This window comes from Staphylococcus sp. URHA0057, from assembly GCF_000620265.1.
In the GTDB taxonomy this organism is placed as follows: domain Bacteria; phylum Bacillota; class Bacilli; order Staphylococcales; family Staphylococcaceae; genus Staphylococcus; species Staphylococcus pasteuri.
Genome location: NZ_KK211096.1, coordinates 61639 through 119309, shown reverse-complemented (window position 1 = coordinate 119309; position 57671 = coordinate 61639). Strand labels below are relative to the sequence as shown.

The following is a 57671-nucleotide window of genomic DNA, read 5'->3' as shown; positions in this document are numbered from 1 at the left end:
CTTATTTGTTTACTTCTTAAATTTATTTAGTTATAATTAACTAAATAATATAGCATTAAATATATTTTTTTAAATAAATTTAATACTAAATTATGGCAGACACTTCATATTTTTCAAAAAAGAGATATAAATATATAAAATCGGGTAAAGACACTTATAAAGGTATATGTAAGTGTATATAAATAGGGAGGTTTCAGTAATGGCTATTTCAAAAATAAATGATTGCTTCGAGTTACTAGCAATGGTCACTTATGCTGACAAATTAAAAAGTATTATCAAAAAAGAATTTTCAATTAGCTTTGAAGAATTCGCAGTTTTAACTTATATTAGTGAACACAAAGAAGAGGAATATTACCTTAAAGATATTATTAACCATTTAAACTATAAACAACCACAAGTTGTTAAAGCGGTTAAAAACTTATCACAAGAAGATTATTTCGATAAAAAACGTAACGAACATGATGAAAGAACTGTATTAATCTTAGTTAATACTAAACAACGTAAAAAAATTGATGAATTATTAAAACGTGTTAATAATCGTATTACAGAAGCAAACGACGAAAACGAAGTATAAGTCTCGTATTGAAGTATAGCTTTGTTAAAAGATACGCATATTTTAGCTACCAACTTAATATACTTTAATGTACGTATCTATTTTGCTTACCTATCTTGATAAAGATAGGTATTTTTTAATGATGAATTGTTTGGAAGATGATTAAAATGTGTCTGACATTAAAAAGGTTACTTATCATGATTTAGCATGATAAGTAACCTTTTTTGCTTATCTAAATAAACTATTTAGATATCCAATGTTCAATTGAACTTATAAAATCTAAGTATACATTTATAAATTTTTCTGGCTCTTCAATATGTGGTGCATGTCCTGACTCATTGAATATCATTTTAGTAATATTTTCAAAATGATCATCAACACAATAATTGATTTTATCTTTAATTAACGGATCATAGAAACCATTTATAATTAATGTTGGTACGTTAACCAACTGTGTAGCTTCTTGTTCTTCTGCATTAGAAGATATTAGAGCTCTAATCGCTATAGCACTTTCTTCTGCTGAAGGTCTGCTATACATTCTTTGATCTTGAAACCATTTCATTGTATTATCTTGTTCTTTAAATAGAAATGGAAATAATAATAACAACGCTTCGGATTTATTAAAACCAGCAACTAAATCTTGATGATCCACCATCAATTGTGTGAAACCATGAGCAATATCCTCCCTTTTAGAAGAAATCGCAGTTAACGAAATGGTTTTAAAAGGATATTTTTCGGTGAAACGTTTTCCAATTAATCCGCCCATATCATGTCCTAAAATATGTGCCGAGCTTATGTCTAATTGATCCATTAACATATATAAGTCTTCAATGTGATCTTCTAAATCATACACTTCACATCGTGACGATTTCCCATGACCACGTACATCATAAGTTATGACTCTATAGCGGTCACTTAATTGTTCAGATAATTGTTTAAATGCTGCTAAGTTGCCATCTAATCCATGAATTAATACGATGGGAATGCCTTGCCCTACATCACGATAAGCAATTTCAATTTCATTGCTTAATTGAACTTTATCCATAGTGGCACCTCCCTTTAGTAATTACTATACCCATTTGAAAATATCTTTACGCCAATATTTAGAAGTTCTTAACAATTTATTGTTTAGAACTTCTTATGCATGAGCTTTAGCTCAGGCGTTCCTCTGCAACTTAGTAATTTTATTACTTAGAACTTCTTAGGGCGCTACTCTGAAATCTCTGATTTCTTAGTGTTGCCCCCGCAATGATGATTAGATAGTATTCAACTTACTTTAACCTTATAAATTTCTTGTTACATTTTTTCATTTAAATGTACGAGCCTGGGACATAAAACAATGTCTCAGGCTACATTTAGTGTTCAAATAAAATAAAGAAAAGCCTTCATAAGACTTTTTCTTAATGAAGGCTTTAATATAGATTTATTAACTTTTTGTACGTTCTGATAATTTAATAGTGCAGTAAATAATTAATATCACTAATAAAATCCAAATGACTAATGAAAATATTTGTGCAACATCTGAATTTGAAACCATAGCATCAATCGTTTTTTGACAAACTAGCAATCCCAAACCAGTAAATTCTAATTTTCTAAAATAAATTCCGATTATAGCTAAAACAATTCCGACAAAGAAAACAAATTGATGACCATATATTGATATTGGAATAATCGACCAATTAAAATGGAAACCTTGCATCGTAATGAGTATAATCGCAATTGCTGCTATAATAAATCCAAATATCATTTCAAACCGGTTACTGTAGAGATAGTTCTTTTTATTAATTCTGACATAAATCCAAATTGATAATGGAAAAATAACTAAACAATAAAATAGACTGATACCAGTAATCGCCTGAAATTGAACATACTGTTTATCATATAAATAAGAAATCAGAATAAAATTAATGATAAAAAAGATAATAGGATTAAGTTCAAGAGCAAATAAATTACGTTGAATAATCAATATAATTTGTGCTGGAGATTTACCTCTATATTCTATATAATCTTGGTCTTTGGCTTCTGACTTTTGGATATCTACACGAAACTTTTCTTTTATATCATCAATTAGATTAGGCGACATACCTTTATGACTGAAATAGTCATTGATATTTTCAAGTAAAACTTTATCATTTACCCTCATATTAAGCTCCTTTAATAACACTTTCTTGATGTTCATTTTATTCGATAAACTACTTAAGAAGAAAACTTAAGCATACTATTTTCACTCTATACATAAATTTTAAAATATTAAACACGCTTTAATTACTATCAATATAGCATTGTAACATAATATTTTCGTGATTTCTTTACACTTAAATTTAATTTTATACTAATGGTTAAGTTTATCCTAGATAAAATAAACTAATTTTATTTATTCAAAACACAAAATAACCGACAAACATATATTCAAAATATTGATGTACACCTTTAAAGTTGAACTAAGTTCCTAACTTTATGACATGTATATCATTTATGAATATGTTTATCGGTTATTAGCTATTTTAAACGCTATTTTATTTACCTAAATCCACTCTATAAAGTTTTACATTTTTATCTTTAGGTGAATTTGAGCTAAATTGATAGCTTGCATTTTTATCTTGGATATAACCAAAGTTACCAGTTACTTTATTATAATGTACACGGCTTACAGCACTAGGGCTTACATTTTGTTTAACTGATTTATATGTTGGTCCGTCAGCTTTATTATAAGTCATAGATACACGTGTCACGTGACCTTTATCTTTTTTGCCATCTGCTGTAACTAATAGAACGCCTTTATGTGTTCTAAATTCATAATAGTGTTCTGACCCATTTTCATTATAAGAATAAATTGGATGACTATATTTATTTAAAACACTTTGAATAGACTCGCCTATTTTAACATTTTCTAATGATTGATCGCCTTGAGTGATTTGTTGAACGGTTTGAAGTGAATTTCCAGTTGCTGCTTCAACGTGATTAACGTTTACTCCTGTGACAACTAGACCTGAAACAAGTAATGATGCCATTAGCTTTTTCATAAGCACACGCTCCTTTTTATCAATATCTCTTTCTTGTGCTTACTGTTAGTATACTATAAATATTACTAAAATGACAATAATATTACAAAAACATTACAAATTTCATTCTAAAGTCTTACATAAACCCTTCATTAAACCAATGTTTACATTGTTTATCAACGTATGTGTTGCTTGATAAATGTGGATACATCATCAATAAACTTATGTTCTTCTTCTACAAATGGATATAAACTAGAAGCACTATACACTAAAAATTCTCCGTGTACTATTAAATCTAATACTTCTTTCGCTTCTAATGTTGTTGTTCTTTCTCCATATTCTCCAGCAATAATTAGCGTCGGTGCCTCTACTTCTGAAAATACTTCAGCAATACCCTTAGATTTAAATACCTCTTCGATAGCTTGTATTTCCTCTTTTGTTGAAATAGCATTCGTATCTTCTACATGTTTTAAAAATTTATTCATTTTACGTGGTTTGTAATATTTTTTATTATTTAAAAATTTAGACTGTTCCTCATCATTCCAATTACGTATTTTATGAGCATATTTTCTAAATAATCGTTCTTCAGGTAATTCTCCCTCAACAGATGTAGGATTAACTAAAGTTAATGAAGAAACATAGTCAGGATATCTTACAGCCATATCAGATATAATCATAGTAGCTAGTTCATGGCCAATAAATGCAGCTTGGTCTATGTATATGTAATCTAATAATGCGATAATGTCATCTGAAAACTCTTTAAATACTATGTTTCTAGGCTTATCAGAGTATCCATGCCCTCTTAAATCGATCAACACCACTTGAAATGATTTAGCAAGCTTTTTAGCCAAATTATTAAAAACAGAATAATTATCGTATGCTGTATGAACAAGCACTACAGGATAACCCTCGCCTAACGTATTGTAGTGTAATGTTGTTCCATCATTTCTAGTAAATAAATCCATTAGATTGTTCTCCTTCTAAGTTAAAGTTTTTCGGTAATATATCTAATAATTCTTCGATTGTTGTAATTGTAAAATCTACTTCTTCTTTAAGAGGCTCTATTTCAGCATATTCTTGTTTATACCATACACTTACCATTCCCATGGCACGTGCAGGTGCGACATCATTTAAAGCATCGTCTCCGACATACATAATCTCCTCTGCTTTAACATCTAGTTGATCAATCATATCTTCAAATATTTTTGGATGGGGTTTTCGATAACCTACTGTTTCAGAAGTAGATAAGTAATTAATCACATGCATAATACCTAAAGAATGTAATCTGAATTGCTTTATTTTTGATTTCCCATTAGCTATAACACCAATAAGATAGTCAGCATTAGACAATCTCTCCAAAGTGTATAACGTGTCATAATAAGGAAAGACATAACGATAGAAATGCATCTCAAAGTCATTAAATAAATCTTTCCAAGTTAATCTATCAATATGAAATTGCTTTATAATTTCTTTATACAAATCCGGTTTATCATTATCTTCATCATCATCTAACTCGATAAATTTATTTTTAAAATCAGCGAGCTGTACATGGACAAAATAATCATGAAATCTTTCATATTGTTCTTCTATAAATTTCTCACGTGATTTTACTCGATCTAGCAATGTCCCCTCTAAATCAAAGACAATTGCTTTTATATGACTCAAATCCATCTTAGTAACCTCTTCATAGTTTATTAATTCCTATTTTAGCAAATGAATAGGATTAGCGTAATACTTTATATTGAGATAATAATATATAACATAATACTGGTATACCTAGTAATGCCATGACTATACTGGCTGGTATTTGTATTGGATGAATAACCGTACTTCCTATGAAATCTGCCATTATCATAACAGTAGCCCCAATGATTGTATTCAAAATCATCTGTATTCCTAACTCAAAACGCCAATAATAACGACGGACTAATTGAGGCACAATCATACCTATGAAGCCGATAATGCCCACATAGGCTACGACAACTGCCGTTATAATTGAAGCTATAGTAAGTACTATAAATGTAATACGTTGAACATTTAAACCTAAAGACTGCCCCTTCAATTCACCCAGTTGCAATAATTTAATAGAACGGATTAATAAGGATAAACATACAATAGCTACAATTAATACGATAGCTATCACTATATTATTTTCAATTTCAGCAGAGGCAAATCCTCCAAATAAATAGTTGGCTACTGAATTTAATTTTTGTGGCTTAATTAAAATCAAAATATATAATAAAGCATTAAATAAGGCACCTATCATCAAACCAATGAGTACTAAAACTCGCACAGGATACCCGTGAGATAATGCCATAGTTAGTCCTAACACTATTACAAGTGTAATAAGACTAAAGCCAATAGAGAAAAAAGGAATCCACAAGAAACTTAAACCAAGAAAAAGTGCTAAACCTGAACCAAATGTTGCTCCACTTGCTAACCCCAACGTAAAACTATCAGCTAATGGATTATTAAGTACAGTCTGAAACATTTGACCTGCTAAAGTTAAAGTTGCTCCCGTAAGTACAGCTTCCATCACTCTTGGTAATCTAACTTTCAATAAAATAGTTTGATTAAATGGATCTGATAAATCACCAATTTGCCATACCAAACTTATTAAAGTAATCACTATTAATAATAATGTCCATATTAAAATTGTTTTCAACTTTTTCATTTTATTCTCTTTCCTATTTACAATATAGATATCGTGCTCATCATAACAAATTTTAAATAAAAAAAGTACTAGCCATTCAAGTTACCTACCTATCTAAAAACTTTACTTATAGGCCTGACATGTTTCTGCTAGTACTTTTAAATTTATATTATTTTTTATAAATAGCGTCTCTTAATTCTTTTAATCCATCATCAATTCTAGGTCCTGGTCGTGATATTTCGTCACCATTTACTGTTTCAATGCGATTGTGTTTTACCCCATTCGTTTTATCGAATCCACCACGTTTTTCTATGATTTTTTTATAATCAGATTGTGACATTCCTTCAGTTGAAATAAATATATCTGGATTGTGCTTTATAATGCTTTCTTTGCTTACAGATTTCCAACCTTCAATATCATTAAAGCTGTTTTTAGCTTGAAGTTTGTTTAACATATCATTAAAGAAAGTATGCTGACCTGCTGTGTAAATATCTGGTTTTGATGATACTTCAATAAATACATTTTGTTTTTTATGATGCTTTGGAATAGATTGCACTACTTTATTTACATTGTCTTTCGTTTCTTTGACTAATTGATTCGCTTGTTTTTCTTTATGCGTTAACTTTCCTATAGATTTAAATGTATCGTATGTTTCATCAATTGATTGAGCATCTTTCACATAGACGACCTTAATCCCGTCTTTTTTTAGTGAATCTAATACTTTTCCAGATGATGATTTTTGTGATTCGTGCGCAAGTATTAAATCAGGTTTTGCTTTTAATAACGCTTCTTTATTTAAGTTCATTGAATCAAATTGCTTTTTCCCTTTTTTAACATTTTTAGGGTAATCATCTACTGTAGATACACCTACTACATTGTCTCCTAAACCAAGTTCATATAGAATTTCTGTGTTGCTTGGCATTAGCGAAACGATTCGATGATATGGTGATTTTCCATCAGAAGCTTGTTTATCTTTATTATTAGATGATTTAGAATCATTACCTTGACTGCAACCTGCTAGAATTAAAATTGTAGCTATCATGACTATCCACAAATGACGTTTCATATATTCTCATTCCATTCAGTTTAATTTTTATATGTATAATCTTTCTTTTAATCATATCAAATTCTATACAAATTTCATTAGGTTTTTCATTTTTTCAAAATATAATTTATTTTTACATCGATTTTAAACAAAAATGAGGTTGAGACATAAAGTTTTTGTGCTCTGGGAAACCGATTAACGGCGTCCCAAAAGCAGGATTTTCGGCAGAAGCTCTCACGATTCGACAAAATTTGAGAAACAATTTTGCTCATCGTTCGGTTCTGCTCAAATCCTAAGCGCTTTTGTCCCGACCTCTTTGTTTTAATCTATTACTTATTTTCTTCAGTAATGACTTTTTGATCCCATTTTCCAAATTGATAATATGAGACTGCAAAGATACTACTTATAATAAAACCAATTCCCATACCTATAGCAATACCATTTTGACCAAACATTTTTGAAAAAAGCTCAGTTAATGGAAATCTTAGTATCCAGAATGAGATGATATTTAAAATCAACACTTGATACATGGCTCCTGATGCTCTCACAATACCATTAAACACAAAATTTAAGCCTAAGAATGGATAACAAAGCGCTACAATTCTCAAGTAATGACTCCCAAAATTAACGGCTTCAGGATCTTGAATAAAGAATCTAATTGCAACATCTGCAACTAAAATAACAATTAATGCAATCGTAGTCATAATCATGAAATTATATAATGCAGATACTTTGGCAATTTGTCTAACTCTTTTCCAATCACCAACACCAATATTTTGACCTGCCATACTATTTACCGCCGTTCCAAGTGCCATTGCCGGTAACATGATTAAACTATCTAATCTTTGAGATGCACTAAAACCAGCTACAGTATCTCCACCAAATTGAGTCACTACACTTAAAATAGCTGCATTACCGCCTTGAATAACAGCCATTTGTAGACCGGCTGGTATCCCTAATTTTAATATTAATAACACTTGTTCTATAGAAGGTACTTTAGGAATGGTGAAAGGAACTAATTCGTGTTTCATTGAATGATATAAACTATAAATAAACGCTAGACCTTGAGATACAACTGTTGAAAGTGCCGCACCCGCTATGCCTAACTGAAATCCACCTATAAATAATGGCGCTAAAAAAGCATTGAGTACAACAGCTAGAAAAACGATACGCATCGGTGTTTTACTATCTCCAAGCGCACGTGACACTGTATTTACAAAATTATATCCGAATAAGAATAAAATACCTAAAAAGCTTATTTGTAAATAGGTATTAGCTTGTCCTAATAAAGACTCCGGTGTTCCCATCAATAATAATAATTGCTTTGAAAAGATAAATCCAAGGGCACCAAAAATAATTGCCATCGTTGTCATAACAACAACAAAGGCATTCAAATATTGTTTTAAACCTTGATAATCTTTTTTACCGAAAAATTGAGACAATATCGTTAATACTGCGTTATTGAGACCAATAATAAAAGAAAGCATTGTAAGTAAAATCGTCGTTGAAATTGCAACTGCACCTAAAGCATGTGCACCTAATAAATTACCCACCCATAAACTCGCAATAATCTGAAACGAAGATTGAAGAAGGTTTGTAAGCATGATTGGTCCTGAGAAAAAGAATAAAGATTTAAATATATTACCATGTGTAAAATCTCGTTGATTACTTGGCATGAAACCACCCTCATTCATAGTAATTAAACAAGCGACTCGTATTATCATTTGATTATAACTTTTTTATCTTACTTATTCACTAGGATAATGTCAATTTGTAAATATAAGTCCCCTTTTTTAAGAATTAATTTATAGTTGCTGATGAGTTTATACAAAATAAAACTGTATTATAAGCTACAAAGCTCGTAACACAGTTTTAAAAAATTAGTATTTATTTAAGATTGAGTTGTCTCACCTTTAGGATTAGGTCCATATTGGTTTGTTCCTTTTTCACTGTCTTGTATGCAATAGATTAAAGACATAATTGAAATGACAATAGCTAGTATTACAAACGCAAAAGAAATCACACCTAAAATACCAATTAAAATATGGTTATCTTGGTTTATTTGGTAATTAAAATTAAATAAGTTGATAATATTATTACACAATGAAAGAATTGTTAAAATTAGAAAGATAACTGGAATAGTCTTTCCTTTACCTATATCATGAAATCTTCTTACTGATAGTGTAAAAATAACAAAATAAATTAATAAAGCAATCACATTAAATAAAATACCGATTACTATTGTCAAACTACCTGTAATATTAGTTAAGGAACTAAGAATTGCTTCTAGTATAATTAATAAAATAAAATTACCCAACAAGGCCCACCAGAAATCTTTTCTTCGAGTTCGCCCTTCTAATATCAAGGCATTTTGCCAAGATTTTTTGAATGCATTAATCATAATTAATCTCCTTTATTTTTAACTTTTTTAGGATTGGGACCATACTGATTCGTTCCTTCTTCACTATCCTTAACACAGTAAACTAGAGCCATAATTGAAATGACAATAGATGCTATTGTAAGAATTATTGAGACAATAGCTATAATTATTAATAATGCTACATTTGAATCAGAAATTTGAGAAATCCATTTATAATCCTCACTAATCTGATATATAGGGGATAGTAATGTTAAAACCAAATAGATGATTGGTATTGTTTTTCCTTTACCTATATCATGAAATCGTCTCACTGATATCGAAAACATAGGTATTGCCAGCACAACATAAAATATATAAAACACAATATCGTATAAAACTTTACCATTTTCCATATGTGCAAAAACTAATGCAGCAATAATCGCCATGATTATTAAACAAATAATATTTAATAAAGCACCTAACCAAAAATCTTTGCGTCGTGTCCGTCCTTCACACGTAAAAGCATATTGCCAAAACTTTTTATATGCATTAATCATAATCATTTCTCCTATTTTTTCTTATCTCCTATTATATAATTTATATATTGTTTTTCAAACGTTTTCAAAATAATAGTAATTTATAGTTATGATTAATTTTAAAATGATTATTATATGATTAAAGTTCACAAAATCAAAGAATACCAATACTTATCATAATTCTTTATATACAATATTTTATTCAAAATACGGATCTAAAAAGGTATAATGTGTGCCATTTTTAATATTGAAGTAGTTCTTTCCAAAGTTATCTAACAAAGCATGAAATTCATTAGCATCTTGATTCGTAAAAGTACTTGGTAATTGAATTTCTCTTTTAAATTTATCATAACTATCAGTATTAGAATATCCTAATTTGGCATACAAACGTCTCGTATAACTATCTGGAATAAATTCTATTCCACCAAAAATGTAAACTATTAATACGTCAGCCGTTTCACTGCCGACGCCTCTAATTTTTAATAATTCCTTTCTCAAATCGTCTCCAAATTTTGAAACAATAGCCTCATAATTAAATTGATAATCATTTAACCATGATAATAAAGCATGTATAGCCTTCCCTTTATTTTTATAGAATCCACTCGATTTAATGATTTGTTGTAAGTCTTCTAGTGGTATATCTAAAATGTGTTGTGGATTAAAATTTGTCTCATGTTTTAAAGATGTTAAGGCTAAGTCTACATTTTTCCAATTTGTATTTTGGACGAGTATTGCTCCTAACATCATTTCTATTTCACTGGCGGCAGGCCACCAATGTTGAGGCCCCATATTTTGATATAGAATGTCATATAACTCTTGTGTGTGTAACAATTTTTCACCACTTTCTAGTTCTTTATATTAAAAATACCCCTATAACCGCAGCTATAAGGGTATTTGAGACAATTTGTTTTATACTATTTACTACATTGTTTCTGGAGCTGACACACCAACTAATGCTAAAGCATTATTTAATGTTATTCTTACCGCTTCTATTAATGCAACATGTGCTTTTGTTTTTTCAATGTCATCTGTAAGTACTTTTTCAGCATTATAGAATTTATGGAAATGAGAAGCTAAATCTTGAATGTAATTAGTCATACGATGTGGTGCTCTTGATTCTGCAGCACTTTCAATCGTAGTTTCAAATTCAGCTACTTTTTTCAATAATTCAATTGCTTTGTCATTAGTAATTTTTGAAAAATCAACATCAGTACTAACCTCAATACTTTGATCTTTAGCTTGTTTCAAGATAGAACAAATACGAGCATGCGCATATTGTGCATAATACACTGGATTGTCTTGAGATTGTTCTTTTGCTAATTCCATATCAAAATCAAAGTGTGTATCTGGGCTACGCATAGTTAAGAAGTAACGCGCAGCATCCACACCAACTTCATCCATAATTTCGCGTAAAGTAATCGCGTTGCCTGTACGTTTACTCATTTTAACTTCTTCACCATTTTGCATTAAACGTACCATTTGCATGATTTGAATTTCTAATCGGTCACTGTCTACACCAAAAGTTTCAAGTGATGCTTTCAAACGATTAATATAACCGTGATGATCAGCACCCATTAAATCGATTAAAATATCATTTCCACGTTGAACTTTATCAAAATGATAGGCAATGTCAGGTAAGAAATAAGTGTAATTGCCATCTTTTTTAATTAAAACTCTATCTTTGTCATCTTTAAAGTCAGATGTACGTAACCAAGTCGCACCATCTGCTTCATAGGTATAGCCTAATTCATTCATTTTAGCTAATACTTCTTTAATTTCTCCTTTTTCATAAAGAGATGTTTCGCTAAACCAACTATCAAAATGAGTATGGAAATCTGATAAATCTTTTTTCAATTTAGACATTTCATAATCGACACCTAGCTGTCTAAATGTCTTCAAACGTTCTTCATCGCTATAATCTTTAATTTCTGGTTGTTTATCAGCTAAATCTTTACCAATTTCAATAATATCTTTGCCGTTATATCCATCTTCAGGCATTTCATGACTGTTATCACCTAACGCCTCAAAGAAACGTGTTTCGATAGAGCGCGCAAGATTAGAAATTTGATTACCAGCATCATTAATATAATATTCACGAGTTACATTATATCCAGCAGCAATTAAAATATTAGCTAGCGTGTCACCAACAGCCGCATTTCGTGCATGACCGATATGTAAATCACCAGTTGGGTTGGCTGATACATATTCAAGTAAAATATTTTTGTTTTTAGATGTTTCTGCATTCCCAAATTGATGTCCTTTTTGGATTGCTTCTGGAATGATGTCAGTTAAGTATTGATTGTCTAGATAGAAATTAATAAATCCAGGTCCTGCAATATCAATTTGTTTAACATGTGCTTTACTAGCATCTAAGTTGTCGACAATCGCTTGAGCAATGTCTCTTGGGTTACGTTTAGCAATTTTAGTTAATACCATTGCGATATTTGTTGAATAATCTCCATTCTTTACATCTTTAGGAATTTCAATTTTAATTTCTGGAATATCTTCTGCTAATTCAGCTTTTTTAATACTTGCTTCTATTTCTTGAATAAGCGTCTGCTTTACTTGATCGATAATATTCATTAGCCTAACTCCTTATAATTTATTTCATATTGGTATGAACCCATTTTTTCTTCATTTTGATATAGTTCGTAATGTACTTTCAGTTTACCACCATCTGGTGTTACAAAATGTAGAATACTTAACGTTTTAACATTTAATGGAATACGTCCAGCTGGTATATCGTAAAGGGTCGTTGTTTCCGCACCTTCTACAAAATGAAAGTTCATATTAATGTCGCCTTTACGGATCAATTTTACGCCGTCGTCCTCTATCTTAATCGTTACATTCACTTTGGCATCATCTATATTTTCGTTATATCTAATGATGTGAGACTGACGCTTGTGCCATGATCCCTCAGTAGTAAAATCAAACTTCTCTTTATCGCCGTTCTGTTTAATAATTTGTTTCGTTTGAATTTTTACATTATTTTCCAATTTACTACTCCCTTATTCTACACAATAACACATGATATTATAGCATAATTGCCCTATTGCTTGTAGTATTGGCCTATTTAAAATATTTAAAAAACAAAAAAATGAGCAAACTATAATTAGTTCACCCACTTAAAGTAAAACAAGTATACTTAAATCAAATCTTCTACTGATTCAATATCAACAATATCACTTTGATACTTATATTTTTCCATTTGATACTTATAGAAATATACGATGCCGAAACTCAATGTTGTAATAAATATTAATTTATTCATGTCTATACCTCATATTCTATAATATTAATTATTTAATTTTTATATTATCGTTTTTATATGTATGTGTAAATATACCCTATGCTGAAATGATAACTATTGGAACGCTCCTTCTTTATAAATCACTTTTTCTTTATTTCCATCTATAAACTTGTCATAGTTTTCTTTTTGAAAGTCACTTAGCAACACTTTAGATGTGCCATATTTTAATACACCCGCTTCAGTTACAATTCGCATTTTTCTAAATAACATACCATCTTTAAGTCTTATCTCTATAACAGGTGCATAATCTAAAATATCAGCATCTTTAATTTCAAAAGTTTTAAATGCAATAGTGACACACGCAAACGTATCTTCTCCTAAATAATACACATGTAAGTCTTCTTGCTTATGTTGTCCTACTAAAAATCTACCTTTAACAAAATTTAACTCAGGATATTTTAGTTCTAAATAATCGATTAGTTCATTTTCTTTTAATTTAAATTGCATGGTCTCATCCCCTATATCAATTTTAATTCATTAAAATTCATTAAACTTTCCTATAATAATAGCCATTCATTCTTTTTCAAAATGAATGGCTGAATTTATAGCTGTATTTTATTTTCTTACTAAATTTAACTATTCTACTTCATATGATTTATCTTAAAAGCTATTGGTAAAATTATGCACCTGCATTTGATGCAATAATATATCCTAAAGTGAACCCTAAAATAGTGAATACTATTGCAGCGACGATAATGATAATACCGTGTGTCTTTTTACCTTTACTAATTGTTAAAGCACCAAACACAATTCCTGCTGGACCAAAAATAATTGGTAATACAATTAGTGATAACGCAGAAAATACCCATCCAAGGATTATAAAAACTAATGCATTATTATCTTTTTGTTGTTCAGGCATATTTTACCCTCCTTATGTTTATCTATATTAAATATACATTTTTTTGATGAATTTGTTAATACTATTTAATCTTTTTTTACAATATAAATATAGAAAACAAAATATTAATTCATAAATTTACATTTACATATAAATGAACAATTCAATGGTGGTAATAGTTGTATACTTTCATAAATTAAAATATTGCAATACCTATGATATAATTTAACTATAATAATCAAACAATTCAGAACAAAAACAAGAAGAGATTTCAATGCTTCTACAACGGAGGGGAATATTTTGTTAACAAAAGTATTATATGGGAAATCTGAAATAGATGTTGAAGTTCCTGACGATAGCACAGTCATAGAACCCTTAAATATTGATCCAGTGGAAAACATAGAGGGAACGATTAAAGATGTATTACAACATCCTACCAACTCGAAGCCCTTAAAAGACATGGTTAAAAGTAGTGATACAGTTTCTATTGTCATTAGTGATATTACACGACCTACACCTAACCATATATTGGTACCGTTATTAATGGAAGAGTTAAGTCATGTACCTCGAGAAAACTTTGTGATTATTAATGGCACTGGCACACATAGAGATCAAACGCGAGAAGAATTAATAAGTATGTTAGGCGAAGACATTGTTGACACTGTTAAAATTGTTCACAATCATTGTAATGAAGAAGAAAGCTTAACAAAAGTTGGCCATAGTCAATATGGTTGTGATGTTTATTTAAATAAAGATTATGTAGAATCTGATTTTAAAATTGTGACTGGTTTTATTGAGCCTCACTTTTTTGCAGGTTTTTCTGGTGGTCCTAAAGGTATTATGCCAGGTATTGCTGGAATTGAAACCATTCAAACTTTCCATAATGCCCAAATGATTGGCGACCCTCGTTCAACTTGGGGAAATTTAGATGATAATCCTGTCCAAAATATGGCTCGTGAAGTAAATAAAATGTGTAAGCCACACTTTATGTTAAACGTTGCATTAAACAAAGATAAAGAGATTACTGCAGCATTCGGCGGAGAAGTTTTTGAAGCACACAAACAAGGTTGTGCCTATGTTAAAGAACATGCCATGTTTAAATGTGATCAAAGATTCGATGTCGTTATTGCCTCTAACTCAGGTTATCCACTTGACCAAAACCTTTATCAAACTGTTAAAGGTATGAGTGCTGCAAGTAAAGTGGTTAAAGAAGGCGGTAATATTATTATGGTTTCTGAATGTGCAGATGGTTTCCCAGATCATGGTAAATTCGCTGAAATTTTCAAAATGGCAGATACGCCTCAAGGTATTTTAGATTTAATACATGATCCTAACTTTTCTGAAGTTGACCAATGGCAAGTACAAAAACAAGCAAGTATTCAAACATTTGCCAATGTATATGTATATTCAGAGTTAACTGACCAACAACTTAAAGACTCAATGCTTAATCCTACATCAGATATCGAAAAAACATTACAAGAATTAGAAGAATCGTATGGTCGTCCATTAACGATTGGTGTCATGCCTCAAGGTCCATTAACAATTCCATACGTAGAAAATGAATAATTTAAATTACTTATAGGAGGAATTCAACATGACTAATATAAACAATAAAGAAGAAAAATTAGATCAATTATTAAACAATATGGGAAGTGTAGTTATCGCCTTTTCTGGTGGTGTAGATAGTAGTCTCGTTCTAAAAAAAGCAATCGACAATTTAGGAACTGAAAATGTAATGCCTGTTGTAGTCAAATCTGAACTTTTCCGTAATGAAGAATTTGACCAAGCTATCGAACTTGGTAATAGCTTAGGTATTCATGTAGTAGAAGCTGAAATGTCTGAATTGAATGATGAAAATATTATTAAAAACACACCAGAAAGCTGGTATTATAGCAAACGTTTGATGTATAGCAATTTAGAAGATATCAGAAAACAAGTCGGATTTAACTATGTTATCGACGGAATGATTATGGATGACTTAGAAGATTTCCGTCCTGGATTAAAAGCTAGAGAAGAATTTAATGTTCGAAGTGTACTTCAAGAAGCTGAGCTATACAAATCTGAAGTACGTGATTTAAGTCAACAACATCATTTACCAGTTTGGAATAAACCAGCATTATGTAGTTTAGCTTCAAGAATTCCATATGGTGAACCTTTAAGCTTTTCAAAAGTAAATAAAGTTAATGAAGCAGAAAAATATATTCTAAGTCTAGGCGTTAATAATGTTCGTGTACGTTATCATCAAAATATAGCACGTATTGAAGTAGAAGATGATGCGTTATCTACAGTTATTCAAAATAAAACAAATATTACATTAAGACTTAAAGAGCTAGGATTTGACTACGTAACTATCGATTTAGAAGGTTATCGTACAGGTAGTATGAACGAAGTTATAAACACTAAGTCATCTGAATTTTAAGTATTAATTCTAATAATTATAAGGATGTCAAAATATGAAAGATAACAACGAACAACTAGAACAAATTCTAAATAAGGTTCACGACAATCAAATATCTGTAGAAGAAGCGAAAGCCCAACTCCGTCATTACGACGAATTGGGCTTTGCTAAAATCGATTTACATCGTGCACAAAGACAAGGTTTCCCTGAAGTCATCTTTGGACAAGGTAAAACTAAAGAACAAATTGATCAAATTATCGAAAGTTTACTTAATACCAATCAAACTATTCTCGTAACTCGAGTGAATAATGACAAAGCACAATATATTATCAATAAGCATCCACAATTACAATATCACGATTTAGCGCAAATTATATCTAGTCCAATTGGCGCCATACCAAAATCTAATGCGTATATATCAGTATTATGTGCTGGTACTTCTGACTTACCTATCGCTGAAGAAGCAGCTTTAACAGCAGAAGTCATGGGCACAAATGTTCAAAGATTTTATGATGTAGGTGTTTCAGGTATTCACCGCCTTTTTGAACATATCCAAGATATACGTAAAGGTCATGTTTCAATTGTTATAGCAGGTATGGAGGGTGCATTAGCTAGCGTTGTTGGAGGATTAGTGGATCATCCTGTTTATGCAGTGCCTACTAGTGTAGGTTACGGCGCTAATTTAAATGGGATAACAACATTATTATCAATGATAAATTCATGTGCGCCTGGAACAAGTGTACTTAATATAGATAATGGTTTTGGTGCTGGTTATAATGCTTCGATGATTATAAATATGTTGGAAAATAAATAGAAATGGAGACACTAATATGAGTAATGCATTGTATTTAGATTGTCATGCCGGTATTGCTGGTGACATGCTATTATCCGCACTTGTAGATATAGGTGCTAACCCTCAGGAAATTGAAAATGAATTAAAAAAATTACCCATCGATACGTTTTCATTACATTTTAATAAAGTAATGAAACAAGGTATACAAGCCACGTCACTGAAAATTGATTTTGAAGAATCACATCATCATCGTAAAGCTTCTGATATTTATAACATTATAGATAATAGTACTTTAAATGATAGAGTTAAAACGCGTAGCAAAGCTATTTTCAATGTTATTGCACATGCTGAAGCTAAAATACATGGTATGTCAGTAGGCGAAGTTCATTTTCATGAAGTAGGCGCTATGGATTCAATCATTGATATCATTGGAGGCTGTATTGCTCTAGAACTTTTAGACATAGATACCCTTTATTGTTCACCTATTCCAACAGGAAATGGTCGAATAAAAATCGCACATGGTATTTATCCAATTCCAGCACCAGCTACTGCAGAAATATTAAAAGGAATCCCTTTAGCTCAGTTTAATGTATCTAGTGAATTAACTACACCTACTGGGGCAGCTTTTGCTAAAAGTCTTGTAACTTCGTTTGGTACATTTCCTGCAAATACAATGAAGAACATTGGTTATGGAGCCGGAACCAAAGATTTCGACTTTCCAAATGTGTTAAGAGTCATTCAATTTGAAGTACTAGACCAACAAAATGAAGCTGACCAGGTACAGGTCATAGAATGTCAAATTGATGATATGACCGCTGAAATGTTAGGTGATTTAATGGAAAATACTTTAAATCAAAAGGTATTGGACATATTCTACACACCAATTATTATGAAAAAACAACGCCCTGCTACTCAACTTACAGTTATTTGTAAACCAGATTATAAATCAACTATTGAAGATTTCATACTTACACATACATCAACATTAGGTGTTAGAAGCTATACAGTTAACCGTCGTATTCTAAGTCGTCAATATCATGATATTGAAACACCTTATGGCAATGTGTCAGTTAAATTAGCTTATAAAAATGATGAATTAATCAAAGCCAAACCAGAATTTGATCAAATCAAAGAAATCGCCAAAAAGTATAATCAAAATATCCAAACTATTTACCAACAAATAACTAAATGTATGGTTGAACAACTCAATTTATAATATAAAAATAAACCAACAACTACACATCATCAAAGGATGATTTTGAAAGTTGTTGGTTTATTAATTATTTATTCAAATGCGTCAAATAATTCTTTGCTTGAGTTATTCCACATATCTTCATTATGATTTTGTAAAAAGTCTTTAAGTACTTTTTTATTCTCTTTACCAATATGATCGATAATAATTTGATGTTTCATAGATTTATCCATCATGTTCACATGTTCAGGCATACTTTTATACCCACGACGAATGCTTTTATTTACTAATAAATAGCATCCCGTTACACCAGCGTAATATGGGCCATGTTCTCCTCTTTCAGTAGTAACCCAACAAAGCCAGTATTCTTTTGCTTCTTCGCCTTCTACTTCTGATTTGTCGGTAATCCATTTAACACCTTTTTCAACTTTAGCACGTGCATGCATGCCACCAATATCAATAAAAGCTTCTTGATTTGCAACATCTATAAATACTGGCGCAATATTATCTAAAGTAATTGAACCAATATTGGTACCTTTATGTCCATCTAAGGGATCATTTTTAATAATATTAAAATTAAAACCTTTCTTTTCTGACACGTAGGCCACCTCCTCTGACAATTTCCAACTGAATTCTATATTAAATGAGCAAACAATTTCTATCAATCGATTGATTAATTTAATTCATTTAAAAGATTAATAATAGAACCTTTTATCTCTTCATCCTTAATATTTAAAATCAATTCTTTTGGATAATATAATTTATAATCTTCTCTATTAATTCCTGTAATACTATTAATGACTAATGATTGATTACTAATCTCTCTAATTGAACCATCTCTTCTTAGTAAGTGAATGGGTTTACGATTAGAACCTGGTCGATCATAATCGTAAGGTAAATCTGAAAACGACTCGCTCACAAAGTAATAATTAGGATTAATTCCTCCCGCTTCAAATAACTCTTGAAGTTCTGAAATTGTTATTATAGAGCCGTCAAACGGAATATATTTAAATAAATCACGATTAATAAAACGACGTGATAAATCACTCAAAATCATGTCATCTTCCTCGACCCATTTTTTCAAATAATAGATAACAACTGCTTCGTCTAAATCAACATATTGTTGAATTGTCATTGTCCCTTCGAAAAATGGTATAAAATCTTCAGGTGATTTCTTAAATTGATACCCTTCATTATATAGTTGTTTAGCTCTTTTCAGACAGTTATTTAATAATACCTCTCCACCTCTGCTGACAGGATGGAAATATATTTGCCAATACATTTGATAACGACTCATGATGAAATTTTCAACTGCATGCATACCACTTTCTTTAATTAAAACTTCATCTTTAGAAGGTCTCATCAAACGTAAAATACGTTCCATATCAAAAGCACCATATGATACTCCAGTAAAGTAAGCGTCACGTTGTAGATAATCCATTCGGTCTGCATCAATTTGTGATGAAATCATAGATATGACTAACTTATTATCGTGAGTCTTATTAATTACATCAGCTACTTGTTGTGGAAATGTAGCTGAAACACGACTCAATACTTCATTTACTTCTGTATTTCCGGTAATAATTTCCTGAGTAAACGCTTCATGATCTGTATTAAAAATCTTTTCAAAGCTATGTGAAAACGGTCCATGACCTAAATCATGTAACAACGCAGCACACAAGGCAAGAGGACGGTCTTCGTTATCCCATGCATCGCGACCTTCAAATGTTTCATCTATCATACGACGCACTATTTCATAAACACCTAGAGAATGTCCAAATCGACTATGTTCAGCTGTATGAAAGGAAAGATATAATGTGCCAAGTTGCTTAATTCTACGTAATCTTTGAAATTCCTTTGTCTTCACTAAATCCCAAATCAATTGATCTTTAACATGTATATACCTATGTATAGGATCTTTGAATACCTTTTCCTCTGCAAGTTTCGTCATTGCATACGATGATTGTGTCATGAAATACCTCCTTTTAAAGGGAGACATATATTTTTTTGTCCCCTAACATTTACTCTATAGACTCTATTCAATTTAGTAAGTAGTCATAATCATTGATAGCATACATTCATTGTAATTTTCTTTAAAATAAAAATAATTGTGAACTAAAAGACTTTCTTCATTAATGCTAAATTCATGACTTCCCCATACATTTCTGGTTGATAAGATCTTATAATTTCAAACCCTTGTTCTTTATAGAAATGAATACCTTCATCATTTTGATTATCAACTTCTAAGAAAACCGTGTCATACTTCCCTTTAAATGACTCTAAACCTTTTTCTAATAACAACGTACCATAGCCTTTATGTTGAGACTCAGGATGTACATAATGCGCTGATAAATATAATTCTTCACCATAAATAAAATTGGCAAAACCTACAATTTCTTCATCTTCTTCTGCAACTAAAAATAATTGCTCTTGCATTCTTTTCTTTAAATGTTCTTCGTTATATGACGCTGCTAATAATTCATTGATTGTGCTAGCAGCATAAATATTTAAATACGTATTATACCAAGCTTTTGTTGCTACATCTCTAATCGCTATCGCATCTGTACTTGTTGCTTCTCTGACTCTATGCATTTTTGTCTCCCCTAACAATTACAAGTTATTAATAAATGCATTATATCATATATGTATCGTATTCATTTAACGCAGCGTATTTAATTTTATATACTTATATATTTTTTAAAATTATCTATGAAAACAACTCATAAAAATTCATATTTTGTATTCTTCGTATTGTAAGAAGTACTATAAACATAACAAAGCCCTTCACTAATACATAAGCGAAGGGTCTTATATTGTACTACAAGTTATTTACATTAATTCTATTGTTTGAATAAATGATTCCATTCTCTCGCTCTTTCTAATGCGTAATTGTCTTTCATGATATCGCCAGGTCTTTCAGCTGTACCAATAATGTAACCAGCGAGTTCTCCGCCAATAAATTCTAATGTATATTTCATTTGATCAACACAAGGTTTAGACTTCACTTTTGGACAGTCTCCACCTACTAATATTAATCTAAAGTCTTTTTTAGACATTATTTCTTTAAAATCTGAATATCTTTCATCTACCATTGTTTCTGACCAATGATCAATAAACGCTTTTAATGATGCTGATAAACTATACCAATAAATTGGCGACGCAAAAATGACAACATCACTTTCTAGCACAGTTTTAATTAATTGTTCATAATCATCTGGATATGAATCTATCTTCTTATCATTATGACGTACATCTCTTACTGGATTTAATTGATATTGTGTAACGTCTATCCATTGGTGTTCAACATTTTCTAATGCGTATTGCGTTAATTGCGCTGTGTTTCCTTCTGGACGACTGCCACCGAATAAAACTGTAATCATTACCCTTTCCTCCTTATCTATTATTCTTTAAGTAAGTTGCTCAACTATTCAATATGTTTTTTTACCCGTTAAAGTTAAAAATATGTATCAGAGAATGAAAAAATTTTAACTATTATATCTAATCAATTGGAATTATATAAATTTAAAATATCCCGTAAATCGCCAATATTTAGCTTATTTACGGGATTAATTTTAAAAAAGGTTGGTTTATTTATTTGTTAATTGGAAATAGAGAATCGATTTTATCAATTTCGTCTTGTGATAATTTTACGTTAGCCGCTTCAATATTTTCTACCACTTGTTCAGCACGTTTCGCACCTGGAATAACAACATCTAACGCTGGACGAGTAAGATAAAATGCTAACACTACATTAGCTATAGTTGTATCATGAGCTTCAGCAATATCTGTAAGCTGTTTTACTCGACGTACATTATCTTTAAATACCTCAGGTTTAAAGTCTCTTCTTGTCGCACGATGATCTTCAAATGTTGTATCTTCATCATATTTACCCGCTAGAATTCCAGACGCTAATGGGAAATATGGCACGAATGTAATTTGATTATCAGCAGCGTATGCCATCACTTCTTCATTTTCTCTATGCAATAAATTATATTCTAATTGAACAACATCTACTAAACCATCTTTATTTGCTTCTTTTAATTGATCTAATGTGAAGTTAGATACACCGATTGCTTTAATTTTTCCTTCTTCTTTTAATTCTTGTAATGCTGCAACTGCTTTATCTTTTGGCGTATTATCATCTGGAAAATGAATATAAAATAAATCAATATAATCTGTTTGAAGACGTTTTAAACTGTTTTCAACTTGTTGTTTAATAAACTCTGGATCATTATTTTGATGTACATCATTGTTTTCATCGAAGTAATGAGAACCTTTCGTAGCAATTTTGATTTGTTCTCTTGGATATTCTTTCACAACTTCTCCAACTAATTCTTCAGAACGTTCAGGACCATAAATAAATGCTGTATCTAGTAAGGTAATTCCATTATTAATCGCTTGTCTAACAACTTCTTTACCTTGTTCTTCATCTAAATTTGGATAAAGATTATGTCCACCTACTGCATTAGTACCTAGTGCAATTGGAAATACTTTAACATCTGATTTACCTAATGTTACTTCTTGAGCCATTCTATTCATCTCTCCTTCAGCGAATTGTATTTTAATGCTTTATGTTTACCCTAAAATTAAACGTATCATTCATATAGTAATATTTGATATTATAAAGTAACTATGAGAAGGAGTTGATTAAATGAGAATTAATGTTTTACAACATACACCAAATGAAGGTGTAGGAGCTATTGGTGATTGGGCAAAAGAAAATAACCATGACTTATATATCTATCATCCCTATTTTTATAACGGTGTATTACCAACTGCAGACGAAACAGATTTACTTATTATCTTAGGTGGGCCTATGAGTCCTAATGATACAGATGAATGGATTTATAAAGAAAGAGAACTTATAAGAGACTTATTAAAAGTGAATAAGCCAATGTTTGGAGCTTGTTATGGTGCACAACAAATTACAAAAGCGATTGGCTACACAGTAAGTAAATCACCAGTGAAAGAAGTTGGTTGGGATAAAGTTTACCTAGAAACTGATACTATTCCATACTTACCAAAAGAATTAATGGCTTTACATTGGCATGAAGAAATGTTTCAAATACCTAAAAATGCCGAGCTATTATTTTCAAGTGAGCATTTAAACAATCAAGGCTTTCTACTAAATCAAAATGTAATTGGATTACAATTCCATTTTGAACCAGGGCCTTACGACGTTAAAGAAATCGTTATTAATGACTATACTTATGCAGTTGATTCTGTATTAAATCAAACGCCTCAAGAGATTATTAACTATGATGTACCTGAGGAAAATAAAGAAGTCATGTTTAAATTATTAGATTTCATAACGCAATCATAAGATTAATTAAAAATCGTACTTTTAATCTCTTCAAATTTATATCCATTGACTATTAATTAATTTTTTTATTTAATGTAACTATAACAGTTACATTTTGGAGGATGTTATGAACTTAGAGTTTAATATTGCGATTCATGTGCTCGCTTTCTTAACAAAACATAATCATCAAAGATATCACAGTACAGCATTAGCAGAACTTACTTGCATTAACCCTGTTCAATTACGACGAGTTGCAACGCTTCTTACCTATCACGATTATATTGTCACCATTCGTGGAAAAAGTGGTGGCTACTAGGCTAATGATATGACAAAACATGTTAAACTGTCTGACTTATATCAATACTTTGTGTTAGATAAACAACCTAATCAAAAACGTATTTTTACAGGGAAGCAATCAAGTCATTGCATCATAGCAAGACATATTGCCGATACAATGACATACCATCAAAACCAAGAAGCAAATCATATATTAAACTACTATAGTTCTATAACTATCCAAGATATAGTTCATCAAATACAACAGGAGGACAACATCAATGAACAAATATGATCTAATTATTATTGGATTTGGTAAAGCCGGGAAGACATTAGCAAAATTCGCAGCAGCACAAGGACAACAAGTCGCAATGATAGAGCAATCATCTGCTATGTATGGCGGTACTTGTATTAATATAGGGTGTATCCCATCAAAAGTACTTGTTCATGACGGAATTACAGGTACAAAATTTGAGGATGCATTTTCAAGAAAAAAAGAAGTTGTACAAGCATTAAATCAAAAAAACTATCAACTTTTAGCAAACGACGAAAATATAAGCGTATTGAATTATAAAGCGCAATTTAAATCAAATACTGAAGTTCATTTATTAGATAAAAACAACGACATCATTAACACTATTACAGCCCCACGTATCATTATTAATACTGGAGCTAAAGCAAATATTCCTAATATTAAAGGTATCAATAATGCTAAACATCTATTTGATTCCACTGGTTTATTAAATATATCTTATCAACCTAAACATTTAGTAATCATTGGTGGGGGTTATATCGCTTTAGAATTTGCCTCTATGTTTGCTAATTTAAATACTAAAGTAACCATCTTAGAACATGGTTCAAAATTAATGCCTAGAGAAGACAGTGACATCGTTAATGCAATTATTAATGACTTAGAGAATAAGGATGTTACTATTTTAACTAATGTTAATACGACTGAATTGATTGATGATGTCGACAAAACCATTATTAAAACCACTCAAGGAGACTTTGAATCTGATGCTGTATTACTTGCGACAGGACGTAGACCAAATGTCGATTTAGGATTGGAAAATACTGATATCCAATTAACTAAAGATGGTTCAATAGCAGTGAACGAACATCTACAAACATCAGTAGCACATATTTATGCAGCTGGTGATGTTAAAGGTGGCATGCAATTTACTTATATATCATTAGATGATTATCGTATTATACAATCTCATCTTTATGGAGATGGAAATCGTACAACAGAAAATAGAGGTTTCATACCTTATACTATGTTTATAGATCCACCATTATCTCGAGTTGGAATGACTAGCGATCAAGCTAAATTAGCAAATTATAATTATATAGACAAGCTACTTCACGTCAATCAAATTCCCAGACATAAAATTAATAATGACAGTCGAGGATTATTTAAAGTAGTCATTAATAAAGAAAATCATCAAATTTTAGGCGCATCATTATATGGTAAAGAATCAGAAGAAATGATTAACCTAATTAAGTTAGCAATGGATCAAAACGTTCCATATCAAGTTTTAAGAGATAATATCTACACACATCCAACAATGACAGAATCATTCAACGATTTGTTTAACATATAAAGAAAGAAGCCATCATTCGTTAATATGATGGCTTCTCTACTATTATTTCAATGCTTTTTTCTTTTCAAGTTTTTCTTTTAATTTTCTATCTTGTTCTTCTTTACGTCTTTTACGTTCTTCATTTCGTTTTCTTAGACGTTCTTCTTCTTCAGGATCTCGAGGTTTTTTCAGTTGTTTAGTAACTTTTTCAATTAATTCCTCTTCAGTTAAAGCAGCTAGTGGACGATTATTTACGAATGCAAAAGTCTTACGTCTACCTGGACCACAATATGACTGACAACCTATTTCTATTTCAGCTTCAGGGTCTAACTTTTCTAATTTCTTTTGCAAAGTTTTAACGTTAACTGCCTGACATTCATCGCATATTAAAAATTTATTTTTCATATTGTCATCGCCCACCTTTCTATATTTTTGTATTATTACTTTTTAATAGTTATCTATTTTTATAATTGTGCTTCCTAATCTATATATAACTTTAATTATTTTACTCTTTTTACCAAAAAATTCAAGTTACTTTTTAACTATGTAACGTTTTGTTCATAAAAAAGCCTTCTAAAATAGATTAGATATTTATCATCAAGTTATTTGTTATAACGACTATAAAATCAATCATTTTAAAAGGTTCATATCATTATTGCCCATGATATATTTTAAATAGTAAAGGTTTAATACCATTAGACGTCCATTCTTCATATATCTTTTGTTTGTCAGCATTTTGGTGAATGATGGCAATACCACAATCTCCACCGCCAGCTCCTGAAGTTTTAGCAGCACCGCCATGTTGCTCAGCGATGTCACACAAATGTTTTAATTTCTCTGTTTCAATATCTACTGATGCTTGATTATCCATTTGACGAATGATAAGACGATTTTGACGAATCATCTTTTGTACACCTTTAATATTGTTAGTTTTAAATGCATGGATTAAATTTTCAACACATTGATGTGAACTATCTAAAAATTCGCCATAAAAAGCGGGATCAGATTTAAGTCTTTTAACTTCGCTAACTAGGTGTGGTGAAGATGCTGGTGAACCAGTCCATCCTATTAATACTTCCATATTTTCTGGCGCTTGTAATGGTTCGATATGAAGACCAGGCCAATTCTTGTCTAATACCGTATTTACTGAAGTCGTTTCGATTTGCTGCTTAACCCAGTCATGATCGAATGTACTATATGCTAACCAGCCACTATAAACACTTACGGCAATGTCGCCACAAGAACTTAAACTTTGTAATTTCATATTCGAAATAACTGCTAATTTATAAATATAAAGATTAGATAATTCTAATTCATAAAATTCGTTAAGTACTTTAACAACTGACACTAACACAGCGGCACTTGAACCAAGACCATACTTATTACCATTAGCATCATCTAAGTTACTATCAATTGTTAAATGAAAATGTTTTAGAGGGATATCACAACTCTTAGCATACTGTTCAAACACTTCTATGGCTGTAACAACATAATTTAATTGTTTAGCTGCCTGTGGATCAGAAATGACGATGCTATCTTCATCTCTATAAAATGTTACAGGTTCGTGATGTAATGTCTTTGAATGAATTGTACCTTCAACTTGATTTGAAGGTTCGATTGTTGCTGTAACAAAGCGATTTAATGCAATTAACACAGATTTATATCCTGGTTCTGTAACTGCATATTCACCAGCTATATAAAGTTTACCGGGTGCTTTGACCTGAATCATTCTATCAATTCCTTACTTAATTATTTCAACGCCTGTAGCGATAATATCACTTGCAATTATTTTTGAATCATCAAATTGTTTTTTAAATTGTTCAATCACTGCTTGTTTATTTTTCTTTTCAACAAGGACTTTCACATTTGGACCAGCATCCATTGTGAAATAACAAGGTAATCCCATTTCCCTACATTTGTGAACAATAGCCATTGCATCATAGCTTTCTTGTACTAAATATGTAAATGGCGGTTGAGCACCAAGGTTTGTAGCATGCATACGTAAACCATTTGCCTCAATCACTTCTCCAAGATGTTTAAAGTCTTTAGATGACATCGCGCGCTTAACTTCAGCTATATCCTCATCTACGTGATCTAACCAATATTGATAAAAGCGAGATGTATCACGTGTCAATGACATACCTGAACGACTGGATACTTTTTTAGATTGATTATTGATAACGACAAATATCATAGACAAATCATCTTCCCAATGATTTGCATCGACTGGATGAGCATATGATGTTTCGTCATCATGACCCTTTTCCCATTCAGCAAAACCACCGAAAATGCTTCGAGATGCCGAACCAGACCCACGACGTGCTAAACGAGATAAATCTTTATCTTTTAATCGAAGTTGTAAAGCTTCGTTACAAGCTGCTGCAAGCGCTGCGTATGCACTTGCAGATGATGCTAAACCAGCAGCTGTCGGCACAAAATTATGACTATCAATACGAGCATGTAAATTTGTACCTGCTACTTCTCTAACAATATCCATATAAGATTGAATTTTTTTAGTTTCTTTTTCATTGGCTTCTTCACCATTTAAAATAAATTGATCATTTTGATAGTCACTGTCAAACGTTACTTCAGTTTCGGTATAAAACTTTTCCAATGATACAGATAGACTATTATTCATAGGGATAATTAACTTTTCGTCAGCTTTTCCCCAATATTTAATCAATGCAATATTTGTATGTGCACGCGCTTTGCCACTTTTTGCCAATGGGTTAACCTCCTAAATACTCAATCCATGTATGTGCAGCTCCTGCTTTTTCAACTGCCGCTACAATTTTTTCTGCAGTATGTAAATCTTCAGCTAGTAACAACATGCTTCCGCCACGTCCACCACCAGTCAATTTACCTGCAATTGCACCATGGGATTTTCCTATTTCTAACAACTCTTCTATTTTATCATGACTTACTGTTAAATTTCTTAAATCTTGCTGACATTCATTAAAAATATTGGCTAATTGTTTGAAATTATGATATTCGATTGCCTGACTTGCTTGGTATACTAAGTCCCCAATATTTTCAATATGTTTCATGTATTCTTGTGATTCACATAAATTGTGAACATCTTCAACTGCTTGTTTTGTTGAACCTTTTACGCCAGTGTCAATAACAACCATATAGCCGTTTAATTGAAGTGTTTTTAAAGTTTCAGCATGACCATTTTGAAACCATACTGGTTTATTAGAAACAATCGTTTGTGTATCAATACCACTTGGTTTACCGTGAGCAATTTTTTCTGCCCAGTTAGCCTCTTCAATTAATTCTTTATCACTTAAAGTTTCTCCTAGAAAATCATAACTTGCTCTAGTAAAAGCAACAGCTATTGCTGCACTTGATCCTAACCCTCTTGAAGGTGGTAAATTAGTTTGAATTTTAATTAATAATGGCTCTTCTACACCCGTTTTGTCGATAAAACGTGTCACGATTGATTTTAAATGCTCTGGCGCATCATAAAGAAGACCATCATAAACATCACTTTCGATGGCTGAATAATTTCCCTTTTCAAGGCTTTCTATTAACACTTTAATTTTACCGGCGTTAAATGGAATAGCTATAGCAGGTTGGCCAAAAGTTACTGCGTGCTCGCCTATCAAAATAATTTTACCGGTAGACTCCCCGTATCCTTTTTTTGTCATGTTATTATCACCTTTTATTATACCTTCACTAATCTGATTCTTCATTGTCTTTACGTGTTTATGTTTGTATATATAGTTTTTTACAGAGTAATATTTTAACGAGTATCATATGTAATGATATTATTACGATTTTAAATAACAAACTATATATTTTATACCTCTATACAAAATCTTGAATATATTTACCTTTAACTAAGGTTTTGTAAACATTTTTACATTTTATAAACTTAAATCTGCTCTTTTTATATAAATTTTTCCACCTAAACTATAATACTACAAATAATTCTTGGAATACACAGATTTATATATAATATAAGAAATTTAATGTACTCAATACATCATTTTTATAGTTTATTAAACTACGTTATCACTGCAAAAACTATAAAAAACCGTCTTATTTTAAAGACATTAAACCTCAATATCGATTATATTGTGGTACTAAGTCATATTAAATAAGACGGCTAATTATTTTAAATTGTCATTGTTATCTAATTTATACTACTTTTCGTTCATTTTAGTTATCATTTTTGCATTACGGTCTATCATTTTATCAAAATAACCTTCATAGCGTTGCCACTCATCGTCAGTGATTGGGTCCATATTTAAGCGTCCACCTAAATCTTTGATGGCATATAGTAATAAAAACATGGTGTCTTGTACAGTAATCTTTTTATTTAAAAGCGTTTCAAGGGATGCCATGCATTGTGGTTCAATATCAGGATAAATAAACTTAGTTGTTTCACCTTTTAAAGCACGGTCATAAAAATGTTTCATCATTAATGCACGTTCTGAACCCGAACCTTCAACACATAGATAGACTTGAACTGCAATACCGCCTCTTACACGTCTTTGTGAAATGCCTGCAAATTTCTTACCATTAATACTTAAATCGAATTTTCCTGGGCAATAAGAATTTGTAATTTCAAGAGTATCTATCTCTACATCTTCGTCTTCGAACATTTTGGCAACAAGCAAATACATAACAGTAAATGCTTCATCAATTGTCGTTTCTGACTGCCCTTTGAACATTAATGAAATATTTAATATTCCTTGATCTAAGACAACCCCAAGACCTCCCGAATTACGTACAATCGCGTTATAGCCCATTTCATCTGTTAGATAGGCAATACCATCCTTTAAGAATGGTAATCGAGAGTCATGAATACCAAGAATAACAGTATGTTGATGAATCCAAGTTCTCACTACGTTAGGTGATAAATCTTTACCTACACTTTCGCTAAACGTGTCATCAAAAGCAAATGATTGCATAGGTTCCAAACCACTGGAATGGTCAATGTATCGCCATTCTATGTCATTAAAATATTTATTTGCTAAGTCCATTATTGTAATGATTGTGCAGCAGTAATAATTGATAAGTTATAGACATCTTCAATTGAACATCCACGAGATAAGTCATTTACAGGAGAATTCAAGCCTTGTAAAACTGGACCAACTGCATCATATCCACCTAATCTTTGAGCTATTTTGTAACCAATATTACCTGCTTCTAAACTAGGGAAAATGAAAACATTTGCATCTCCTTGAATTTTAGCACCTGGCGCTTTTTTCTCAGCTACACTTGGTACGATTGCTGCATCAAATTGGAATTCCCCATCAATAACAACATTGTCTAATTGTTCTTCAGCTACTTTATCTTGCGCTAATTTCAATGCATCTTGAACTTTAGTCACGTCATCTGATTTAGCAGATCCTTTAGTTGAAAAGCTTAACATAGCCACTTTAGGTTCCATACCAAAACTTTGTGCAGATTTAGCACTTTCAACAGCAATTTCAGCAAGACCTTGTGCATCTAATTCAGGGTTAATTGCACAATCGCCAAAGATATATTGTTCTTCGCCTTTCATCATAAAGAAGATACCAGATGTTTTAGATACGCCAGGTTTAGTCTTGATAACTTGTAATGCTGGACGAACAGTATCACCAGTTGAATGCGCTGCTCCACTTACTAAGCCTGCTGCTTTACCAGTGTATACAAGCATTGTTCCAAAGTAATTAACGTTTTCTAATAATTCTTCAGCTTGTTCTTGTGTTGCTTTGCCTTTACGGCGTTCAACAAATGCGTCTACTAATTCTGCTTTCAATTCACTTGTTGAAGGATCGATGACTTCTATATTAGCAATATCCAAACCTTTGTCTTCTGCTAAGGATTGAATTTTTTCTTTATTACCTAAAACGATTGGTGTTACATAATTTGTAGTTTGTAATTGTGTAGCCGCAGTTAACACACGTTCGTCTTCCCCTTCAGGTAACACGATATTTACATTTTTTCCTGATAATTTGTTTTCTAATACATTTAATAGATTAGTCATAATGTCCTCCTTGAATTTCTTTTTCATAATAACGTTTACAAAACTAATTATACGTTATTTTAAAATAGAATTCCATTTCACTTTTTTGTAATCATTTACTTAGGAGCTGACTATTTATTTATGATAAAATTTAATGTGAATTGATATTATAGAATTAAAGGAGCGATAAATATGAGTGAAGCAGCCGAAACATTGGATGGTTGGTATAGTTTACATTTATTTTATGCAGTTGATTGGGCTACTTTTAGATTAGTCCCTCAAGAAGAACGCGAATCAATGATTGCTGAATTCGAAAGTTTCGTGAACGATAAATCTGAAGCTAGAAGCTCTCATACAGGAGATCAAGCTATTTATAATATTACAGGACAAAAAGCCGATTTATTATTATGGTTCTTACGTCCTGAAATGAAAGACCTTAATTTAATTGAAAATGAACTTAACAAATTACGTATAGCTGATTTCTTTATTCCGACATACTCTTATGTGTCAGTCATTGAATTAAGTAATTACTTAGCAGGTAAATCTGATGAGGATCCATATGAAAACCCTCATGTAAAAGCTAGATTATATCCTGAACTACCACATTCTGATTATATTTGTTTCTATCCTATGGATAAACGTAGAAATGAAACATATAACTGGTATATGTTACCAATGGAAGAAAGAAAATCATTAATGTATAACCACGGAATGATTGGACGTAAATATGCTGGTAAAATCAAACAATTTATCACTGGTTCTGTCGGCTTTGATGACTTTGAATGGGGTGTTACTTTATTCTCAGATGACGTCTTACAATTCAAAAAAATTGTTTATGAAATGCGTTTTGATGAAACTACTGCACGTTATGGAGACTTCGGAAGTTTCTATATAGGTCATATTTTAAACACTGAAAACTTCAATCAATTTTTCAAAATTTAACAATATGTTGTGTAAAGAATTCCTATTCTAATACGAATAGGAATTCTATTTTTTACGTCTAAACTTCAATTAAAAAAGTACACTTTGCAAGCAAAGTGTACTTCTGACGTGTAGTATCCTTGGGAGAACTTTAATCACTACTACGTATAAGTTAACTAAATTAAATATATTGTCGCTACCCAATATATTTTGTAATAGTTAACTAATATTAATTTAACCTTTTTGAAATATTTGAAACATTATTTTAGTGTTGAGTTATATATAAAATGCAATAAGTTTATATAAGTATCAATTTATACATTTTCCTTTTATTTTTCTAAATTTTATCGAAAAATCATGAATTAAATTGCTTATCAATTTTGTCATTCACTTCTTTTTTCTATATAGTTATTAAAACTGAAATGTTTTACAGCCTTTCTTTATCGCTATATAATGGTTTTTTCTCTTTTCATACTCTATAATTAATATATCTAAATTTAAAAATTTTAAAAACTGGTGATTAAATGACAAAAGTAGTAAATGAAAACGAGCATGAACGTCTCATCAAAGATGTGGTTATGTTAGCCGCACGTGTTTTACTTGAATCTGGTGCTGAAGGTACACGGGTAGAAGATACAATGAATCGCATCGCTAAAAAATTAGGTTATCAAGAAAGTAATAGCTTCGTTACAAATACCGTTATTCAATTTCATTTACATAATGAAGCAACCCCACGTATGTTTAGAATAAAAACAAGAGACACTAATTTAATTAAGATTTCACAAGCAAATGAAATTTCTCGTTTAATTACTAAAGGGACGATGGGTCTTGAAGAAGCTAAAGAAAAATTAGAAAAAATTTATGTCGCTAAAAGAGATAGCAGCCTTCCTTTTAAAGGATTTGCCGCAGCAATCATTGCAGTTAGTTTTTTATATTTACAAGGTGGTTCCCTAGTAGATATTATTACTGCTCTACTTGCAGGTAGTTTAGGTTATCTGGTTGTTGAAATACTAGATAGAAAGTTACATGCTCAGTTCATACCTGAATTTATAGGCTCTGTTGTTATAGCTTTGATTGCTGTAACTGGTCATACTTTAGTACCTCAAGGTAATCTTGCGACCATTATTATCGCTTCAGTCATGCCTATTGTTCCTGGTGTATTGATAACAAATGCGATTCAAGATTTATTTGGTGGCCATATGCTTATGTTTACAACGAAATCTTTAGAAGCACTTGTCACTTCATTTGGTATAGGTGCAGGTGTAAGTTCAATATTAATATTAATCTAGGAGAGTTGTTATATGTTTTGGATATTAAATTTTATATTTAGTTTTTTAGCATCTCTGTTCTTTTGTGTCATATTCGATGCTCCTAGAAAATTATATCTATCTTGTGGATTTGTTGGGGCTTGTGGTTGGATGGTTTACACACTGTTCTATAATGGATTAGAAGCTCATACAATATATTCCAGCTTCTTCGGTAGTCTTGCATTAGGTCTATTAAGTCACTATATGGCTAGATATAAAAAAGAACCCGCCATTATTTTTATGGTAACTGGAATTATACCTTTAGTTCCTGGCGGTCTTGCTTACGATGCTACTAAAAGCTTAGTTTTATTACACTTTAATAAAGCAATCAACACCATGCTTGAAGTGACATTAATTGCAGGCGCTATTGCTTTAGGTTTACTGTTTGCAGATCAAATTTCAAAAATCATTATTTCTGGGTTCGCTATAACTAGAAAAAAACTATAAATATAAAAAAGTCATGATGAGTATTTAAGAGGTTATCTCTTTTCTCATCATGACTTTTTAATTATTATTTATTTTTGACTGGTTCATCAACCATGTTTTCTACTTCATCTTCACTTCTATTTAAAATTAATCTACTTAATTCATCGTTATCAATTTTTTTCAATTTAGGATAGCGAATGACAAAGAAAATCAATCCTAATACTAACCATACACCTAATGCAATATAAGATGGTAATGAAAGTGATGCTGGTGTACCAGGAATTAATAATAAACATAAGAAAATGAATGATACGACTGAACCAATAATACCGAATGTTTTATAAATTGGTTCATACGTATTACTTTGTTTATTGTAACTGAATAACTTAGTAGCAGATAAACAAGTCACAAAGTATGCTACAGAAACACCTGTTGAAGACATATCAACAATCCATGTTAACGCAGTACGTCCTAACCATGGTGCTATTAAAGATACCGCAACTAAGAAAATAATTGCTACATAAGGTGTCTTGTATTTACTATGAATGCGGCTAAATACTCTTGGCATAATTCCTGAACGTCCCATAGAGAATAGTAGTCTGCTGGCACTCATCAAGAATCCATTTAATCCAGTAAAGATACCCATCATAATAGCAATAGCTAATACAGCTAAACCAATATAACCAAATGCTGTTTGTGTTTCTGCACCTGTTAACCATAACTGGCCATTTAAACTTTTTTGATCTGTACTTAACCATCCTGTATATAAAATCATTACAACATATGTCATAGATGCTGCAAGTAAACTATACACAATTAATTTAAATGTTTTGTTTGGTGCAAAGTTAAATTCTTCGGCTGTTTGTGGTATATTATCGAATCCTACATAAGCCCATGGCGCAATTGCTACTATAGTGATAATAGACATGAACCAACCTTCATGTGGATTTGATAATGGTTTTAAGTTATCTAAGGCAAAGTTATTACCAAAGAATGAACCAAAGAACATTAATAATACTACAATAACCATAGCTACACAGAAATAATATTGTAATGACCCAGATACACTTGCGCCTCTAATAGCTATAAACATAAAGACAAGTAATAATACTGTTGCAATAATAATTTCAGTTATGTAGACATCCCAACCTGCAACTGAATACATTTTTCCGTTATTGAGTACACTTGGTAATAAAAATTTAATCAATAAACTAAAAGCGGTGGCATTCAATGCTACAACACAGACATAACCAAAGGTTAAGAACCATGAAGAGAAGAAACTTACATATCTACCAAAACTTAAGAAACTAAATGCAAATGCCCCACCAGAAACGGGGAATTTTTCTACTAAAGCACCATAACTTACTGCGATTAAAATCATAAGTATAGCGCCAATGACAATACCAATGGACGCAACTACAGGACCTGCTTGCCCAATCCAATCCCCTGGTAGTATAAATGCGCCCCAACCAATACATGAACCATATGCAATCGCCCAAACAAACTTTTCTGATAAGTTCTTTTTGAGGTCGCCTCTATCTACCTTTTTATTTTCGTTATTTTCCATAATTAAAAACTCACCTCGATGTATGTGTATACCCGAAAAGGTGAGTCATGTAACTTAAATATCGAATTATTATTAATTTTATTTCAAAAACTGAACTAACGGTTTTATTAACCTGAAAACTTAAACGTTGCAATAATTAACATTAACCAGCCGACAATAAATAATACGCCACCAATTGGTGTAATAGCACCTAATATTCGCACTTGTGTTAAAGCTAATACATATAATGAACCACTAAAGAATACAATACCAAAGAATATTAACCATCCAGCCCAATTAATGTTGATTGATGTTGTTCCGCCAATCACACCAATAATTAATAATGCTAGTCCATGGTACATTTGATACATTGTCGCTTTTTCCCAAACAGACATGTACTTTTCTGATAGCTTACCTTCTAAACCATGTGCACCGAATGCACCAGTTCCAACAGCCATCATTGTATTTAAGGCTCCTAATATAATAAATAATTTCATCATAATTTATGTTCTCCTTTATGTTTAAAAATCAAATATAGACTCACCGTTGCCTATTTCATCATCAGTCGTCATTAAATTAGAATTAGAGATTGAATTCGTATTGGTTGGTTGAGATTTTGCACTTTCCGTATTAGAAACTTTTCCACCCATTGCTCTAATTTCTTCAACTGTCACATTATCATAGCCAGATTTACTATAATTATCACTCATTGGTTTATTCGCTGTACTTACCTCTGTATGCGTAAAATCATTACCTTTAGATTTTCCCATACTCATTTTGTCTGTAGCCGAAGATGTATAAATTGCTGTAATGGTATGTATCGCATACATATGTTTCTCAAAATCTTGTTGTGAAGTTGATTCGTCAGCTTGAACGAGTTCTCGTTCTATTAATTGAATCACTTTGTCTTTATCCATGACTATTATCCTCTCTTTCACACCAATGAATAGGCGTTTTACCTTTAGATTCTAAAAATGAATTTGCTTTGGAATAAGGTTTAGAGCCGAAGAACCCTCTATACGCCGATAATGGACTTGGATGTGGTGACTTTATTATATGATGCTTAGATGTATCGATTAATTTTATTTTTTGTTGGGCGGGTTTTCCCCATAAAATAAACACAACATCTTCTCTTTCTTCTGAAATGGTACGAATCACTTCATCTGTAAATATTTCCCAGCCGATATCTTTATGTGAGTGGGCCTCACCTTGTCTTACAGTTAATACTGTATTAAGAAGTAATACGCCTTCTCTTGCCCAATCCTGTAAATGTGGTGACTGACGTCTACAACCTATGTCTTCTTCTAATTCTTGGTACATATTTCTTAATGAAGGTGGAAACTTAGCATTAGGTTGAACTGAAAAAGCTAATCCGTGCGCTTGATTAGGTCCATGATAAGGATCTTGCCCTAATATGACAACTTTAATGTCTTCAAACGGTGTTAAATCAAAGGCTTGATAAATATTTTCTCTATCTGGATAAACAATTTGTGTTGTATATTCTTTTTCAAGAAAGTCATGCATTGCCTTGAAATCATGTTTAGACGTAATATTATGAAAAACTTCAGACCACTCCATCCTTTTTCACCTCAAAGATATTTTAACATATCTCTACCTTCAAATTATAATTAGGTTTAATGTAAACTTTTATTTAAAATAAGTTTACAAATTATTTTGAATTATATATAGTTCATAATAAGATGAATTAAAAGTTTGGAGAGACGTATATGTGTACAGGATTTTCATTTTACACAAAACAGCAACATCATTATTTAGCTAGAACTATGGACTTTGCTTTTGAATTTAACGGCATACCAACTGTAGTACCTAGAAATTTTGATTATCAATTTGATTTAGAACCATCTATGAAACTCACTTACGGTTTTGTCGGCACTAATTTAAAGGTAGGTCGATATCGTTTTGGAGATGGTGTTAATGAATGCGGCATCGCTATTTCAAATCATTATTTTACTGGCGAAGCATCTTATAGCAAACATAAACGTTATGGTTATTTTAATTTAGCTCCTGAAGAATTTATCATATGGGTGCTTGGCTTCACTAAAAATATTCAAGACTTAAAGCAAAAAGTCAAAAAGGTCAATATTATGCATGAGAAGAATGAAACGTTGAACATTGTACCACCGCTTCACTTCATTATAACTGACCGTGAAGGTCATACTGTGTCAGTAGAACCACATAATGGTTTGCTTATTGTTAAAGACAATCATATAAATGTGCTTACTAATTCACCCAATTTAGAATGGCACATACAAAATTTAAGAAATTATGCTTTTTTATCGCCTGAAAAGTCTACTAATCATTTAGTAGGCAAATTATTAGTAAAATCTATGGGTGCTGAATCAGGTACAAATGGATTACCAGGTGGATATACTTCTCCTGAACGTTTCGTAAGAGCAAGTTATTTAAGACATCAACTACCACAATCAAACGATGAAGAACAAAATTTGATTAATTGTTTTAAAATATTAGATTCTGTAAGCATTCCTCAAGGTGCCGTCATTGATGCTGGGGAAACACACTACACGCAATATCAATTAGTAATGGATAGTAAAAATAGGACTTATTTTTTAAAACCTTATTTCACAAACCAGATATTCAAAATTCAATTAAATGAAGATTTACTTTCGAAAAATGATATGACATTTATCGATATTGATCATCAGTTAAAAATAACTCATCTTAACTAATTAGATAACATGACAAATAAACTTTATAATATGACACTATTTTATTTTGCTACTATGTGAATCGTGATATGATGGTAACAGTATTAGAAAACATTGGGAGTGAATTCAAATGGCATTAAAAAAAGTATTAACAATTGCTGGTTCAGATACTAGTGCAGGTGCTGGTATGCAAGCTGATTTAAAAACTTTTCAAGAATTAGACGTATACGGTATGGTAGCTTTAACTTCTATCGTAACTATGGATAAAGAAACATGGTCTCATGATGTAACACCATTACCTATGGATGTATTTGAAAAACAACTTGAAACTGCTATTTCTATTGGTCCAGATGCTATTAAAACTGGTATGCTAGGTACAGAAGAAATCATTAAACGTGCTGGTGAAGTTTATGAACAATCTGGCGCTAACTATTTCGTTGTCGATCCTGTTATGGTTTGTAAAGGTGAAGATGAAGTACTTAACCCGGGAAATACTGATGCAATGATTCAATATTTATTACCTAAAGCAACAGTAGTTACCCCTAATTTATTCGAAGCTGGTCAATTATCAGGATTAGGTAAACTAACTTCTATTGATGAAATGAAAAATGCAGCTCAAATCATTTATGACAAAGGTGCTCAACACGTTATTATTAAAGGCGGTAAAGCTTTAGATCAAGATAAATCATATGACTTGTACTTTGATGGTAAAACATTCTATCAATTAACTACAGATATGTTCCAACAAAGCTACAATCATGGTGCTGGATGCACATTTGCGGCTGCGACAACAGCTTATCTTGCAAATGGTAAATCACCTAAAGAAGCAGTCATTGCAGCAAAAGCATTCGTTGCTTCAGCTATTAAAAATGGTTGGAAAATGAACGACTTTGTTGGCCCTGTTGACCATGGTGCTAACCGTCGTATAGAACAAATTGACGTTCAAGTAACTGAAGTTTAAATATAATCATAGATTTTATTAAATAGACTAGGCTTACACTATCGCATGTTTTGTATAGTGTAAGCCTTTTTCATTCTATTAATCACCTAACTTCTACCTACATATATAGTCGTAGTTGATTATCCAATGATAGACTGAGTTAAAGTTGATACCAAAGCCTCATGTCTAATGGTTGATGAACGTGTATGATATAAAGTGTAGAGAGATAAAGGAGGTATAACAACATGATTATTCATAAACAAGATATCCAAGACGGTATTCCTAAATACGAAATTATTACTAAAAAATTCAAATCAATCATTGTTAAGTTTGATGAAACCTTTAATAAAAATGATATCTATCGATTACTCTCTCTACTTGAAAATGACGTCGACAGAATGCATTTCAGTCACGCATGATTGTTATTTTCAGCATCAAGAATCTACAGATTTAAAGTTTAAAAGGTAAAAGATCCATGTTTCAAACGTTCAAACAATGGTTTTAAAGTTTCTTGTCCCCTAACTACAGACACTTTAAATGCCATCATCCCTAAAATACTCATCTTAATAACGATAAAAAGTGCTAATGTTAACCAAAGTTGTCCCCTTTGGTGGTTCAGAGAGAAACTTTGAACCTTCTTAACATTAGCACTTTTCTATTAAAAAAAGAGTCTTATGACAATTGTATTTAACAATTACCACAAGACTCACATATTAATTAAAAGTCTTCTTTTTCTTGTCGTTCTTTTACCCACCATAATGCTTTTTCAGGGTGAGCTTCATAATAAGCTTTATCTTTTTCATTATCTACGTTAGGGTAAGAACCTTTAAGTGACTTACCTGCTGTAGCTGCATGTAATAATGTAATAACTAAGAATCCAATAACACTAATTGCTGTTAAGTAATAAGCTGGTGCTAATACATTACCTGTAGCTTCAACTAACCATGAAGCAATTAATGGTGTTGTACCACCAAATAATGATACAGATACGTTAAATGTTACTGATAATGTACGATATCTAATATGTGTATAGAATATCGTTGGAAGTGATCCTGGCATTGTTGCTTCATAAGTTGATAAGAAGAATCCTAGAATTAAGACACCAATGATAATGAACGGTAATGATTTTGTTGCTAATAATGAAAATGCAACAATACTTAATAACGTTAATCCACCAGTACCGATTAAGAATACTTTCTTTTCACCTATTTTATCTGCCAATTTACCGAATCCTAAAGCTAATGGAATCATAATTGCCATGATACAAGTAATGATGACACTAGTTGTCGTTTGATCTACTTTTGCAACTTGACCTAAATATGTAGGTAAGTATGCTGTCACCATATAGTTCGTAACGTTAAAGAATACTACTGCTACGAAACAAACGATGATATCTTTGTAGTAATAACGAATGATACCAAAGAAATTAATCGTATCTCTTTTCGGAGTTTCTGCAACATCATTTTCAAATACAGGTGATTCTTCCAATTTTCTACGTAAGTATAATCCAAATAAACCTAAGAATAAACCTAAAATAAATGGAATTCTCCAACCCCATGCTTGCATTTGATCATGAGTTAAGAAGAAACTTAATAATGCAATCATAATTGAAGCTGCAATATAACCAGATAATGTACCAATTTCTAATCCACTACCTAAGCTATTACGCTTTTTATCTGGTGAAGACTCTGCAACATATGTCATTGCACCTGCATATTCCCCACCAGTAGAGAAACCTTGTAAAATACGCGCTAATAACAAGAGAATAGGTGCCCATATACCAATCGTGTCATAATTTGGTAGTAAACCAATTGTTAATGTAGACAGTGCCATTAATATAATTGTTGTAGTTAATACAACTTTACGACCGTATTTGTCTCCCACAATACCAAATACGATACCACCTATAGGTCTAAGTAAGAATGCAATCGCTAATGCAGCAAATGTAAATATTTGCTGAATTTGAGGATTGTCGACTGGAGAGAAAAAGTTCGCTCCTATGTAAGCTGTCGTATAAGCATAAACACCAAAGTCAAACCATTCCATGGCATTACCAATACCGGTTGCGACAACGGTTTTTTTCGCTTTTTGAGCGTCGACCATGTTAATATTTTCTTTTTCGAAATCCATGTAATTTAACACTCCTTTGTATGTTACATAATTATACTATGATAGTTAATGTTGTCAAATTGATTCAATTTTATTTAAATTCAAAAATACAAATTTATTCATTTTACAGAAAATTAGTTAAAATAAAAAAATCTATTCAATCAAATCATCCATTAAGAAAAATTATTTAAAACAAATTCTATTTTATCTAATTTTTACAACAATTAACTTTACCCCATCTTCTTTATTCCAAACCGTTATCGTATCCTTATTTTTCATTGAATAATCAATATCTTCATTAATACCAATGGTTCTAAAGTATTTTATTTTATAAGAAGACCACGTTATATCGAGTTTATTCATCACAATATCACAAACTAATTGTCCTGGAACAATATCATCATGGATTTCATTTTTATCGTTTACACATGCCAAATAGTGTTTTATTAGTTGCTCATTTATCTTCATATCTGATTTACCTTTATAAATATTTGTTCTATATAAATACAATTATTATTATCTTTATTAATTTTCAAAGTGTAGGTGTATTTGATGAAATTTTTGATTTTAAGTACCTCTTTTTTGCGTAATTCTGCTTTATAATTTGTACATGTAACTAATTTATTGGTTTGGTATACTTTTGTTTCTTTCAAATAGATTTTTTCATTTATAAATTCCTGGAACAATGTGAATTCTGGCCATAACTTGGCACAAAATAATTCAGGAACATAACCCTTATATTCCACACCAATAATTTGACAATATCTCATTACCTCCTCTTCATTAAATCGAATTTCTCTTATTTCACTTTGTGTCCCATCGTTCGAATAAAGCTGCATTACCGAGGCCACCTCCTATACCCATAGTCGCTATTGTTCTAAAATTATCTTTCATATAAAACAATCGTGTCACTAAGGCTGCACCACTTGCTCCATATGGATGTCCAGACGCTAAAGCACCACCCCATTGATTTAATTTATAATCTGGTATATTTAATAATTTTTGTGAGGCTAAAACTTGTGCGCTAAATGCCTCATTCAGTTCTATTGCATCAATATCATGAATGGTTAATTCATAACAATTAAGTAAATTCTGTACAGCAGGTACCGGACCAATCCCCAGTATGTTAGGGTCTACACCTTTTGTCATGGCACCCTTAAAATATAGACCATTGTTAAATCCATAATATTTCGCTGTTTCAAGTTCCATAATTAAAACCAATACAGCTCCATCATTCTTCATACAACTATTTCCTACTGTCACTGTACCATTAGGTAATTGTGGCTTAAATCGCGATAATGTTTTTAAATTTAAATTAGGTTTTATACTTTCATCGTCTTCAAATTTTTCACCTTTTACTATTAAAGGGACTATTTCTTGGTTTATATTTCCATTTTCATAATTCAATCTTGTGCGCTGATGACTTTGATATGCAAATTGATCTTGGTCTTCCCGTGATACGTTGTATTTTCTAGCAACGTTTTCAGCTGCTTCAATCATAGTTGGATCCTGTCCCTTTGGTGCAAATGAAGCTTTCTCATAAAATTGAGGGAAATGTTGTTCATATACAGATTGAGGTCGTAGTATTTTCCATGGTGCTCGACTTGTACTTTCTACTCCTCCAGCAAGATAAATTTTTCCAGCTTCACTTTGTATCATTCGACAAGCATAAATTATACTTTCTAACCCCGAACCACATTGTCTATCTATCGTTAATCCTGGTATCGCATCATCAATGCCAGCCTCTAATAAAGATTTCCGTGCAATATTGCCACCATTTCCTACTGTATTTCCTAAAATAACTTCATCTAAATTAGCAATCACTTCTGAATAATTATCTTGATAATAGTTAAATAATGATTTTAATAATTCCTCTGGTTCTAGATGTTTTAATTTACCTCCATATTTGCCAAATGCTGTCCTTTTAGCTGCAACAATAACGGGTTGTTTCATTATTTTAGTTCTCCTGTATTCCATCTTTTTTCCATTTCAAATCGAGATATTTTGCCGCTTCGTGTATACGACATTTTAGTTACCTTCTTTATCTTAGAAGGAATTTCGTACCTATCTATTTTATTCATTAAATACGTTTTCAATTGTCTATAATCTAATTCAATATCGCCTGTATATAGTAAAACAGCAATTTCTCCAAATTTATCATGTTGCTGTCCTATAACAATAGCTTCATTAATTCCATGGATTTTAGTAACTTCGCTTTCTATTTTAGCTGGATAAACGTTTTTACCGCCTATAATCAATCTTGACCCAACTCTTCCTCTTAAATACAAACATTGCTTCTCATCAATATGTGCATAATCACCTGTACTAATCCATTGATAATCATGTAATTCGTTCTCATCATTCACATAACCACTAAACGTCATATTACTTCTGACATATAATCGACCTATACCTTCTTCATCATTGTTCTTTATTTGGTAATCAACATTTGAAAATAATTTACCAACTGATGATTCGGGTGCGCTTTGGTTTAAGTTATAACTTATAAAACTAGCTTCCGATGTCCCAAAAAATTCTATTAAATTTACATGAGATAACTGTTCTTTTAATTTATAGAACATATGCTTATTTAATTTAGCACCACTACTAAAAATACTAGACAAACATGTTGGCATATCATGATTGGACAATAGTTGATGTAACATGGTTGGCACTAAAAACATCGCAGTAGGAAGTTGAATGGTGTTCAATTTGTCAATGAGTTGTATCGAATTAAAATGATTTTGTCCAATAAACGTGCGACCAGTATAAAGAGCGTATATACAAGCATATAGTGACAAAGAGTGTGATAAAGGGCCAGGTGCTACAAATATTTTTTCTTGTCTTTGCATAAGCATTTCATTTTGTTCGAACGAAACAATCCATGACGGTTCGTTACGATAGTAAGCTTTAGGTAAACCAGTTGTACCTGAAGTAAAACCAATATGTAAGATATTAGTTGGATTATCTTTTATTGATGTCAGTTTAACTGCTGAGACTTTCGATATTTCATTTTCCATATTATGAAATGGTATATGATAAGTATTCATAAGCTCTCTAATCATTTTCAAACTCCATTTGCTATCCAATAAACACGGTACACAATCTAAAGACAATAAAGTCAAATAGTCGATAATATTTTTTAATGCATTATGATGGCATAATGCTACCCTGACGCCTTTTGGGATAGAAGTCATTGTTTTTTTGTTTTGGTTTATCAATAAACATATTTCATGGTACGTAACTGTTTCATCATCAATAATCACAGCTGGTTGATCTGATTTTGTTATAGCATATTGTTGTAATTGTCGAAGTAATTCTGACATATTCCCACCTACAAATGTTAACTTATTTGTATATTATATTAACATTTAATTTGTTTCATTGATAAATAAAAAAGTTAGAGCATTTTTAACTGTCATTTTAATGACTTAATACTCTAACTTTAATTGATATATTATTTATTTATCATGTTTGTAAGTTATAAAACTCTAATTATCTCGTCCACTTCACTTAATACATAATCTGGATTTTCACTGATTAAATCTTTTGATGAATGTGAACCCCAAGTTACTGCACAAGATTTAATTCCAGCTGCTTTAGCCATTTGAATATCAAATATAGCATCCCCGATATATATACTATTCGCTGGATTAAGGTTATGATTTTGAAGAATGTACTGTAATCCGTCTGGGTCGGGTTTATAATGTTTCACTTTATCAGAACCAATAGCTTCTTTAATAAATCGACTCAAACCTAAATGTTCTAAATTCCTTTGTAATACATTCGTTTTTTTACTAGATACAACAAACATTTGCTTATTTTGTCTACTTAATTGATCTAGTGTTTCTGCTATTCCAGAATAAGAACATAAATATCTCGCCTCGAATTGTTGATACTGTTCTCTAAAAAGTTGTATCAGTTGATCTAACGCTTCTTCAGATAAAAAACGATCACTCATCTCCATAAATGACTTTTCAATTGGTATTCCCATATAATGAATAATTTCTGAATCACTTGGCTCTGTTAATCCAAATTGTGCAAAGGCTTCTTTAGTCGCCTCAATTGAACATTGCTTTGAATCTGCTAATGTCCCGTCAAAATCAAAAATATAATTATCAAAATTCAAATTATTCACCTCTAAAATATCAAATTAAGGTTTATCTTTTTATTATATAACAAAATTAACATATATTATGCCATAATAAAAGCTGAGACATCTTTCTATGTCCCAGCCTAAATTGATTATTTATTCTAAGTTTGCATGATTATTTTGCATTGTCGTTTCGTCAACATTAAGTTGGTTCATTAAACCAATCACAATACTATCTAAAAAGATTTGAGACGATTGTTCGAATAAACTACCTAATGGTTGATTTGAACCTTCAGCATCATGTTTAGTACCTGCTGGCAATTCAACAACCGTGTCTGCAATTTCACCAATTGCAGAATCAAGTTTAGTAGTTAATAGTACAACTTCTGCTTCCACTGATTTTGCTTTATCAGCTAATAAGCGTAAATGTTCTGTAGAACCTGAACCAGAAATGACAATGAATAAATCGCCTTTTTGTATAGATGGCGTCGTTGACTCACCAATGACAAATGCTTGCTTGCCTAATTGATTCAATCTCATTGCAAAGCTATTTGCAACAAATCCAGAACGACCCTTACCTGCAACGAAGATTCGTGAAGCTTCTGTTACTTCAGAAGCAAATCCGTCGAATTCTTCATCCTTTACGTGAGATAAAGTTCCTTTTAACTCATCTAAAATGAGTTGATAATTATTAAATTTAGTCATAATTACTTACCTTCAATAGCGTCACGACATTGTTTAGCAGCTTCTACAGGATCGTCAGCGTTAGCAATACCGCCACCAACAATAACTAAGTCAGGATCTTCTGCAACAATATCTTTAATAGTATCTGGTTTAATACCGCCAGCTACAGCTACTTTAGAATTTTTAATTACTGATTTAACTTTACGTAAGCTATCTAATGGAGATTGTCCTTCTGCTTGTAAATCATAACCAGTATGGACTGCAATGTAGTCAGCACCCATTTCGTCTAATTCTTTTGCGCGTTTTTCTAAATCTTGCACTGCAATCATATCTACTAATAATTGTTTATCATTTTTGTGTGCTTCTTCTACTGCCGCTTTAATTGAAGCATCTTCAGCTACACCTAAAATTGTTACAACATCTGCACCAAATTTAACTGCTTGGCTAACTTCATAGTCCGCTGCGTCCATGATTTTTAAGTCAGCTAAAACTTTTGCATTGTTAATATTTTCATTTAAATGTTGTACTGCAGGTAAACCTTCATTAATAACGATTGGAGTACCAATTTCAACAATATCAACATATTCTTCTACTTTTTTCGCTAATTCTGCTGCTTCTTCTTTATTTAATAAGTCAATTGCTAATTGTAATTCCATTATAATTCATCCTTTCAGTTTAAACTGTTTTTTCTCTCACATTGAATGAATTACCCTTTAAACTTTTACTTTAAACGAAGCGTATATTTATAAGCTAATCGACATCCGGTGCAGCTGCATCATCTACATATATTTCTACATTAGCATGTGTTTTTAAAATGGTAGATGGAATATCTTCTGATATAGGTTGAGTTAATAAATTGTTTATGGCTTGTCTTTTTTTCTCGCCAAATGCCAATAATATAATTCTTTCAGCTTTAATGATGGATTGAAGTCCCATAGATACTGCCTGTTTAGGCACTTCAGACTCATGATTAAAGTATCTACTATTCGCTTTAATCGTACTTTCAGTTAAATCAACTACGTGAGTTTCACTATCAAAATCTGTTCCAGGCTCGTTAAATCCTATATGCCCATTTTCTCCAATACCTAGCAATTGAACGTCGATAGGCACCTCAGATTCAATGATTTGATTATATCGTTTCACTTCTTCATCTAAGTTGGAGACATCTCCATTTGGTATATGAATATTTTGACGATTGAAATACGGATACTGATTAAATAAAATTTGATTCATATAATAATGATAACTTTGATTGTGTTCAGGCTCTAAACCAACATATTCATCTAAATTAAATGTTGTTATCTTTGATACATCTAATTGATTTTTCTTTAATAACGAAACTAAATGTTCATAAACATTTGTCATAGTTCCACCAGTCGCTAAACCTAAATTACTATTTGGATATTCATCCATTTGTTTAAATAATTCGCAAGCAACATAAAATGATGCTAATTCTTTAGTGCCTAAATTAATAATTTTCATAATAAATCACCTCAAATAATTACTACCAAACAATATAATAACCAACCCCTTAATTACATTTTGGATTATAACACGACACAACATTTTTCCGTAATAAAGTGATATCCCTTCATGAAAATGTTAATATATGGAAATAATTACAAAATTAATTAAATAAATTGAGCAGAGATGTACATTTATTGAGTTGTTTTTAGTAAAATAGACTGATAAACACATTGAATGGTGTAAGGAGTGAACGTGTTGGAACCTATTAAATATGAAGAAGTAATGGATTTATTAACTTCTTATGAAAACAAACCCGTTTACCTACATGTTGAAACAACAAATGGTGCTTATGCTAACCATTTTGATGAACGTGTATTTAATGCTGGTACTTTTTTGAGAAATATACAAGTAACATTTGAACATGCACAACTTAAAGGTGGAGATAAAGATCCATACCGTATCGGATTAAAACTTCGCGACGGAGGTTGGGTTTATGTTCAGGGACTAACACATTATGAAGTTAACCAAAATAATGAATGTCTCATAGCTGGATTTAATTATGAAGGACAATTGGCTGCTACATTAGAAATTAGCGATAAGCCATTTACAATATAGAGGAGGTAAGATTCATGACAGATGAAAGACATGTACTCGTTATATTCCCTCATCCAGATGATGAAGCCTTCTCATCTGCGGGAACAATCGCAAGTTATATCGAGGCAGGCGTTCCGGTAACATATGCTTGTTTAACTTTAGGCCAAATGGGCAGGAATTTGGGTAATCCTCCATTTGCTACTAGAGAATCATTACCAGATATTCGTGAAAAAGAATTGGAAAATGCCGCTAAAGCGATTGGCATTACTGATTTAAGAAAAATGGGACTCAGAGATAAAACTGTTGAATTCGAACCACATGATCAAATGGATGATATGGTTAAAAATTTGATTGATGAAACTAATCCTTCATTAATTATTTCTTTTTATCCGAAATTTGCAGTTCATCCAGACCACGAAGCAACTGGTGAAGCAGTAGTAAGAACTGTTGGTCGTATGCCAGAGAATGAACGTCCAAGATTAACATTAGTTGCGTTTAGTAATGATGCACCCGATATATTAGGTGAACCTGACATCCAAAATGATATTTCTAAATATAAGGATATTAAAATTAAAGCCTTTGAAGCACATGCTTCACAAACTGGACCATTTTTAAAAGAATTAGCAAGTCCACAAGTTGGTGGAGAAGTTCATAGCTTTTTAGAAATTGAACCATTCTGGACTTATCATTTCGAATCTTAATGGAGGTTAACAATGACAGAATTTGATTTATCTACACGTGAAGGCCGATGGAAACATTTTGGTTCTGTTGACCCTATCGAAGGTACGAAACCCACAACTAAAAATGAAATGACTGATTTGCAAAGTACGCACAAAAACTTCTTATTTGAAATCGAAGAAGTTGGTATTAAAAACTTAACTTATCCTGTATTAATTGATCAATTTCAAACAGCAGGTACATTTAGTTTTTCAACAAGTTTAAATAAAGATGAAAAAGGCATAAATATGAGCCGCATTTTAGAAAGTGTTGAAAAACATTACAATAATGGTATTGAATTGGAATTTAATACGTTATACCATGTTTTACGAACATTGCAAGAAAAAATGAACCAAAATGCTGCCGGTGTTGATGTTAGTGGTAAATGGTTCTTTGATCGTTTTAGCCCTGTAACTAATATCAAAGCGATTGGAAATGCTGATGTCACTTATGGTATTGCAATTGAAGGTACTAAAGTTACACGTAAAGAAGTAACTATTCAAGCAGCTGTTACTACTTTATGTCCTTGCTCTAAAGAAATCAGCGAATACTCTGCGCATAACCAACGTGGGATTGTTACAGTTAAAGCATATCTAAACAAAGATGACATAGTTATAGATGATTACAAAGATAAAATTTTAGATGCTATGGAAGCTAACGCTAGCTCAATATTATACCCTATATTGAAACGCCCAGACGAAAAAAGTGTTACTGAACGTGCTTATGAAAATCCACGTTTTGTTGAAGACTTAATTCGTTTGATTGCTGCAGATTTAGTTGAATTCGATTGGATTGAGGGATTTGATATCGAATGTCGAAATGAAGAATCAATACACCAACATGATGCATTTGCTCGTTTAAAATATAGAAAATAAAAAAACAGTCCATCCGATATTTCTATAACGGATGGACTGCCAATATATTATTTATTTGTTAACCTGAGACTTGTAATTAAGTCTCAGGTTATTTTTATTTTGAAATATGCATTTTCTTTTCACCTGGTTTAACAAAGCACATTGCAACAATACTAATCAATGATGCTACTACTGCAGAAACGAACATTGAAGAATAACCATATGATGCTACTAAGTAACCTGTTAATGTTGGTGCAATAACTGTCGCTGTATTAACAAAGAAATGTGTGATACCACCAAATGTACCAGTATTATTTGGTGTAGTATCAATGATAACTGCCCAATAAACTGCGTTTGGTAAGAAAATAAATGCATTTCCTATCATCATCAATATCATCACTGCGACAATACTATGCGTAAATGGAATAATCACGAAACATGTTCCAGCACAAATCATACCAGCTATTGATAAACCTGATCGTGCAATTCTTAAACTTCCCGTTTTCTTTCTAAGCCAATCTGAAAGTTGACCACCAAAGTATGCTGTGAACACCGCACCTATCCAAGGAATCATACCTAAATACCATAAAGAGTGTATTTCAAAGTGATATTCATCTTGTAAGTATTTAGGAGTCCAAGTTAATATCAAGAAGTTCACATATTGGAAACCAAAATAACCTAACATATTACAAATAAGTGTTGTACTTGTGAAAAAGTGATACCATTTTTCTTTAGATTTTTCAGTATCAACTGTCTTTTCAACATTTAAACTATCCTCTGTAGAACGTATTGATTTAAGTTCTTCTTCAGAAATTCTTTTATTATCTTCAGGGTAATCTGTAAATACCTTCGCCCAAATAACTACCCAAACAAGACCTAATAAACCTAGTAAAATAAATAATAGACGCCAATTTGAAATAGTTAAAAAGCCTGAAACTATTGGAGCTGTAATTACTGCGCCTAGAGGGACTCCAATTAATCCTAAGGCAGAAAGTAAGCCTCTTTCTTTTGGTGCTGCCCAGTTCGCATTTGTTTTACTGATTGTTGAAAATATTGGACCTTCAGCTATACCAAACATAACGCGTAGCATACCAAAACCAGCTAAAGCTGAACCACCAAACACTGCTATACCTAGTTCCCCAGCAAATGCCATTCCAATTTCAACTAATGACCAAGCTGTTCCTGCTACAATCCAAACAAATTTTGGCCCTTTTTTATCCGCTGTAATTCCACCTAATAGGGAACCAAACATATAACCATAACCGAAATAGCCAAGAATAGTTCCCCAAGCAATCGTGTCAAATCCAAATTCTTTAATAATATCTTCTTGCGCGTATGAAATGGCCCCCCTGTCAATGTAATTAATCATTGTCATAAGCACAATCATAGTAATAATAAAATAACGATAACGTTTCATTAAGCCCCACCCCTTCATGAACATTTACACTTGTATGTAGTTTATCACACATTTATTTGTAAGCGCTACCACAAATAGTTAGAATTTTAAAACAATTATCCTTAAATTATATAAATCACTTAAATCACACACAATATCATGATATAATTATTGAAGATTTATTTTAAAATTTAAGTTATCCTATTTTTATTAATATTTTTAAATAAAAATGCTATTAAAAAGTGTAGGGAGTTTAAGGGGATTATTATGTTAACAATTAAAGATATATCAACTATTATAGAAGGCTCTTTGTATGATGTTGAACCAAATGAATTAAATAAAGAAATTAACGATTTTGAAACTATTTATAGCTTTGTCAAATCTAAAAATACTGCTTACTTTTCTCCAAACAAAGAAACTTGGTGGAAAGAACTTGGGAGAAGTAAAAACGCTCCAGATGGAAATGATTTAATTGATAAATCTAACGAAAATATTGGCTTAATAATTACTGAAAAATACGTTGAAAATATGGAACATAAAATTCCTCAACTTATCGTTCATGATTCTGTTAAAGCCATTAAAAAACTTGCAACTTACATAAGAAACCAATATAAAAATCCAGTTATAGCTATTACAGGATCGATGGGGAAAAGTTCAACTAGAATGCTAACTTCTTCTTTACTGCAAGATTATAATGTTCTTGAAAATAGAGGGAATAATAATATTAGAGCCGCTATTTATGCTAATATGCTAAAATTGATTAAAAATCCTGACTTTGCCGTAATTGAAACTTCTCTTAATGCTATCAATCATAGGGAAAACACAGCATTATATCTCAAACCAGATATTGCCGTTATTACTGGAATTGGTGCTGCACATTATTCAACATTCAAAAGTATTCATGAAATCGCTGAGCTAAAAGCTCGAATTTTTGCAGGTCTCAATAAAAACGGCATAGCTATTATTAATGGCGACACAATGTTCTTAGATTATTTAAAGCAACAAGCTTCACAATTCACAGAAAATGTACAGACTTATTCAATAGATAATACTAAACCTTCTGATCTAGCACCATCATATATAAATTATTTAAAAGGTGCTATTCAAATTGGTATTGAAAATAATCATGATATTAATGAGTATCAAATCAATACAATAAGTGATGGTATGATTTCAAATACATTAGGTGCATTACTTATCATGAAAAATTTAAATGTGCCTATTAAACCTAAACATCTTTATGATTTTAAACCATTCTCTAAAATATTAAAAATGAAAAAAGTTATAACAAAATCTCATCAGTTAACATTAATTGATGATACTCATAATGCTTCACTTCCTGCCATGATAAATGCAATAAAAGCTTTTGATAGTCAGACTCAATTCTTTAGTGGCAATAAAATTATTGCAATAGGGAAAATTAATGATTTAGGGCATAAGTCTAAAGAAATCCATCAGGAATTAATACCATATTTAACTAATTCAAATGCTGATCATATTCTTTGTTTAGATGATGATTTAAGACCTGTAGTTAATAAAATTAATAATAAAAATATTACATGGTACCCAAACAAAGAATTAATGATTAATGATTTAAAATATTTATGTAATTCAAATTCAATTACATTATTAAAATCTTCAAGTGGTGGTACTGAGTTTCCTGAAATCGCTAAAACTCTTCCACATATATTAAAAAGAATGAATTTACAAAATGAAGAAGAGTTATTTTCTTCAATAAGTAAAGCAGGAAAAAGTTATATTATTGTCGATAATGTAACTAGTAAAATCGAACACGAATATAATACAGAAAATTCTATGACAGTTGAAGGCATGGGTCCACTGCTTTATTACATGAATGCAATTGATGAAAATGCTCAAAACGAAGAATTAGAGTTACAAGAATGGGTAACTAATAACTCAACATTTTTCAAAGGAAAAAAAGTAAATGTATTTAGTTTGCTATCTTCAATGACTAAAGGGCCACATCCGTCAGAAACATATGAACTTGTAGATTATTTATTTGAAAATTTTGCAAATAGAAAGAAATATACAAATTTTGCAATTAATAAATTTAATTTAAGTAATTCTATCGCTATCAATTTAACAGGTAGATTCAGAGTTAAAGAGAGACAAAGCTTTACTGTTGGAGACTTATTCAATATTTACAAAAATTATAAATATAGTTTATTTAAATTCAACAATTACTTCTTAATAGGTTTAAAATATAAAAGTGGATTTATTCGTGGAGATAATAAAACAATCATTTTCACATCATTTGCAAATGAAAATGAAGCGAAAGAAATATTATTTCACTATACAGGAGATGTAAAATGAATAATAAAATAGATGTTTCCATAATTGTTCCTTTATATAATAGAGAAAGCACAATCGCCAGACTGTTAACTAAAATTGCTGAACAAGATTATAATTTAGATAAAATTGAAGTTATTATTTCTGATGATAAATCTACAGATAACTCTTTAAAAGTAGTTGAACAATTTAAATCATTAATACCTAATCTAATTATTTTAGAAAGTAATATGAACTCAGGTGGCGCTTCAGTTCCTCGTAATAAAGCACTGGATAACGCTAACGGAGAATGGGTATTATTTATTGATTCAGATGATTACATTACACCTTATTCTATAAGCGATGCAATGGAAATTGCAAATACAACTAATAATGATATGATATGCATGCCTTATTTCAGAGCAATAAATAGCAATAGACCTATAAGTCGATCCGCCTTTTCATGCAAATATACAAAATCTGATTTAATATTTGAAAATACTAAACTTTATAATAGTTTAAATGTTATAGGTAAATTTATTAAAAGATCTATTATCGAGGATTATAATATTCGCTTTCCAAAAGATATAAAAGTACGTGAAGATAATTGGTTTTTAATGCAAGTATACAGTGTAGTTAATTATATAACCATTTTAGGCTATGAAAAAGATTATTATTTTTATGAAGCTCAAGATGATGTTGCATTGTCAAATTCATCTACGCCTCCTCGAGATGCAGTGAAAATATATTCTGCTGTGTATGATTTTATAGTGAACCAAAATAATATTTCTCAACAAAGAAAACAAGATTTGCTTACTATATTTTTAAACCGTTATGTTGACATGATTCAACGAGGTCAATATGCTCCAATGAGATTATTTAAACATACAAAAAAAACATTAATTAAATTATTACGTAATCCATTCATTTCAGAAAAGTCTATTACATTCATTGAAAATTTATTTTTGGGAAAATATGACAAGTACCAATAGTTAAATATTTCCAAACCAAATATAATTAATAATAACAATCAAAAAGCACTAAGATGGTTTTTATAAAAAACCGTCTTAGTGCTCATTTTTGTTAATTCTTTGTAACACTATAAGTACAATCATATATTTAATAACTAAGCCATTTTAATGTATTAGTGAATGCAAATCAATATACATAAAATGCTTAGCGAATTTAACCATATATAAGATTGCAATGACTAATGCAACAATAAATCCAGCTGTTTTATATTTCTTTTTTTCTTCTTTTTCTTCTTTTTTATCACTATTCATATATTCAATTAATTCAGCTTCAATTTCTTTATCTAATTCAGATTTTTCATCATCATTATTAATATTTTTTTCGTTCTCTTTATTATCCATAACTTATACTCCTTGGTCTTTATTTAAAAACATTTTGATACTGAACATATCCTGAAAGATAGTGTTCAATGTCATCGATCCTCACTCTATAACCATGGTGTTTGATAAAGAAACTACCCAATATTCTTGAAGGATTTTTAAAATACATTGCTAATTCTGGATAAAAGAATCCAGTTCTTTGATAATTAGCTCTTACGTGGATAATATCTATCAATTTTTGTTCATCAATGAGTGAATTAACTAAATCTTCATATCCCTCTGCCTTAGCTTTTTGAACTAATTTATATGTAGCCATTAGCATTTCTAGAAATGTTGGAAAAGTTGTCTCTCTATTTTTAATATAATCTAAATGTGTACTTACATTCTTAATACCAAATTCAAAATATTTTTGTTCTGGACTGATTTGGACAAGTTCATTCGTACAATAACCTAACCAATGGTCATGATATTTCCAGTAATCTTTAGAAATAAATTGATCCACTAAACTCTTAACAGTATTCAACCATTTTTCATTATGATCTTGTTGATATAAACGCATTAAAGCCAATGCTGCTTCTCCATCATAATAAACGATCCTAAATTTTTCTTTAACTGATAAATCTGGATAGTTTAAAACATGGGTAGTATCCCAAGTATTTTCATCAATCATAGACAGAATTCCTTTAGCTACTTTTTGAGCAGCTTCTAGATAATATGGATTTTGTTGTTTTTTTAAGTATTCACAAACAGCAAAAATAAACGACGCATTTTGACCTAGTTTAATTTCATTTGCGTTTTTAGTATTATCAAATACATAAGCATTTCCATTAACTTCATAAATATGATTTTCAATAATATACTCTATAGCTTTTTCTGTTGATTCAAGAGATTCATTCATATAATTTAAACCTTCAATTAATGCATAAGTTGATGATGAATGTCGTAAAATATTATAAAATCCTATCTCTTTATCGAAATGTGGAAAATATCCATATTTAAATTTACCATTATCTTCTAACATATTTTCTAAAAAATGAGCACTACTATTTATTAATTGATCGATTTCATCGTTTAAATTATCAATCTTTCTTAGACCTTTCTTATAACCCTTTGATTCTAGCTCATATACTTGATCATCATCCAAAAAATAAGACTTTGTATAAAATTTAATAACTTCTTTAGATTCATACAATTCATGTGAATATGGTCGTTTATAATTAGTGTATTTTCTAATATAGTTATTAATATTATCTTCTGACAAATAAAACTCCTTTGTCTTTTTAGACGGTCTAACAAATGCATTGACATTAATTTCTTCAGGTAAGAATGTAACATTCCAATTTTTATCTAATGATATTCCAAAATCGATATAATTTCGTCTCGTATTAATCATTTCTTTTTTTAAGTCTTTAAAAAGAACAGTTTCATAATTAGTAACAATATCTAGTTTAATCCAAGTTGGAAACTCGCCTGCTTGTTTCTTATATTTTTGACATATTTTAATTATTTCTCTTTCTAAATAATTAGTTCTTTTTATAATTTTCACTTGAGCTTTAACATTTGGTTTCCCCAAACTCAAAAAAACATACTTTTTAATAATTTCTTTATTTTTTATAAATTCTACTAAATCCTTAATTTTACTTTCTATATTCATATTACCCTCCGTACTTTAAACTCTTTATGCTTTTAATTATAACAATATTAGTTAATTTTATGTAATTTTGTTTTTTATTTTAAATAAAGCCAGGTCTCATTGACCTGGCTCCTTATCATACTTAATATTTGAATAATATTTAATTATTACTTGTTTTCTGCATCTTTTTTACGGCGTCTACCGAATAAGAATAGCGAGCCTAAACCAGCAAATAAAGATCCGAATAATGTTGCATTATTTGAATTTGATTCTTCACCAGTTTCTGGTAATGCTTTATCATCTGAATGATCTTTATCATTGTCTGAGTCTGCATCTGAATCTGACTCATAATCTGCATCACCATCGGCATCACTATCTCCTTCGTATTCTATAAAACCGTCCGAGTCTGCATCACTGTCGGCATCTGAGTCTGAATCAGCATCGCTATCCGCATCTGAGTCTGAATCAGCGTCGCTATCTGCATCTGAATCTGAGTCTGAATCAGCGTCGCTATCCGCATCTGAATCTGAGTCTGCATCGCTATCTGCATCTGAGTCTGAATCCGCATCGCTATCTGCATCAGAATCTGAGTCTGCATCGCTATCTGCATCTGAGTCTGAGTCTGCGTCGCTATCTGCATCTGAGTCTGAATCCGCATCACTGTCGGCATCTGAATCTGAGTCTGCATCGCTGTCGGCATCTGAGTCTGAGTCTGAGTCTGCGTCGCTGTCGGCATCTGAATCTGAATCAGCATCGCTGTCTGCGTCGGAATCTGAATCTGCGTCGCTATCTGCATCTGAATCTGAATCGGCATCGCTATCTGCATCTGAGTCTGAGTCCGCATCGCTATCTGCATC

The 57671-nt window shown here is 31.2% G+C and carries 61 protein-coding genes and 1 pseudogene; 19 read left to right on the top strand and 43 right to left on the bottom strand.

What is annotated here, in order from left to right; translation table 11 throughout:
* The first annotated feature begins 199 nt into the window (after nucleotides 1-199).
* Nucleotides 200-574, top strand: a complete 375-nt coding sequence (gene sarA, locus N524_RS0110030; protein WP_029056403.1) for a global transcriptional regulator SarA — start codon at nucleotides 200-202, stop codon at nucleotides 572-574.
* A gap of 220 nt (nucleotides 575-794) precedes the next feature.
* Here sarA and N524_RS0110025 read toward each other — a convergent pair whose 3' ends face one another.
* From N524_RS0110025 to N524_RS0109950, 16 genes are all read right to left on the bottom strand, one after another.
* Nucleotides 795-1598: an alpha/beta fold hydrolase gene (locus N524_RS0110025; protein ID WP_029056402.1), complete on the bottom strand. Its 804-nt coding sequence runs from the start codon at nucleotides 1596-1598 to the stop codon at nucleotides 795-797.
* Between the two features lie 381 nt (nucleotides 1599-1979).
* Nucleotides 1980-2696: a hypothetical protein gene (locus N524_RS0110020; RefSeq protein ID WP_029056401.1), complete on the bottom strand. Its 717-nt coding sequence runs from the start codon at nucleotides 2694-2696 to the stop codon at nucleotides 1980-1982.
* A 373-nt stretch (nucleotides 2697-3069) separates the two neighbouring features.
* Nucleotides 3070-3576: an SA0570 family protein gene (locus N524_RS0110015; protein WP_017636350.1), complete on the bottom strand. Its 507-nt coding sequence runs from the start codon at nucleotides 3574-3576 to the stop codon at nucleotides 3070-3072.
* A gap of 155 nt (nucleotides 3577-3731) precedes the next feature.
* Nucleotides 3732-4520, bottom strand: coding sequence for an alpha/beta fold hydrolase (locus N524_RS0110010; protein ID WP_029056400.1), 789 nt, complete (start codon nucleotides 4518-4520; stop codon nucleotides 3732-3734).
* Nucleotides 4504-5226 carry an HAD family hydrolase gene (locus tag N524_RS0110005; RefSeq protein ID WP_029056399.1) on the bottom strand — a complete coding sequence of 241 codons (723 nt, stop codon included), beginning with the start codon at nucleotides 5224-5226 and terminating at the stop codon, nucleotides 4504-4506. The genes N524_RS0110010 and N524_RS0110005 overlap by 17 nt, the downstream gene beginning before the upstream one ends.
* A 52-nt stretch (nucleotides 5227-5278) precedes the next feature.
* The gene (locus N524_RS0110000) at nucleotides 5279-6229 is read right to left on the bottom strand and encodes a FecCD family ABC transporter permease (RefSeq protein ID WP_029056398.1); all 951 of its coding nucleotides are present in this window, start codon (nucleotides 6227-6229) and stop codon (nucleotides 5279-5281) included.
* A gap of 148 nt (nucleotides 6230-6377) precedes the next feature.
* Nucleotides 6378-7274 (bottom strand): ABC transporter substrate-binding protein, encoded by an 897-nt coding sequence (locus tag N524_RS0109995; RefSeq protein WP_029056397.1) that lies wholly within the window; start codon nucleotides 7272-7274, stop codon nucleotides 6378-6380.
* A 308-nt stretch (nucleotides 7275-7582) separates the two neighbouring features.
* Nucleotides 7583-8929: an MATE family efflux transporter gene (locus N524_RS0109990; RefSeq protein ID WP_017636355.1), complete on the bottom strand. Its 1347-nt coding sequence runs from the start codon at nucleotides 8927-8929 to the stop codon at nucleotides 7583-7585.
* A gap of 215 nt (nucleotides 8930-9144) precedes the next feature.
* Nucleotides 9145-9654 carry a DUF805 domain-containing protein gene (locus N524_RS0109985; protein WP_029056396.1) on the bottom strand — a complete coding sequence of 170 codons (510 nt, stop codon included), beginning with the start codon at nucleotides 9652-9654 and terminating at the stop codon, nucleotides 9145-9147.
* A 2-nt stretch (nucleotides 9655-9656) separates the two neighbouring features.
* Complete coding sequence (locus tag N524_RS0109980) at nucleotides 9657-10169, bottom strand: DUF805 domain-containing protein (protein ID WP_029056395.1); 513 nt, start codon at nucleotides 10167-10169, stop codon at nucleotides 9657-9659.
* A gap of 177 nt (nucleotides 10170-10346) precedes the next feature.
* The gene (locus N524_RS0109975) at nucleotides 10347-10979 is read right to left on the bottom strand and encodes an endonuclease III domain-containing protein (protein ID WP_029056394.1); all 633 of its coding nucleotides are present in this window, start codon (nucleotides 10977-10979) and stop codon (nucleotides 10347-10349) included.
* Nucleotides 10980-11069: 90 nt separating this feature from the next.
* Complete coding sequence (argS, locus tag N524_RS0109970; RefSeq protein ID WP_017636359.1) at nucleotides 11070-12731, bottom strand: arginine--tRNA ligase; 1662 nt, start codon at nucleotides 12729-12731, stop codon at nucleotides 11070-11072.
* Nucleotides 12731-13144, bottom strand: a complete 414-nt coding sequence (locus N524_RS0109965) for a DUF1934 domain-containing protein (protein WP_017636360.1) — start codon at nucleotides 13142-13144, stop codon at nucleotides 12731-12733. Before N524_RS0109965 ends, argS begins: the two co-directional genes overlap by 1 nt.
* A gap of 149 nt (nucleotides 13145-13293) precedes the next feature.
* Entirely contained in the window at nucleotides 13294-13419 is a 126-nt protein-coding gene (locus N524_RS13795; RefSeq protein WP_017636361.1) for a hypothetical protein, read from the bottom strand.
* 93 nt (nucleotides 13420-13512) lie between these two features.
* The gene (locus tag N524_RS0109955; protein WP_029056393.1) at nucleotides 13513-13905 is read right to left on the bottom strand and encodes a hypothetical protein; all 393 of its coding nucleotides are present in this window, start codon (nucleotides 13903-13905) and stop codon (nucleotides 13513-13515) included.
* A 172-nt stretch (nucleotides 13906-14077) separates the two neighbouring features.
* On the bottom strand, nucleotides 14078-14317 hold the full coding sequence (locus tag N524_RS0109950; protein ID WP_029056392.1) for a hypothetical protein: 240 nt from the start codon (nucleotides 14315-14317) through the stop codon (nucleotides 14078-14080).
* A gap of 279 nt (nucleotides 14318-14596) precedes the next feature.
* Here N524_RS0109950 and larA point away from each other — a divergent pair, with 279 nt between their 5' ends.
* Genes larA through larC form a run of 4 tightly spaced genes read left to right on the top strand, consistent with a single transcriptional unit; the run spans nucleotide 14597 to nucleotide 18703 of the window.
* Nucleotides 14597-15862 (top strand): nickel-dependent lactate racemase, encoded by a 1266-nt coding sequence (gene larA / locus N524_RS0109945; protein ID WP_029056391.1) that lies wholly within the window; start codon nucleotides 14597-14599, stop codon nucleotides 15860-15862.
* Between the two features lie 28 nt (nucleotides 15863-15890).
* A complete protein-coding gene (gene larE / locus N524_RS0109940; RefSeq protein WP_029056390.1) occupies nucleotides 15891-16715 on the top strand; it encodes an ATP-dependent sacrificial sulfur transferase LarE in 825 nt (274 codons plus the stop codon).
* 34 nt (nucleotides 16716-16749) lie between these two features.
* Nucleotides 16750-17508, top strand: coding sequence for a nickel pincer cofactor biosynthesis protein LarB (gene larB / locus N524_RS0109935; protein WP_029056389.1), 759 nt, complete (start codon nucleotides 16750-16752; stop codon nucleotides 17506-17508).
* A gap of 16 nt (nucleotides 17509-17524) precedes the next feature.
* Nucleotides 17525-18703 (top strand): nickel pincer cofactor biosynthesis protein LarC, encoded by a 1179-nt coding sequence (gene larC, locus N524_RS0109930; protein WP_029056388.1) that lies wholly within the window; start codon nucleotides 17525-17527, stop codon nucleotides 18701-18703.
* Between the two features lie 68 nt (nucleotides 18704-18771).
* On the opposite strand, the gene N524_RS0109925 is transcribed toward larC, so the two are convergent.
* The 5 genes from N524_RS0109925 to N524_RS0109905 form a co-directional block, all read right to left on the bottom strand.
* Nucleotides 18772-19278 (bottom strand): YwhD family protein, encoded by a 507-nt coding sequence (locus N524_RS0109925; RefSeq protein ID WP_017636367.1) that lies wholly within the window; start codon nucleotides 19276-19278, stop codon nucleotides 18772-18774.
* A 74-nt stretch (nucleotides 19279-19352) separates the two neighbouring features.
* On the bottom strand, nucleotides 19353-20651 hold the full coding sequence (locus N524_RS0109920) for an HD domain-containing protein (protein ID WP_029056387.1): 1299 nt from the start codon (nucleotides 20649-20651) through the stop codon (nucleotides 19353-19355).
* Nucleotides 20652-20794: 143 nt separating this feature from the next.
* Nucleotides 20795-21271, bottom strand: coding sequence for a GNAT family N-acetyltransferase (locus tag N524_RS0109915; RefSeq protein WP_017636369.1), 477 nt, complete (start codon nucleotides 21269-21271; stop codon nucleotides 20795-20797).
* Nucleotides 21272-21519: 248 nt separating this feature from the next.
* The gene (locus N524_RS0109910) at nucleotides 21520-22059 is read right to left on the bottom strand and encodes a flavodoxin family protein (protein ID WP_017636370.1); all 540 of its coding nucleotides are present in this window, start codon (nucleotides 22057-22059) and stop codon (nucleotides 21520-21522) included.
* A gap of 211 nt (nucleotides 22060-22270) precedes the next feature.
* Nucleotides 22271-23209, bottom strand: a complete 939-nt coding sequence (locus tag N524_RS0109905) for an aldo/keto reductase (RefSeq protein WP_029056386.1) — start codon at nucleotides 23207-23209, stop codon at nucleotides 22271-22273.
* Nucleotides 23210-23330: 121 nt separating this feature from the next.
* Here N524_RS0109905 and N524_RS0109900 point away from each other — a divergent pair, with 121 nt between their 5' ends.
* The 3 genes and pseudogenes from N524_RS0109900 to merA all read left to right on the top strand — a co-directional run bounded on the left by N524_RS0109900 (nucleotide 23331) and on the right by merA (nucleotide 25861).
* The gene (locus N524_RS0109900; RefSeq protein ID WP_029056385.1) at nucleotides 23331-24002 is read left to right on the top strand and encodes a type 1 glutamine amidotransferase; all 672 of its coding nucleotides are present in this window, start codon (nucleotides 23331-23333) and stop codon (nucleotides 24000-24002) included.
* 106 nt (nucleotides 24003-24108) lie between these two features.
* Nucleotides 24109-24552: pseudogene (gene hypR, locus N524_RS12890) on the top strand (redox-sensitive transcriptional regulator HypR).
* On the top strand, nucleotides 24539-25861 hold the full coding sequence (merA, locus tag N524_RS0109890) for a hypothiocyanous acid reductase MerA (protein WP_029056384.1): 1323 nt from the start codon (nucleotides 24539-24541) through the stop codon (nucleotides 25859-25861). The pseudogene hypR and the gene merA overlap by 14 nt, the downstream one beginning before the upstream one ends.
* A gap of 42 nt (nucleotides 25862-25903) precedes the next feature.
* On the opposite strand, the gene N524_RS0109885 is transcribed toward merA, so the two are convergent.
* The 6 genes from N524_RS0109885 to pta all read right to left on the bottom strand — a co-directional run bounded on the left by N524_RS0109885 (nucleotide 25904) and on the right by pta (nucleotide 31820).
* On the bottom strand, nucleotides 25904-26245 hold the full coding sequence (locus N524_RS0109885) for a DUF1450 domain-containing protein (RefSeq protein WP_017636375.1): 342 nt from the start codon (nucleotides 26243-26245) through the stop codon (nucleotides 25904-25906).
* A gap of 247 nt (nucleotides 26246-26492) precedes the next feature.
* The gene (locus N524_RS0109880; protein ID WP_017636376.1) at nucleotides 26493-27569 is read right to left on the bottom strand and encodes a phosphomevalonate kinase; all 1077 of its coding nucleotides are present in this window, start codon (nucleotides 27567-27569) and stop codon (nucleotides 26493-26495) included.
* 12 nt (nucleotides 27570-27581) lie between these two features.
* Complete coding sequence (gene mvaD, locus N524_RS0109875; protein ID WP_029056383.1) at nucleotides 27582-28565, bottom strand: diphosphomevalonate decarboxylase; 984 nt, start codon at nucleotides 28563-28565, stop codon at nucleotides 27582-27584.
* A gap of 4 nt (nucleotides 28566-28569) precedes the next feature.
* Nucleotides 28570-29490: a mevalonate kinase gene (gene mvk / locus N524_RS0109870; RefSeq protein ID WP_017636378.1), complete on the bottom strand. Its 921-nt coding sequence runs from the start codon at nucleotides 29488-29490 to the stop codon at nucleotides 28570-28572.
* A gap of 498 nt (nucleotides 29491-29988) precedes the next feature.
* The gene (locus tag N524_RS0109865; protein WP_029056382.1) at nucleotides 29989-30831 is read right to left on the bottom strand and encodes a lipoate--protein ligase family protein; all 843 of its coding nucleotides are present in this window, start codon (nucleotides 30829-30831) and stop codon (nucleotides 29989-29991) included.
* Nucleotides 30831-31820: a phosphate acetyltransferase gene (gene pta / locus N524_RS0109860; RefSeq protein ID WP_029056381.1), complete on the bottom strand. Its 990-nt coding sequence runs from the start codon at nucleotides 31818-31820 to the stop codon at nucleotides 30831-30833. Before pta ends, N524_RS0109865 begins: the two co-directional genes overlap by 1 nt.
* A 171-nt stretch (nucleotides 31821-31991) precedes the next feature.
* Here pta and hemQ point away from each other — a divergent pair, with 171 nt between their 5' ends.
* From hemQ to N524_RS0109845, 3 genes are all read left to right on the top strand, one after another.
* Complete coding sequence (gene hemQ, locus N524_RS0109855) at nucleotides 31992-32741, top strand: hydrogen peroxide-dependent heme synthase (RefSeq protein WP_029056380.1); 750 nt, start codon at nucleotides 31992-31994, stop codon at nucleotides 32739-32741.
* Nucleotides 32742-33244: 503 nt separating this feature from the next.
* The gene (locus tag N524_RS0109850; RefSeq protein ID WP_017636382.1) at nucleotides 33245-34009 is read left to right on the top strand and encodes a threonine/serine exporter family protein; all 765 of its coding nucleotides are present in this window, start codon (nucleotides 33245-33247) and stop codon (nucleotides 34007-34009) included.
* A 12-nt stretch (nucleotides 34010-34021) separates the two neighbouring features.
* On the top strand, nucleotides 34022-34474 hold the full coding sequence (locus N524_RS0109845; RefSeq protein ID WP_017636383.1) for a threonine/serine exporter family protein: 453 nt from the start codon (nucleotides 34022-34024) through the stop codon (nucleotides 34472-34474).
* Between the two features lie 64 nt (nucleotides 34475-34538).
* Here N524_RS0109845 and N524_RS0109840 read toward each other — a convergent pair whose 3' ends face one another.
* From N524_RS0109840 to N524_RS0109825, 4 genes are all read right to left on the bottom strand, one after another.
* Nucleotides 34539-36020 carry an APC family permease gene (locus tag N524_RS0109840; protein WP_029056379.1) on the bottom strand — a complete coding sequence of 494 codons (1482 nt, stop codon included), beginning with the start codon at nucleotides 36018-36020 and terminating at the stop codon, nucleotides 34539-34541.
* Nucleotides 36021-36127: 107 nt separating this feature from the next.
* A complete protein-coding gene (locus N524_RS0109835) occupies nucleotides 36128-36496 on the bottom strand; it encodes a DUF423 domain-containing protein (RefSeq protein WP_096807881.1) in 369 nt (122 codons plus the stop codon).
* 24 nt (nucleotides 36497-36520) lie between these two features.
* The gene (locus N524_RS0109830) at nucleotides 36521-36916 is read right to left on the bottom strand and encodes a DUF5327 family protein (protein WP_029056378.1); all 396 of its coding nucleotides are present in this window, start codon (nucleotides 36914-36916) and stop codon (nucleotides 36521-36523) included.
* Complete coding sequence (locus N524_RS0109825) at nucleotides 36909-37577, bottom strand: uracil-DNA glycosylase (RefSeq protein ID WP_029056377.1); 669 nt, start codon at nucleotides 37575-37577, stop codon at nucleotides 36909-36911. The genes N524_RS0109830 and N524_RS0109825 overlap by 8 nt, the downstream gene beginning before the upstream one ends.
* Before the next feature lie 149 nt (nucleotides 37578-37726).
* On the opposite strand from N524_RS0109825, the gene N524_RS0109820 reads away from it, so the two are divergent.
* The 3 genes from N524_RS0109820 (at nucleotide 37727) to vraX (ending at nucleotide 40045) form a co-directional block, all read left to right on the top strand.
* The gene (locus N524_RS0109820; RefSeq protein WP_029056376.1) at nucleotides 37727-38707 is read left to right on the top strand and encodes a choloylglycine hydrolase family protein; all 981 of its coding nucleotides are present in this window, start codon (nucleotides 37727-37729) and stop codon (nucleotides 38705-38707) included.
* Between the two features lie 109 nt (nucleotides 38708-38816).
* Complete coding sequence (gene thiD, locus N524_RS0109815) at nucleotides 38817-39647, top strand: bifunctional hydroxymethylpyrimidine kinase/phosphomethylpyrimidine kinase (protein WP_029056375.1); 831 nt, start codon at nucleotides 38817-38819, stop codon at nucleotides 39645-39647.
* Between the two features lie 224 nt (nucleotides 39648-39871).
* Nucleotides 39872-40045 (top strand): C1q-binding complement inhibitor VraX, encoded by a 174-nt coding sequence (gene vraX / locus N524_RS13585; protein WP_029056374.1) that lies wholly within the window; start codon nucleotides 39872-39874, stop codon nucleotides 40043-40045.
* A 298-nt stretch (nucleotides 40046-40343) separates the two neighbouring features.
* On the opposite strand, the gene N524_RS0109805 is transcribed toward vraX, so the two are convergent.
* From N524_RS0109805 to nagB, 8 genes are all read right to left on the bottom strand, one after another.
* Nucleotides 40344-41756, bottom strand: coding sequence for an MFS transporter (locus N524_RS0109805; RefSeq protein WP_017636391.1), 1413 nt, complete (start codon nucleotides 41754-41756; stop codon nucleotides 40344-40346).
* Between the two features lie 183 nt (nucleotides 41757-41939).
* Nucleotides 41940-42203, bottom strand: a complete 264-nt coding sequence (locus tag N524_RS0109800) for a hypothetical protein (RefSeq protein ID WP_029056373.1) — start codon at nucleotides 42201-42203, stop codon at nucleotides 41940-41942.
* Between the two features lie 336 nt (nucleotides 42204-42539).
* On the bottom strand, nucleotides 42540-43688 hold the full coding sequence (locus N524_RS0109790) for a thiolase family protein (protein WP_017636394.1): 1149 nt from the start codon (nucleotides 43686-43688) through the stop codon (nucleotides 42540-42542).
* On the bottom strand, nucleotides 43688-45061 hold the full coding sequence (locus tag N524_RS0109785; RefSeq protein ID WP_029056371.1) for an AMP-binding protein: 1374 nt from the start codon (nucleotides 45059-45061) through the stop codon (nucleotides 43688-43690). Before N524_RS0109785 ends, N524_RS0109790 begins: the two co-directional genes overlap by 1 nt.
* A 155-nt stretch (nucleotides 45062-45216) precedes the next feature.
* Nucleotides 45217-45864, bottom strand: a complete 648-nt coding sequence (locus tag N524_RS0109780; protein ID WP_017636396.1) for an HAD family hydrolase — start codon at nucleotides 45862-45864, stop codon at nucleotides 45217-45219.
* A gap of 120 nt (nucleotides 45865-45984) precedes the next feature.
* A complete protein-coding gene (hxlB, locus tag N524_RS0109775; protein WP_037555767.1) occupies nucleotides 45985-46533 on the bottom strand; it encodes a 6-phospho-3-hexuloisomerase in 549 nt (182 codons plus the stop codon).
* A gap of 2 nt (nucleotides 46534-46535) precedes the next feature.
* Nucleotides 46536-47168 carry a 3-hexulose-6-phosphate synthase gene (gene hxlA, locus N524_RS0109770; protein ID WP_029056369.1) on the bottom strand — a complete coding sequence of 211 codons (633 nt, stop codon included), beginning with the start codon at nucleotides 47166-47168 and terminating at the stop codon, nucleotides 46536-46538.
* A gap of 94 nt (nucleotides 47169-47262) precedes the next feature.
* Complete coding sequence (nagB, locus tag N524_RS0109765; protein ID WP_029056368.1) at nucleotides 47263-47994, bottom strand: glucosamine-6-phosphate deaminase; 732 nt, start codon at nucleotides 47992-47994, stop codon at nucleotides 47263-47265.
* 237 nt (nucleotides 47995-48231) lie between these two features.
* Between nagB and N524_RS0109760 the strand changes: the two genes are divergently transcribed.
* Genes N524_RS0109760 through folE2 form a run of 3 tightly spaced genes read left to right on the top strand, consistent with a single transcriptional unit; the run spans nucleotide 48232 to nucleotide 50165 of the window.
* Complete coding sequence (locus N524_RS0109760) at nucleotides 48232-48594, top strand: YojF family protein (RefSeq protein ID WP_176745285.1); 363 nt, start codon at nucleotides 48232-48234, stop codon at nucleotides 48592-48594.
* A 14-nt stretch (nucleotides 48595-48608) separates the two neighbouring features.
* Nucleotides 48609-49274 (top strand): bacillithiol biosynthesis deacetylase BshB2, encoded by a 666-nt coding sequence (gene bshB2 / locus N524_RS0109755; RefSeq protein ID WP_017636401.1) that lies wholly within the window; start codon nucleotides 48609-48611, stop codon nucleotides 49272-49274.
* A gap of 12 nt (nucleotides 49275-49286) precedes the next feature.
* On the top strand, nucleotides 49287-50165 hold the full coding sequence (gene folE2 / locus N524_RS0109750; RefSeq protein WP_017636402.1) for a GTP cyclohydrolase FolE2: 879 nt from the start codon (nucleotides 49287-49289) through the stop codon (nucleotides 50163-50165).
* 94 nt (nucleotides 50166-50259) lie between these two features.
* Here folE2 and N524_RS0109745 read toward each other — a convergent pair whose 3' ends face one another.
* Nucleotides 50260-51561, bottom strand: a complete 1302-nt coding sequence (locus N524_RS0109745; protein ID WP_017636403.1) for an MFS transporter — start codon at nucleotides 51559-51561, stop codon at nucleotides 50260-50262.
* Between the two features lie 246 nt (nucleotides 51562-51807).
* Between N524_RS0109745 and N524_RS0109740 the strand changes: the two genes are divergently transcribed.
* Together N524_RS0109740 and N524_RS0109735 are read left to right on the top strand one after the other, a co-directional pair.
* A complete protein-coding gene (locus N524_RS0109740) occupies nucleotides 51808-53874 on the top strand; it encodes a Mur ligase family protein (RefSeq protein WP_029056367.1) in 2067 nt (688 codons plus the stop codon).
* Nucleotides 53871-54821, top strand: a complete 951-nt coding sequence (locus tag N524_RS0109735; RefSeq protein ID WP_029056366.1) for a glycosyltransferase family 2 protein — start codon at nucleotides 53871-53873, stop codon at nucleotides 54819-54821. The genes N524_RS0109740 and N524_RS0109735 overlap by 4 nt, the downstream gene beginning before the upstream one ends.
* Before the next feature lie 144 nt (nucleotides 54822-54965).
* On the opposite strand, the gene N524_RS0109730 is transcribed toward N524_RS0109735, so the two are convergent.
* From N524_RS0109730 to N524_RS12885, 3 genes are all read right to left on the bottom strand, one after another.
* Nucleotides 54966-55202, bottom strand: coding sequence for a hypothetical protein (locus tag N524_RS0109730; protein ID WP_029056365.1), 237 nt, complete (start codon nucleotides 55200-55202; stop codon nucleotides 54966-54968).
* A 19-nt stretch (nucleotides 55203-55221) separates the two neighbouring features.
* Nucleotides 55222-56835, bottom strand: a complete 1614-nt coding sequence (locus tag N524_RS0109725; protein ID WP_029056364.1) for a poly(glycerol-phosphate) alpha-glucosyltransferase — start codon at nucleotides 56833-56835, stop codon at nucleotides 55222-55224.
* 146 nt (nucleotides 56836-56981) lie between these two features.
* Nucleotides 56982-57671: LPXTG cell wall anchor domain-containing protein (locus N524_RS12885; protein WP_037555764.1), on the bottom strand; the 690-nt coding region annotated here is incomplete at its 5' end.

What these genes read in the sequence shown, in the direction of transcription:
- sarA (WP_029056403.1), top strand. Translation starts at nt 200, where the DNA reads ATGGCTATTTCAAAAATAAATGATTGCTTCGAGTTACTAGCAATGGTC.
- N524_RS0110025 (WP_029056402.1), bottom strand. Translation starts at nt 1,598, where the DNA reads ATGGATAAAGTTCAATTAAGCAATGAAATTGAAATTGCTTATCGTGAT.
- N524_RS0110020 (WP_029056401.1), bottom strand. Translation starts at nt 2,696, where the DNA reads ATGAGGGTAAATGATAAAGTTTTACTTGAAAATATCAATGACTATTTC.
- N524_RS0110015 (WP_017636350.1), bottom strand. Translation starts at nt 3,576, where the DNA reads ATGAAAAAGCTAATGGCATCATTACTTGTTTCAGGTCTAGTTGTCACA.
- N524_RS0110010 (WP_029056400.1), bottom strand. Translation starts at nt 4,520, where the DNA reads ATGGATTTATTTACTAGAAATGATGGAACAACATTACACTACAATACG.
- N524_RS0110005 (WP_029056399.1), bottom strand. Translation starts at nt 5,226, where the DNA reads ATGGATTTGAGTCATATAAAAGCAATTGTCTTTGATTTAGAGGGGACA.
- N524_RS0110000 (WP_029056398.1), bottom strand. Translation starts at nt 6,229, where the DNA reads ATGAAAAAGTTGAAAACAATTTTAATATGGACATTATTATTAATAGTG.
- N524_RS0109995 (WP_029056397.1), bottom strand. Translation starts at nt 7,274, where the DNA reads ATGAAACGTCATTTGTGGATAGTCATGATAGCTACAATTTTAATTCTA.
- N524_RS0109990 (WP_017636355.1), bottom strand. Translation starts at nt 8,929, where the DNA reads ATGCCAAGTAATCAACGAGATTTTACACATGGTAATATATTTAAATCT.
- N524_RS0109985 (WP_029056396.1), bottom strand. Translation starts at nt 9,654, where the DNA reads ATGATTAATGCATTCAAAAAATCTTGGCAAAATGCCTTGATATTAGAA.
- N524_RS0109980 (WP_029056395.1), bottom strand. Translation starts at nt 10,169, where the DNA reads ATGATTAATGCATATAAAAAGTTTTGGCAATATGCTTTTACGTGTGAA.
- argS (WP_017636359.1), bottom strand. Translation starts at nt 12,731, where the DNA reads ATGAATATTATCGATCAAGTAAAGCAGACGCTTATTCAAGAAATAGAA.
- N524_RS13795 (WP_017636361.1), bottom strand. Translation starts at nt 13,419, where the DNA reads ATGAATAAATTAATATTTATTACAACATTGAGTTTCGGCATCGTATAT.
- N524_RS0109955 (WP_029056393.1), bottom strand. Translation starts at nt 13,905, where the DNA reads ATGCAATTTAAATTAAAAGAAAATGAACTAATCGATTATTTAGAACTA.
- N524_RS0109950 (WP_029056392.1), bottom strand. Translation starts at nt 14,317, where the DNA reads ATGCCTGAACAACAAAAAGATAATAATGCATTAGTTTTTATAATCCTT.
- larE (WP_029056390.1), top strand. Translation starts at nt 15,891, where the DNA reads ATGACTAATATAAACAATAAAGAAGAAAAATTAGATCAATTATTAAAC.
- larB (WP_029056389.1), top strand. Translation starts at nt 16,750, where the DNA reads ATGAAAGATAACAACGAACAACTAGAACAAATTCTAAATAAGGTTCAC.
- larC (WP_029056388.1), top strand. Translation starts at nt 17,525, where the DNA reads ATGAGTAATGCATTGTATTTAGATTGTCATGCCGGTATTGCTGGTGAC.
- N524_RS0109920 (WP_029056387.1), bottom strand. Translation starts at nt 20,651, where the DNA reads ATGACACAATCATCGTATGCAATGACGAAACTTGCAGAGGAAAAGGTA.
- N524_RS0109915 (WP_017636369.1), bottom strand. Translation starts at nt 21,271, where the DNA reads ATGCATAGAGTCAGAGAAGCAACAAGTACAGATGCGATAGCGATTAGA.
- N524_RS0109910 (WP_017636370.1), bottom strand. Translation starts at nt 22,059, where the DNA reads ATGATTACAGTTTTATTCGGTGGCAGTCGTCCAGAAGGAAACACAGCG.
- N524_RS0109905 (WP_029056386.1), bottom strand. Translation starts at nt 23,209, where the DNA reads ATGGCTCAAGAAGTAACATTAGGTAAATCAGATGTTAAAGTATTTCCA.
- N524_RS0109900 (WP_029056385.1), top strand. Translation starts at nt 23,331, where the DNA reads ATGAGAATTAATGTTTTACAACATACACCAAATGAAGGTGTAGGAGCT.
- merA (WP_029056384.1), top strand. Translation starts at nt 24,539, where the DNA reads ATGAACAAATATGATCTAATTATTATTGGATTTGGTAAAGCCGGGAAG.
- N524_RS0109885 (WP_017636375.1), bottom strand. Translation starts at nt 26,245, where the DNA reads ATGAAAAATAAATTTTTAATATGCGATGAATGTCAGGCAGTTAACGTT.
- N524_RS0109880 (WP_017636376.1), bottom strand. Translation starts at nt 27,569, where the DNA reads ATGATTCAGGTCAAAGCACCCGGTAAACTTTATATAGCTGGTGAATAT.
- mvk (WP_017636378.1), bottom strand. Translation starts at nt 29,490, where the DNA reads ATGACAAAAAAAGGATACGGGGAGTCTACCGGTAAAATTATTTTGATA.
- N524_RS0109865 (WP_029056382.1), bottom strand. Translation starts at nt 30,831, where the DNA reads ATGGACTTAGCAAATAAATATTTTAATGACATAGAATGGCGATACATT.
- pta (WP_029056381.1), bottom strand. Translation starts at nt 31,820, where the DNA reads ATGACTAATCTATTAAATGTATTAGAAAACAAATTATCAGGAAAAAAT.
- hemQ (WP_029056380.1), top strand. Translation starts at nt 31,992, where the DNA reads ATGAGTGAAGCAGCCGAAACATTGGATGGTTGGTATAGTTTACATTTA.
- N524_RS0109850 (WP_017636382.1), top strand. Translation starts at nt 33,245, where the DNA reads ATGACAAAAGTAGTAAATGAAAACGAGCATGAACGTCTCATCAAAGAT.
- N524_RS0109845 (WP_017636383.1), top strand. Translation starts at nt 34,022, where the DNA reads ATGTTTTGGATATTAAATTTTATATTTAGTTTTTTAGCATCTCTGTTC.
- N524_RS0109840 (WP_029056379.1), bottom strand. Translation starts at nt 36,020, where the DNA reads ATGGAAAATAACGAAAATAAAAAGGTAGATAGAGGCGACCTCAAAAAG.
- N524_RS0109835 (WP_096807881.1), bottom strand. Translation starts at nt 36,496, where the DNA reads ATGAAATTATTTATTATATTAGGAGCCTTAAATACAATGATGGCTGTT.
- N524_RS0109830 (WP_029056378.1), bottom strand. Translation starts at nt 36,916, where the DNA reads ATGGATAAAGACAAAGTGATTCAATTAATAGAACGAGAACTCGTTCAA.
- N524_RS0109825 (WP_029056377.1), bottom strand. Translation starts at nt 37,577, where the DNA reads ATGGAGTGGTCTGAAGTTTTTCATAATATTACGTCTAAACATGATTTC.
- N524_RS0109820 (WP_029056376.1), top strand. Translation starts at nt 37,727, where the DNA reads ATGTGTACAGGATTTTCATTTTACACAAAACAGCAACATCATTATTTA.
- thiD (WP_029056375.1), top strand. Translation starts at nt 38,817, where the DNA reads ATGGCATTAAAAAAAGTATTAACAATTGCTGGTTCAGATACTAGTGCA.
- vraX (WP_029056374.1), top strand. Translation starts at nt 39,872, where the DNA reads ATGATTATTCATAAACAAGATATCCAAGACGGTATTCCTAAATACGAA.
- N524_RS0109805 (WP_017636391.1), bottom strand. Translation starts at nt 41,756, where the DNA reads ATGGATTTCGAAAAAGAAAATATTAACATGGTCGACGCTCAAAAAGCG.
- N524_RS0109800 (WP_029056373.1), bottom strand. Translation starts at nt 42,203, where the DNA reads ATGAAGATAAATGAGCAACTAATAAAACACTATTTGGCATGTGTAAAC.
- N524_RS0109790 (WP_017636394.1), bottom strand. Translation starts at nt 43,688, where the DNA reads ATGAAACAACCCGTTATTGTTGCAGCTAAAAGGACAGCATTTGGCAAA.
- N524_RS0109785 (WP_029056371.1), bottom strand. Translation starts at nt 45,061, where the DNA reads ATGTCAGAATTACTTCGACAATTACAACAATATGCTATAACAAAATCA.
- hxlB (WP_037555767.1), bottom strand. Translation starts at nt 46,533, where the DNA reads ATGACTAAATTTAATAATTATCAACTCATTTTAGATGAGTTAAAAGGA.
- hxlA (WP_029056369.1), bottom strand. Translation starts at nt 47,168, where the DNA reads ATGGAATTACAATTAGCAATTGACTTATTAAATAAAGAAGAAGCAGCA.
- nagB (WP_029056368.1), bottom strand. Translation starts at nt 47,994, where the DNA reads ATGAAAATTATTAATTTAGGCACTAAAGAATTAGCATCATTTTATGTT.
- bshB2 (WP_017636401.1), top strand. Translation starts at nt 48,609, where the DNA reads ATGACAGATGAAAGACATGTACTCGTTATATTCCCTCATCCAGATGAT.
- folE2 (WP_017636402.1), top strand. Translation starts at nt 49,287, where the DNA reads ATGACAGAATTTGATTTATCTACACGTGAAGGCCGATGGAAACATTTT.
- N524_RS0109745 (WP_017636403.1), bottom strand. Translation starts at nt 51,561, where the DNA reads ATGAAACGTTATCGTTATTTTATTATTACTATGATTGTGCTTATGACA.
- N524_RS0109740 (WP_029056367.1), top strand. Translation starts at nt 51,808, where the DNA reads ATGTTAACAATTAAAGATATATCAACTATTATAGAAGGCTCTTTGTAT.
- N524_RS0109735 (WP_029056366.1), top strand. Translation starts at nt 53,871, where the DNA reads ATGAATAATAAAATAGATGTTTCCATAATTGTTCCTTTATATAATAGA.
- N524_RS0109730 (WP_029056365.1), bottom strand. Translation starts at nt 55,202, where the DNA reads ATGGATAATAAAGAGAACGAAAAAAATATTAATAATGATGATGAAAAA.
- N524_RS0109725 (WP_029056364.1), bottom strand. Translation starts at nt 56,835, where the DNA reads ATGAATATAGAAAGTAAAATTAAGGATTTAGTAGAATTTATAAAAAAT.